Origin of the sequence: Roseixanthobacter psychrophilus (assembly GCF_043195195.1) — a bacterium.
In the GTDB taxonomy this organism is placed as follows: Bacteria; Pseudomonadota; Alphaproteobacteria; order Rhizobiales; family Xanthobacteraceae; genus NCEH01.
In genome coordinates, this window is the sequence record NZ_JBAFWT010000005.1 from 1 (window position 1) to 57411 (window position 57411).

Here is a 57411-nt window from a genome sequence, read left to right on the forward strand (position 1 = left end):
AGAGTATACATCCGCTTTTCTCAAATCCATCCAGGAAATCGGGTTCGTCGACCCTATTTTTGGCTTCACGAAGCCGGATCAAGTATCTATTGACGGCGAAAATTATCGTGAAACGATTTCTGCCCATGGGCACAACGCCCGTATCAGGGCAATCCTCCGGATTTTCACCGATGAGATGCTTTCGCGCGGACCTTCCGCGCGTGTTTACGCTCCGGAGAGTCTCACTTCATTCGCGGATACGCTCAGAATGCTGCCACCCGACTTCGTCGGCAGCGAATATCTTCCCACCGTCTTGGAGCGCGCCCGCCACCCGGGTGTGCTGCACCAGGACGTCATGAACCTCTCGTTCGAGGATGCCGCGTTCGACCTCTACATCACCTGCGAAGTGCTGGAGCATGTGCCAGATATCCGCGCCAAGCTGCGCGAGAGCCGGCGGGTGCTGAAGTCGGGGGGCAAGCTGATCGGCACCTTCCCGTTCCACTACGGTTCGTACCAATCCCATACCAAGGCGATCCTCAAGGACGGCCAGATCGTTCACCTGACCGAGCCAGAATATCACGGCAATCCCGCGGATCCGGCCGGGGGCAGCCTCGTCTTCACGATTCCCGGCTGGGAAGTGGTGGAGTGGGCGAAGGAAGCAGGTTTCTCAAACGCCTATTTCGTCGCTAGCGGCTCGCGGCTGCACGCCATCCGCGCGGCGGAACTGGCGGTGGTCCTCGCCTTCGTGGCGGAGGCCTAATACCAATAGACGAGGAGCGTGGCTCTCTAGCAAGCCCGCGCCGCGGCCGCGCGAACCTCTCCCCGCACAGGTCAAGGACCAAGCCGTTAGGAGAAGGCGAGGCTCTTTCCTTGAAGCGAAAAGTCGAGCGAGGGAATAGAGGCGGCGGCGGAAAACCATTCCGGCCAAAAAAATGAAACGGCTAGCGCCCTGGACGGGAGCGGCCCTATCCCATGCCCACATTGGCGGTCGGCGCGGGGCCGACCTCGCGGGCGAGCTTCTCCAGGCGCTCGGCCACTTCGACGATGGAGCGGGCAACCGCCTCCTCGCTCGCCTCCATGCGGGCGATGGCGGACGCGCGGGCATCGCGCTGGCCCTCGATATCGCTTTCCAGCGCGCGGATGCGGTTGCGCGCCTCGGCCAACTCGTCGGCGATGGTGACGGCGGCCATGACCGTCAGGCGCTGGTCGCCGATCTCGCCGAACGCCGTGCGCAACTGGGAAATGCGGGCATCGATATCGCGGGCCAGGCGAATGAGATGCTCTTCCTGCCCCTCGTCGCAGGCCATGCGATAATAGCGACCGGCAATGGTGACGCTCACCTGCGCCATGCTAACCGCCGTGGGTCGCGAGCACGTCGCGAATCGTGCTCATGGCCACATCCAGGCGGCGCGTGACCTCCTGCGCGACATCACCCAGTTCCGCGACCTTTTCCCGTGCCGCGTCCAATTCCTCGGCGAGGCGAGCGCGGTCGTTGCCCATGGCATGAAGCTGGGCCAGCAGCGCCTGCTGATGGCGATCGGCATCACGCCGGCGCTCCAGCGCATCGGTCAAGACATCGAGCGCGGCATGCAGGCGCTGCGTTGCCGTTTCGATGGGACCAGTCTCAGCCGGACGTTGCTTCAAGGCATACATGAAGTTCGAGTGTAGCTGAGTCGGAGGGAAAACCGAGCCATCTTCCCACTTGTCAACGGGAATTAGGGCGAGCAAGAGACCACGGGGCCGTTTGCCGGGCTGCGCGCCCGCGTGAGCGGCCGGGGGGAAGCTATGGACGTCAGGGGCGGGATGCAATGGTGGCGATGAGGGGGAAGTCGGCTCGGCCGCGCGATGGACTGAGGGCCCGCGTTCTGCGTGCGGCCCTGGGACTGCTCCAAATCTTTGCGCTGCTCCAGGTCTGGGCGCTGCTTGCGCCTGCGGCCGCGCAGAGCGCGAAGCCGACCGCAGCATCGGCACAGGCCGGGCAGGATGCGGACGCGGTGGTGCGCGCGCTCTACCAGAATTATTTCGACACCGCCCCCGAGGCCGTGGTGAGCTTCAATTATTACGACCCGGCAGCCGCCAAGTCGTTCTTCGATCCGACGCTGGCGAAGCTGTTGGCAGCGGACGCCAAGCGCGATGCCGCCCGGCTCGATTTCGACCCGTTCATCGACGGGCAGGAGTTCGAATTGTCGCCGGTCACCTACCAGACCAGGGTGGTGTCGCCGAAGGAAGCGCTGGTCACAGCGCAGTTCCTGAATTTCGATGAAACCAAGTCGATCGTCTACAAAGTGGTGCGCACCGCCAGCGGCTGGCGCATCGCAGATGTTCAATGGGGCGGCGGACGCGACTCCCTGCGGACCCTGCTGGCAAAGGCGGGAAAATAGGAGACGGTCGGATCATACCGGCCCCGCCGTTACGGGAAGCATTGCGACCCGCGGCGAAAATGCCTTTGCGAACAATTGGCAACAGGCATCGGTCGTGCCGGCGCGACCATGAGGCGCGCCCGGCGGGACGCGTGATACCCTTGACGTTCGACTTCCGCTGCGTTTGACACCCCAAGCAGCACTGCTATCACTGCCGCGCCGCGGCACCAGCCGCTTGGCTCTCATTGCCCACAAGGGCGCCTTTGGCGCCGGAGACACGCCCCGCATGTCCAGTCGCGAACGCCATGACCGCATGGCCAACGCCATCCGCTTCCTGGCCATCGATGCCGTCGAAGCTGCGAATTCCGGCCATCCGGGCCTGCCCATGGGGGCAGCCGACATCGCGACCGTCCTGTTCTCCGACATCATCAAGTTCGATCCCACCGATCCCAAATGGCCGGACCGCGATCGCTTCGTGCTGTCCGCTGGCCATGGCTCCATGCTGCTGTATGGGCTGCTGCATCTGCTCGGCGTTGAGGGCGTGAGCATCGAGGAGCTCAAGCGCTTCCGGCAGATGGGCTCGCTCACCCCGGGCCATCCGGAGAATTTCATCACCCCCGGCATCGAGACCACCACCGGTCCGCTCGGCCAGGGCATCTCCACCGCCGTCGGCATGGCCATGGGCGAGCGCCTGCTAGCCGCCCGCTTCGGCGGCGAGGTGGTGGACCATTACACCTATGTCCTCGCCTCGGACGGCGACCTGATGGAAGGCATCAGCCAGGAAGCGATCGATCTTGCCGGCCATCTGAAGCTCGCCAAGCTGATCGTGATGTGGGACGACAATCGCATTTCCATCGACGGCGCGACCTCCATTTCCGGCTCCACCGACCAGTTGGCGCGCTTCGCCGCCTCCAATTGGGCGACCACGCGGATCGACGGCCATGACCCGGTCGCCATCCGCTCTGCGCTCGAAGCCGCCAAGGCGTCCGATCGTCCGACCCTGATCGCCTGCCGCACCACCATCGGCTTCGGCTCGCCGGCCAGGGCGGGATCGGAAAAGGCCCATGGCGCGCCGCTGGGTGCCGCCGAGATCGCCGCCACCCGCGCCGCGCTGAGCTGGGAAGCCGGCCCGTTCGAAATTCCCGCGGACGTCCGCACCGCCTGGGCTGAGGCGGCGGTCCGCAGCGCCGGGGCGCGCAGCGCATGGCACGAGCGGCTCGCCGCCCTGCCCGCCGCTGACAAGGCCGAGTTCGAGCGCCGCGTGGCCGGCATCCTTCCCGCCGCGCTGGACGGCGCCGTGAAGGCCGCCAAGGCCAAGGCCGTGGCCGACGGCGGCGCGGTCGCCACCCGCAAATCCTCCGAAATCGTGCTCGATGCCCTGACGCCGGTGGTGCCGGAAATGCTCGGCGGCTCCGCCGACCTCACCGGCTCCAACAATACGCGCGCCAAGGGCATGAAGTCGGTCACTCCGGACGATTTCGCCGGCACCTTCGTGCATTGGGGCGTGCGCGAGCACGGCATGGCGGCCGCCATGAACGGCCTAGCCCTGCATGGCGGTATCATCCCCTATTCCGGCACGTTCCTGGTGTTCTCCGACTATTCGCGCCCCGCGATCCGCCTTGCGGCGCTGATGGGGACGCAGGCGATCCATGTGCTGACCCACGATTCTATCGGCCTCGGCGAGGACGGCCCCACCCATCAGCCGGTGGAGCATCTCGCCGCCCTGCGCGCCATTCCCGGCCTGCTGGTACTGCGCCCCGCCGATACGGTGGAAACGGCGGAGGCCTGGGAGATCGCGCTGAAGGCCAAGGACCGGCCGAGCGCCCTCATCCTCTCGCGCCAGAATTTGCCGATCCTGCGCAAGGCGGACGACGCCAACCGCACGGCGGAAGGTGCCTATGAGATCAGCCCGGCTTCGGCCCGGGCGCAGGTCTCGCTGTTCGCCACCGGTTCGGAAGTCTCGCTCGCTGTCGAGGCGCAGAAGCTGCTGGAAGCGCAGGGCATCGCGACCCGGGTCGTGTCGGTGCCCTCGTTCGAGCTGTTCCTCGCCCGCCCGGCGGCGGAACGTCGCGCCGTGATCGGCGATGCGCCGGCCAAGGTCGGCATCGAAGCCGCCATCCGCATGGGCTGGGACGCAATCATCGGCTCGGATGCCGCCTTCATCGGCATGAGCAGCTTCGGTGCCAGCGGGCCGGCGAAGGAACTCTACAAGCATTTCGGCATTACGGCTGAGGCCGTGGTTGCCGCGGCACTGGCCCAGCTTCGCCAGGAATGAGCCGCAAGCTGCTGTTTTAAGGCTGGGCCGCCGCTTGCGCGGTCCAGCACTGCAATAGGGCACCGCGCAAGCGGACCCCACGAATGGCGTGGCGCGCGGGCGCGGCGCCTTGAATGGTCAAGAGATGGCCAGGCCTGAAGGGTCGGCCAATGGAGGATGACATGACGGTGAAGGTGGCCATCAACGGTTTCGGTCGCATCGGGCGCAACGTGCTGCGCGCCATCATCGAATCGGGCCGTACCGACATCCAGGTCGTCGCCATCAACGACCTCGCCCCGGTTGAGACCAACGCGCACCTTCTGCGCTTCGACAGCGTGCATGGCCGCTTCCCCGCACAGGTCGTGGTGGACGGCGACACGATCGATTGCGGCCAAGGCAAGATCAAGGTGACCGCCGTGCGCGATCCCGCGCAGCTGCCCCACAAGGAGCTGGGCGTCGACATCGCGCTCGAATGCACCGGCATCTTCACGAGCAAGGAAAAGGCCTCGGCCCATCTGACCGCCGGCGCGAAGCGCGTGCTGGTCTCGGCCCCGGCCGAAGGCGCCGACATCACGGTGGTCTATGGCGTCAACCACGAGAAGCTCACGGCCGAGCACTTCGTGGTCTCCAATGCCTCCTGCACCACCAATTGCCTGGCTCCCGTCGCCAAGGTGCTGAACGATGCCGTCGGCATCCAGCACGGCTTCATGACCACGGTGCATTCCTACACCAATGACCAGCCCTCGCTGGACCAGGTGCACAAGGACCTCTACCGCGCCCGCGCCGCCGCCCTCTCCATGATCCCGACCTCCACCGGCGCCGCCAAGGCGGTGGGCCTGGTGCTGCCGGAGCTGAACGGCAAGCTGGACGGCGTCTCGATCCGCGTGCCAACCCCGAACGTCTCGGTCATCGACCTGAAGTTCGTCGCCAAGCGCGCGACCACAATCGCCGAGATCAACGACGCCATCAAGCGCGCCGCCGAGAACGAGCTGAAGGGCGTGCTGAATTACACGCTGGCGCCCAATGTCTCCATCGACTTCAACCACGACCCCCATTCGTCCACTTTCCACATGGACCAGACCAAGGTGATGGACGGCACGCTGGTGCGCGTCCTCTCCTGGTATGACAACGAATGGGGCTTCTCGAACCGCATGGCGGATACGGCGGTGGCATTGGGAAAGCTGGGCTGAACGGTGGCTGAGGGAGGCATCATCATGACCGCCAACACCGCTATCGCTGACACCGACGCCCCCATCACCGCCTTCCGCACCCTCGACGACGCGGACCTCGCCGGAAAGACGGTGCTGGTCCGGGTCGACCTGAACGTCCCCATGGACGGGGACCGGGTCACCGACGACACCCGCATCCAGGCCATCGTGCCGACGGTGCGGGACATCACCCGCAAAGGCGGGCGGGCGATCCTGCTCTCCCATTTCGGCCGCCCGAAGGGCCGCGACGCGAGCCAGTCCCTGTCCGCCGTCATGCCGGCGGTGCGCGAGTGGCTCGGGGAGGCGGTCGGCTTCGTGGAGGATTGCATCGGCCCCGAGGCGGAAGGCGCGGTCTCGCGCCTTCCGCCGGGCGGCGTGCTGGTGCTGGAAAACACCCGCTTCCATGCCGGCGAGGAAAAGAACGCGGCCGATTTCATCGGCGCGCTCGCCAAGCTCGGCGATCTCTATGTGAACGACAGCTTCTCCACCGCCCATCGCGCCCATGCCTCCACCGAGGGGCTGGCGCACAAGCTGCCGGCCTACGCCGGCCGCGCCATGCAGAGCGAGATCGAGGCCCTGACCAAGGCGCTGGAAGCGCCCCGGCGCCCGGTGCTGGCGGTGGTGGGCGGCGCCAAGGTCTCCACCAAGCTGGAGCTTCTGGGAAATCTCTGCCGCAAGGTGGACGTGCTGGTGATCGCCGGCGGCATGGCCAACACGTTCCTTGCCGCGCAAGGCCACGGCGTCGGCAAGTCGCTGTGCGAGCACGACCTCGCCGGGACGGCCCGCGAGATCCTGGACAAGGCCAAGGCGCGCGGTTGCGAGATCTTGCTGCCGGTGGATGTGGTAGTGGCGAAGACCTTCGCCGCCAACGCCCCCCATCGCGTCGCCGGGATCGATGATGTCGGCGCCGACGAGATGATCCTCGATGCCGGCCCGGCCACGGTCGAGCTGGTGAAGCGCAAGCTTAGCACCATGAAGACCGTGGTGTGGAACGGCCCGTTCGGCGCCTTCGAGCTGACCCCGTTCGATGCCGCGACGGTGGCGGTGGCGCAGGCGGTCGGCGCGGCGACGCGCGAGGGCCGGCTGATCTCGGTCGCGGGCGGCGGGGATACCGTGGCCGCGCTCAACCACGCCAAGGCGGCGGCGGATTTCTCCTATGTCTCAACCGCGGGTGGCGCGTTCCTGGAATGGCTGGAGGGCAAGGCCCTTCCCGGCGTCGAGGCGCTGCGCCGCTGACGCGGTCCTGGTAACTGGCTTTTAGTGTCAAATCGGCCGCACAAGCGGCTTTTCAGATGGGTGAACTTATGAATACGGCTGAGCTTGACGCGATCGCGCAGAAAATGGTGGCCGACGGCAAGGGCATCCTGGCCGCGGACGAGAGCACCAGCACCATCAAGAAGCGGTTCGACGCCATCGGCGTCGAGAACACCGAGGACAATCGCCGCGACTATCGCGAGCTGATGTTCCGCACCAAGACGGCGATGCAAGATTATATCTCCGGCGTCATCCTGTTCGACGAGACAATCCGCCAGAAGGCCAAGGACGGCACGCCGCTGGTCCAGATCATCCTCGAATCCGGCGCGTTGCCGGGCATCAAGGTGGATGCGGGCGCCAAGCCCCTGGCCTTCTGCCCCGGCGAGACCATCACCGAGGGCCTCGACGGCCTCGGCGGCCGGCTCAAGGACTTTTACGACCTCGGCGCCCGGTTCGCGAAATGGCGGGGCGTGATCGATATCGGTGCCGGCATTCCGAGCTATACCGCCGTGCGCGCCAATGCCCACGCTCTCGCCCGCTATGCCGCCTTGTGCCAGGAAAACCAGATCGTCCCGATCGTCGAGCCGGAAGTGCTCATGGACGGCGACCACAGTATCGACCGCTGCTATGAAGTCACCGAATGGGTGCTCAAGACCGTGTTCGAGGAACTTTATTATCAGCGCGTGCGCCTGGAAGGCATGGTGCTGAAGCCCAACATGATCGTGCCCGGCAAGAAGGCCCGCACCCAGGCTTCGGTCGAGGAAGTCGCCGAAAAGACCGTGCGCCTGCTCAAGGGCTGCGTGCCGTCGGCGGTTCCCGGCATCGCCTTCCTCTCCGGCGGCCAGTCGGACGAGGACGCCACCGCCCATCTCGACGCCATGGTGAAGCTGGGCGGCCTGCCCTGGAAGCTCACCTATTCCTACGGCCGCGCGCTCCAGGCAGCGCCGCAGAAGGCGTGGTCCGGCAAGGCCGAAAATGTCGGCGCCGCCCAGGCCGCCTTCACCCACCGCGCCCGCATGAATTCGCTCGCCGCCCTTGGTGAGTGGTCGTCCGAGCAGGAAAAGAAGGCCGCCTGAGCCGTCTTTCCCAGGCTTTAAAAGGCCCGTCCCTACCGGGGCGGGCCTTTTTCATGAGCCTTTTGAGGTCCTGAAGGGCGGATGGCGACGGCGGCCCTTGCTTTTCCCGCGCCGCTCAGACTAGCCATCGCAAGCGGCCGCGCTTCGTCGGCCGTGTTTTCGCCCGCTTCTTGGCAGACCGATCTATCCCATGTCGAACACTCCGCAGGCGCAAGGCGCCCGGCTCATGATGATCCTCCCCGCCGCCCCGGCCCTCGGCCGCAGCGCCGTCGCCGCGCGGGTGCGCGCCGGCGACATGGCCGCCGTCATTGCCCGCATGGGCGAAGGCAAGGGCGAGCGCGAGCGCCTGCGCGGCCTGATGGCTCCGGTCCAGGAGGCGGACGCCGCGCTGATCGTCGACGGTCGCGCCGATGTGGCCATCGAGATCGATACCGACGGCGCCCATCTCTCCAGCGTCGCGGCGCTGAAGAAGGCCATCGGCGGACTGAAGCCGGCGCGGATCGCAGGCGCCGGCGGCATCACCTCGCGGCACGACGCCATGGAGGCGGGCGAGGCCGGTGCCGATTATGTCCTGTTCGGCGGCTGGGGGGCCGATGCCCCGCCGTTCGAGGAGGTGCTGGATTTCGTCGCCTGGTGGGCGGAAGTGTTCGAGGTGCCTTGCGTGGGCGTCGCGAGCAACGCCGAGGAAGCCGAGCAATTGGCGCGCGCCGGGGCCGATTTCGTCGCGCTGTCGGGCGATTGGATTACCGGGGCCGAGGCCGAGGCCCGCATCGCCGAGATCGCCGCACGCATCGCGGCGGTGGAGCCCACGCCTTGAGGCGGTGGGCCGTGACCTGCGCGCGCGCGCGGCCCGGAGCGATCGCCGACGGCGGGCGGGGGCCGCTGCGAGCGGCGCTGCTTGCGCTGATGATGGTTGTGGGCGCATGGCCCGGACTGGCGCAGGCGCAGCCTCCGAACGGTCATAAGCCGGCGGCTGGGGCCAATGGCGCAAAGCCGGCCGCTCCGAACGGGGGGAAGCCGGCGCCCGCCGCACCGGCACCACCCCCGCCCGCCGCTTCGGCTGCACCGACCGGGCCGGTGGACATCGCCTTCGGCGCATACCAGGCCGGCCATTACCTGACCGCCTTCAACGAAGCCACCAAGCGGGTGCAGGCGGGCAACGATCCCGCGGCCATGACCCTGCTCGGCGAGCTTTATGCCCGTGGCTACGGCATTCCCTATGATCCCGCCAAGGCTACCCAATGGTATGAGCGCGCGGCCAAGGCGGGCTCGGCCAATGCCATGTTCGCGCTCGGCATGATGAATCTGACCGGCCAGGGCAAGGCGGTCGACGACGCGGCCGCGCAAAAATGGTTCGAGCAGGCGGCGAAAGCCGGCAATCCGGCCGCCGCCTATAATCTTGGCCTGATCTATCTCCAGGGCCGCGGCGTCACCCAGGATTTCACCAAGGCGGCGACCTACTTCAAGCAGGGGGCGGACGGCGGCGTGGCGGATGCCCAATACGCGCTGTCGGTGCTGCTCAAGGCGGGCAATGGCGTACCCGCCGACAAGGCCGCCGCGATCAAATATCTGACCGCGGCAGCCCAGCAGGACCACGTGACCGCGGAGGTGGAACTCGCCATCGCCATTTTTAACGGCGACGGCGTGCCGAAGGACGAGGCCGCCGGCGCCGCCTTGTTCCGCAAGGCCGCGCTTGCCGGCAATGCGATCGCCCAGAACCGCTACGCGCGCATCGTTTCCGTGGGGCGCGGGGCGCCCGAGAACAAGGTGGCCGCCGCCGCCTGGCACCTGCTGGCCAAGGCGCAGGGGCTCGGCGACCCCTATCTCGACGGGGTCGTGGAAGGCCTCTCACCCGCGGATCGCAAGATCGCGGAAGACATCGCCCGCAAGTGGATCGCCCTGACCCCCAACGCGGTCCAGCCTTGACGCGGCCTTGCGGGACGGGCAGAGGATCGCGCTCAATTCAATAGACGGTCGCCCGCGCGGCCTCCTTTTGCAGACCCGGCCCGGGGCGGCGCTTTCGCACCGCCGGATCTGCGCATTGACAGCGGCAGGCTGGCGCATCGTTCGCAGCGGATGGTGCCCGCGCCGCATGGCAGGAATGGCTTTCAGATGATCCGCTCTCCCCTCATCACCGTCATGGTCCAGGCCGTCCGCAAGGCGGCACGCGGCCTCACCCGCGATTTCGGCGAGGTCGAGAATCTCCAGGTTTCGGTGAAGGGACCGGCGGATTTCGTTTCGGCGGCGGACCGCAAGGCCGAGGACATCCTGTTCACGGAACTCTCCCGCGCGCGCCCCGGCTTCGGCTTCCTGATGGAGGAGCGCGGCCGGGTGGAAGGCACCGACCCGGCCAATGAATGGGTCATCGACCCGCTGGACGGCACCACCAACTTCCTGCACGGCATTCCCCTGTTCGCCATCTCGGTGGCGCTGGTGCGCAACGGCGCGCCGTTCGCGGGCGTCATCTTCAATCCGGTGACGGACGAATTGTTCGTCACCGAGAAGGGCCAGGGCGCCTATCTCAACGATCGCCGGCTGCGCGTGGCGGGTCGCCGCAAGCTTGCCGAATCGGTGGTGTGCTGCGGGTTGCCGCACATGGGCCGGGGCGATCATACCCGCTTCAATCGCGAGCTGGCCAAGGTGCAGACCCAGGTCGCCGGCCTGCGCCGCACCGGCTCGGCCGCGCTTGATCTTGCCTGGGTGGCGGCGGGGCGGTTCGATGCCTTCTGGGAGCGCAATCTCTCGTCCTGGGACATGGCGGCCGGTATTCTCCTGGTGCGTGAGGCGGGGGGCTATGTCTCCGACCTCGACGGCGGCGACCAGATCCTGGAAAAGGGCGACGTGATCGCCGGTAACGAGGACATGCGGCGCGACCTTCTGGCCCTGCTGAAGGCGGCCTGAGCCGCCCTTCTCCCCGCGTTTCCCCGGCATGGAGCGGGCGTGAGCCCCTCCCCGTGGCCGACCTTTGCACCGCTCCAATCCGCCGGCCATGCGCCGGGCGCGGTTCCTTTTGAGTCGATGTGTGCCATAGTCCGCTTTCAGGGGAACGGCCTGCGGGAGCGAAAATGGCGCGTGTCGTTGATCCGTACGTAAAGGTCTCGTCGCCCCGCATCTTCCTGGTGCGGATGGTCATCTTCCTCCTGCTCTGCGCGGCCCTCGCGGCGGTGCTCTACCAGCAGATCCAGGCCGCCTTCCTGAACAATCCCGGCCTGAATGCCGTGATCTTCGGCGTGCTGGCGGTGGGCATCATCCTGGCGATCCGGCAGGTCTCGCGCCTGTTTGCCGAGGTGGAATGGGTGAATTCCTTCCGCCTCGCCGATCCCGGCCTCGCCGTTTCCCGCGCGCCGACTTTGCTTGCCCCCATGGCCGCCCTGCTGGGCGACCGCATGGGCCGCATGGCGATTTCCCAATCCACCATGCGCTCGATCCTGGATTCCATCGGCACGCGGCTCGACGAGGCGCGCGACACGGCGCGCTATCTCACCGGCCTGCTGGTGTTCCTCGGGCTGCTCGGCACCTTCTGGGGCCTTCTGGAAACCGTTTCCTCCATCGGCGGGGTCATCAGCACCCTGGAGGTGCGGCCCGACAGCGGCTCCATGTTCGACGAAATCAAGCGCGGGCTCGCCGCCCCGCTCGCCGGCATGGGCATTTCCTTCTCCTCCTCGCTGTTCGGCCTTGCCGGCTCGCTGGTGATGGGATTTCTGGATTTGCAGGCCGGTCAGGCGCAGAACCGCTTCTATACCGACCTTGAGGATTGGCTCTCCACCACGGTGGAGGATCTCGGCGACCCGGTCGGGCCGATGCCGCGCGAGCGCATGCCCGCGCTGTCCGCCGTGCCCGGCGCGAGCCCTCCGCTCGCCCTGCCGCCGCCCGCCTCGCTGGACATCGCGCCGCTGGTGGAGGCCATGGCCAAGCTGGAGCGCACCCTCACCGAGTCCGGCTCCCAGCGCGTGACGTCGGCGGTTTCGCAGCTCGCCGAGAGCTTGCAGGGGCTGGTCACCCACATGCGCTCCGAGCAGGCGCTGATGAAGCAGATGATCGAGGTGCAGACCGGCCAGCAGGAGGAATTGCGCCGCATCGTCGACCGGCTGGACCAGACCCTCGACACCTATGACGAGACCGAGCCGGAGCCCGGGCGCGGCGGCAGGGGGGCCTGAGCATGGCTCTCGGCCGGCGCAGCCGCGAGCGCACCGTCGATTATTGGCCCGGCTTCGTGGATGCGCTGTCCACTTTGCTGCTGGTGTTCGTGTTCCTGCTCTCCGTCTTCATGGTGACCCAGTTTTTCCTGACCCAGGACATCTCGGGCAAGGACGACGCCCTGCAGCGGCTCCAGGCCCAGATCCGCCAGCTCACCGAGCTTTTGTCGCTGGAACGGGCGACCGGGCTGACGGCGGAAGGGGAATTGAGCGCCCTGCGCGCCAATCTCGACGCCACCACCGCCGAGCGCGACCGCCTCAAGGGCCAGGTGAGCGCCGCGCCCGCCGCCCCCGACCCCTCGCGCGAGCAGGCTCTGTCGCGCGAAGTGGATGTCCAGAAGGACGCCGCCTCCCGCGCCCTCGCCCAGATCGAATTGCTGAACCAGCAGATCTCCGCCTTGCGGCGCCAGATGGCCGCGCTGGAAGAGGCGCTCAACGCCTCCGAGCAGCGCGACAAGGAAAGCCAGACCCGCATCGCCGATCTCGGCCAGCGGCTGAACGTGGCGCTCGCCCAGAGGGTGCAGGAGCTGAGCCGCTTCCGCTCGGAATTCTTCGGCCGCCTGCGGGAGATATTGGGCAACCGGCCGGACATCCGCATTGTCGGCGATCGCTTCGTGTTCCAGTCCGAGGTGTTCTTCGACCGTGGGTCCGCCACCCCGCGCCCGGAAGCTTTGTCCGCGCTGGACCAGATTGCCGGCGCCCTCCTCGATCTTGAGAAAAAGATCCCGCCGGATATCTCCTGGGCATTGCGGGTGGACGGCCACACCGACAACCGGCCGATCTCGACGCCGCAATTTCCTTCCAACTGGGAATTGTCCGCCGCCCGCGCCATCGCGGTGGTGCAATATCTCATCGCCAAGGGCGTGCAGCCGACTCACCTGATCGCGGCGGGCTTCGGCGAATACCAGCCGATCGATCCCGGCACTACGGACGAAGCCCAGGCCCGCAACCGGCGCATCGAACTGAAGCTGACCGAACGCTGAAGGCGGGGAACGGCGGGCTTGACTCTCTCCCGCCGTTCCGGAATCTATAAGAACAAATAGGGAACACAAAAACGGTCCTTCCCGCTGGGCGCCAACCCTAGGCAGGGCCGCTTCCCCTCAATCCCCCCGGCACTCCGCCCGGACGGTGGCCCGCGCCGCCGCCCTGCCGGACTGCCGTCAGCAAAACGGACGGCCCATGTCCAATCCGAGCGCGATCCGCGCTGCGGGCGAGCTTGCGCGCCTGCGGCGCTGCATATCCGCCATCGAGCGGGGCGCGGGGTCCTCCCCTGCCTCCGCCGCCGCGCGCGCCCCCACCCCCTGGTCGGCGGGGGAGGCGCAGGACTGGGGCGAAGAGGAATGGGGCGACGACGCTTGGAATCAGGACGCGTGGAACCAGGACGCCGCCGGCCGGAACGCGGCCGAGCCGGGCCAAAATGCGCCGCGTGCCCGCCCCTCGGCCCCGCAGGATGAGAGCCGGGACGGTGCGAATGTGGAGGATGCGCCGCGCACAGTCCTCCCCCTCGGCGCTATCCTGCCCTTCGGCATCCCCGCCCTGGACGCGACGCTCGGCGGCGGGCTCGCCCTTGGTGCGCTCCACGAAGCCGCCGCGCTTCATCCCGGCGCGGAAGGCGCCCTCACCGCCTTCGCCCTCACCCTCGCCGCCCGCGCGGCATTCCAGCTCAAGCGCCCGGTCCTGATGGTGCAGCATGAATTGGCAGAGCTGGAGGCGGGTAGCCTCTATGCGCCGGGCCTCGCCGAACTCGGCCTGTGCGGCGGGGCATTGATCCTGGTGCGGGTGCGCAAGGCGCAGGACGTGCTGTTCGTGATGGAAGAGGGCCTCAAATGCGGCGGGCTTTCCGCCGTCCTCGGCGAAGTCGGCACCGTCTTCCCCGAAGCGCTTACGGCGACGCGCCGGCTTTCGCTGGCGGCGCGCGCCCGCCCGGTACTCGGCCTGCTGCTGCGCCAGCGGCCGGACGGCGCGGCCTGCGCCGCCCTCACCCGCTGGACCCTTGCCCCCGCCCCCAGCCGGCCCGACGACAGCCATGGCGGGCTCGGCCCGCAGACCGTGGCGGCCGGTTTGCGGCGCAACCGCCTCGGCCCGCTCGGCAGCTGGACCCTGGCCCTCGCCGGCGCCGGCTTCCGGCCGGTCGCGCCGGACGTGTCCGCGCCCGATGTGTCCGCGCCCGCCCCCAACCGCTGGCGCGAGGCCGGATCATGAGCGCTCCCCGCATGCCCAGCCGGCGGTATCTGTGCCTGTGGCTGGACCGTCTTTCCACCGATCGCCTGGAACGCAGCTTGCCGCCCGACGCGCGCCTGGCGCCGCGCGCCACCTTGGTGATGGAAAAAAGCGCCCTGCGGCTCGCCGCCGTGAACGGCGCCGCACGCGCCCTCGGCCTCAAGCCCGGACTGTCCCTCGCCGATGCCCGCGCGCGCCATCCCGGCCTGGAGGTGGCGGACCATGCAGCCGATGCCGACGCCCGCCTGCTCGGCCATGTGGCCGATGCCTGCGAGCGCTACACCCCCTTGCTCGTGCTCGACCCGCTGGACGCCCTGATCCTGGATATATCCGGTTGCGCCCATCTGTTCGGCGGCGAGCGGAACGTGGTGGCCGACCTGCAGGCGCGCGTGGCGGCGCGCGGCTATTCCACCCGCGCCGCCATCGCCTCCACCCTCGGCGCCGCCTGGGCGCTGGCGCATTTCGGCGCCCGGCCGGCCCTGGTGGCGGAAGACGGGGCCGATCTTCCCGCCGTGCTCGCCCCGTTGCCGCTCGCGGCCCTGCGGCTCGATGCGCCGGTTCTGGCCGCCCTGGCCCGGCTCGGCTTCGCACAGATCGGCGATCTCGCCGGCAAGCCGCGCGCGCCGCTCGCCGCCCGCTTCGGCACCGCCTTGCTGGAACGGCTCGACCAGGCGACCGGCCAGGCGCGCGAGGCGGTGGAGCACCGCTTCCCCCCGCCGCGCTTCTGCGCCGAACGCAGCCTCTCCGATCCCATCGAGCGCGCCGACGACGTGCTCGGCCTCGCCCATCATCTCGCGACCAAGCTGGCCACCGCCCTGGAGCGCGCGGGCAAGGGCGCGCGGCACTTGGAACTGACCTTGTTCCGGGTGGATGGGCAGGTGACGCGCCTCAAGGTGGGGGCAAGCCGGCCGCTGCGCGATCCGCTCGCCATCCGCCGCCTGTTCGCGGAAAAGGTGGCGCAGGTGGCGAGCCTGGATGCCGGCTTCGGCTTCGATCTGCTGCGCCTGAGCGTGATCCTGGCCGAGGATATGACGCCCCACCAGCAGGGCTTTGATGCCCGGCAGGCGGAAGAGGCCGCGCTGGATGCCCTGGTGGATCGCCTCGCCGCCCGCTTCGGCGGCGCGCGGGTGCAGCATATCAGCGTCGCGGACGCGCATTTGCCGGAGGAGGCGGGATGCGCCATCCCGCTGGCACGCCGACGCCTGCCGTTCGATGCCGGGGCATTGGCCGACCCCTTGGCCGACCCCTCATGGCCCGAGACGGATACGCCCGTGGGTATCGAGGGCGCCGATGCCCCGCATCCCGCCACGCCTTTTCCCCTCTCCCCGAGCGTTCGCCCGCTGCGCGCCCTCCCGGAGCGCGACGACGCCGTGCTCGTTCCCTTGCCTCGTGGGTCCGGCTTGCGGGAAGGGGCCGAGGCCGCCAGCCGCGTCTCCCCCGACGCCCTCGGGCCCGCCACACCCCACGCGCCCGAGGCGGATTCGCATCGCCCCGTCGCGGCGCGCTCACCGCGCTCGGACGGCGGGGAACATCCGGACCCGGTGGCCCTCCTACCCACTCCCTCCACTCCGCCCTCTCCCCCTCGGCCCACACGCCGCGCGGCGGGCGCACCTCCGCAGATGGCCGCCGCCCGTCCCGATGCCGGCGGCGCGGTGCGGCCGCAGCGCCTGTTCGACCATCCCGAGGCGGTGGAGGCGGTGGCCGAGGTTCCCGATGGCCCGCCCCTGCGCTTCCGCTGGCGCCGCCGCATGCACCATGTGGCGCGCGTGGAGGGACCCGAGCGCATCGCCGCGCCCTGGTGGCGCGAAACCCGTTTGCGGCTTCCGCTTTTGCCCGCGCCCGTCGAGGAGGAGGCGAGCCTTCCCCGCGGCCTGCGCACTCCCACACGAGATTATTTCCGCGTGGAAACCCAGGAGGGACTGCGGCTCTGGCTGTTCCGTGCAGGCCTCTATGGCCGGGAAACGAACCATCCCGCCTGGTATGTGCACGGGCTGTTCGGATGAGCGGCGATCTCCTCACCCCCGCCTTCACCCGCCGGTCCGGCCCACGCGCCGAACCGGCCACCCCTTATGTGGAACTTGCCGCCACCAGCAATTTCTCCTTCCTGCGCGGCGCCTCCCACCCGGAGGAGCATGTGAAGCAGGCCCAGGCGCTCGGCCATCGTGGCATCGGCATCGCCGATCGCAACACCCTGGCCGGCGTGGTGCGCGCCCATTCCATGGCCCGCGAACTGAACTTCCCCCTCGCCATCGGCGCCCGGCTGGCGTTCTGCGATGGCACGCCCGACATCCTCGCCTATCCCACGGACCGGCCCGCCTACGGCCGGCTCTGCCGCCTGCTCACCACCGGCAACATGCGGGCGGAGAAGGGCGATTGCCGCCTGACCCTCGACGATCTGCTGCAATTCCAGGACGGGCTGTGCCTCGCCGTGCTGCCGCCGCGCCGGCCGCCCGAGGCGTTTGCCGGCTTCCTCGACCGGTTGCGCGAAGCCGCGCCCGAGCGCGTGTGGCTCGCCGCCGCCCTCGCCCATGGCGGCGACGAGGGGCGCCGCCTCTCCCGCCTCGCGGACCTTGCCCGGTGCGCCCGCCTGCCGCTGCTGGCGGTGGGCGATGTGCTCTATCACACGCCCGAGCGGCGCCCGCTGCACGACATCCTCACCTGTATCCGCGCGCATGTCTCACTGGACGGCGCGGGGACAAGGCTTGCCCCCAATGCCGAGCGGCACCTGAAATCACCCGCCGAAATGGCCCGCCTGTTCCGCGCCGCGCCGGAGGCGGTGGCGGAAAGCCTCGCCTTCTTCTCGCGCCTCGATTTTTCCCTGGACCAGTTGAAGCCCACCTATCCGCGCGAGGCGCGTGACGGCTTCGCCTCGCCGCAAGAAGCGCTGGAAGCGCTGGCCTGGGAAGGCGCGCGCACGCGCTATCCCGAAGGCGTCCCGGACAAGGTGCGCACCACCTTGGCGCACGAACTCGGCCTGATCGGCGAGCTTGGCTATGCGCCCTATTTCCTCACGGTGGACGAAATCGTGCGCTTCGCCCGCGGCGCGGGCATCCTGTGCCAGGGGCGCGGGTCGGCGGCTAATTCCGCGGTGTGCTTCTGCCTCGGCCTCACCGAGGTGAACCCGATGAAATCCGCCCTGCTGTTCGAGCGCTTCATCTCGCGCAACCGCAACGAGCCGCCCGACATCGACATTGATTTCGAACATGAGCGGCGCGGCGAGGTGCTGCAATTCGTCTACCGGCGCTATGGCGCGGCCCATGCCGGGCTCGCGGCCACCACCATCACCTATCGCACCCGCTCGGCGGTACGCGAGGTGGGCAAGGTGCTCGGCCTCTCGGAGGATACGGTGGGCGCGCTCGCCGGCTCCATCTGGGGCTGGTCCTCCGGCGGCGTGAAGGCGGAGGAAGCGGTCCGCCTCGGCCTCGATCCCTCGGACCGGCGGCTGTCCTTGGCGCTGGAGCTGTCGCGCGCGCTGATCGGCTTTCCCCGCCATCTCTCCCAGCATGTGGGCGGCATGGTGGTGACCCATGACCGGCTGGACGAAACCGTCCCGCTCACCCGCTCGGCCATGGACGAGCGGCCGATCATCGAATGGAACAAGGACGATCTGGAAGCGGTCGGCCTGCTGAAGGTGGACGTGTTGGCGCTCGGCATGCTGACCGCGATCCAGAAATGCTTCGCCTTGCTCAACGTCCGTTACGGGCACGCCTTCACGCGCATCTGCGACATCCCGCCGGACGACAAGCGGGTCTATGCCATGCTGCAGCGGGCGGATTCCATCGGCGTGTTCCAGGTGGAAAGCCGCGCTCAGCAGACCATGCTGCCGCGCCTCAAGCCGGAGAAATTCGAGGATCTGGTGGTGGAGGTGGCGATCGTGCGCCCCGGCCCGATCCAGGGTGGCATGGTGCATCCCTATCTGCGCCGCAAGCAGGGGATCGAGCCGGTGGTCTACCCTTCCGAGGAATTGCGCGAGGTGCTGGAAGGCACGCTCGGCGTGCCGCTGTTCCAGGAGCAGGCCATGCAGATCGCCATCGTCGGCGCCGGCTTCGCCCCGGAGGAGGCCGACAAGCTGCGGCGCGCCATGGCCACCTTCAAGCATGTGGGCACCATCAACACGTTCAAGGACAAGCTCGTCCAAGGCATGCTGGGGAAGGGCTATACGCGCGCCTTCGCGGAAAGCCTGTGGAAGCAGATCGAGGGCTTCGGCTCCTACGGCTTCCCCCGCTCCCACGCCGAGAGCTTCGCGCTGCTGGTCTATGTCTCGGCCTGGATCAAATGCCATTATCCCGACGTGTTCGCGGCCGGGCTGCTGAACGCCTGGCCCATGGGCTTCTACGCCCCCGCCCAATTGGTGCGCGACGCCGTGGAGCACGGCGTCGAAATCCGCCCCGTCGACATCAATGCCTCGCACTGGGATCACACGCTGGAAGCGGAGAAAGGCCCGGGGGCCGGCAGGCAAGACGGCGCCTTGCCTCTTGCCCCTGACCCACTCAAAGCCCCGCGCCCCCTCCCCAGCCCTCCCCCGCAAGCGGGAGAGGGGGCAAGTGTGGCGCCCGCCGCCGGGCGGCTCCAGTCCCGCCATGCCGACATGGCCGGCGACATCGCGACCACCCATGCCCTGCGGCTCGGCCTGCGGCAGGTGGAGGGCCTGCACGCGGAAGCCGGCCACCTGATCGCGGCACGGCGCGGGCAAGGCTATGATTCGATCCGCGACCTGTGGCTGCGCACCGGCCTGTCACCGGCCGTGCTGGAGCGCCTCGCCGATGCCGACGCCTTCCGCTCCCTCGGCCTCGACCGGCGCGCCGCGCTCTGGGCCGTGCGCGGCCTGCGCCGGGCCGGCGACAAGGACGATCTGCCCTTGTTCCGCGCCGCCTCTGCCGCCCACGAAGAGACCGTGCGCGAGGCCGACGTGGACCTGCCCGTCCTGCCGCCGGGGGCGCAGGTGATCGCCGATTACCGGCATCTGAAGCTGTCGTTGAAATCCCATCCGCTGGCCTTCCTGCGGGCGCGGCTCGACGCGCGGGAGGTCACCCCCAACGGCCGCCTGCCGCAGATCGCCAGCGGGCGCCGGCTCACCCTCGTCGGCCTGGTGCTGGTGCGTCAACGGCCGGGAACGGCGAGCGGCGTCATCTTCATGACCATCGAGGATGAGGAAGCCTGGGCCAACGTCATCGTCTGGCCGCGCGTGTTCGAGATGTTCCGCCCGCAGGTGATGGGCGCGCGCCTGGTGGCGGTCACGGGCCGGCTGCAGAATGCCAGCAGCGTCATCCATCTGGTGGCGGAGAAGATCGAGGACTGGAGCGATCTGATCGACACGCTGGACCGCGACGGCCCGCCCATAAATGCCGCCATGCCGCCCGACGAGGCCAAACGCGGCCCCACCCGCGACCAGCGCGAGGCGCCCTACACGCGCTCAATCCCCCAGCCGCTCCCCTTGCCCGGCGCGGCCCAGGCGGCCCTGCCGAAGGGGCGCAATTTCCATTGAGACCAACACTCGTGAGATGGCCTCATCGGCCGCTGTTCAAGCCCCCGCGGCGCCAGAGCCAACCCGCGCGGGGCCGGTCAAAGAGCGGGGCCGCCGGCCCGGGCGCCGTGCATACGCCGAGGCTGTGAGGGAATTCCGTGTCACGAAATGCGGAAACACATTGACGCCCCATCGGCCATAAGCTCCCCTCCCGCCATGACCTATGTGCTGCTCCTCGTCGCCATCACGGCGGAAGTCATCGCCACCTCCGCCCTCAAGGCGGCGGATGGCTTCAGCAAGCCTTTGCCCTCGGTGATCGTAGTGGTGGGCTATGCGGTGGCCTTCTATTGCCTGTCGCTCACCCTCAAGGTGCTCCCCGTGGGCATCGCCTATGCCATCTGGTCGGGCGTTGGGATCGTGCTGGTGGCGGCCATCGGGCTGGTGGTCTACGGACAGAAGCTGGATCTGCCCGCCATCATCGGCCTCGGCCTGATCATCACGGGCGTCTTGGTGGTGAACCTGCTCTCCAAGAGCGTGCCCCATTGACACACGGGCAAAGGCCGTAGGCGCGCTCAGGCGGCGCGCGAACCCGGCAATAGCAGGTCGATGACCCGGCCGGTGGCGCGCACCTGGGCCTGGAACACGGTGCGCGAGACCCCCTGCGCATCGGCTGTCGCCTCGCGCGCCAGCGACAAGGCGGTGGGATAGGGGGCGGTCAATTGCGCCACCACCTCGTCGGATTCAAACTTCAGATCGGCGTCGAACTTGCGCGCGATCTGCTGCATGCGCCGGTTGTGCGCGAGGCAGTTCATGTAGAGCGTGCGGATGCCGCGATTGCGCGCGGTGAGGATGGTGCGCTCCAACAACTGGGTGCCGAACCCGCCGTTCTGGAACGCGCTCTCCACGCTGAACGCCGCCTCGGCCTCGCGCGGCAGCACGCCGGAGAAGGGATAAAGCTCCGCCGCCGCCCGCAGCACACCCTCCACGAAGCAGCCATGGACCACCGCGCCGGAGCGGAACACGCGCTCGGCATAATGCTCGATGAAAGATTCCGATACGGCGGAGCCGAAGCGATTGCGACGGCTCTCCTTGTCGAGCCGCAGAAGGTGCTCGCGGAACACCTGGGCTTCCCCGGCCCAGAGCTTGCGAATGAGTCCAGGCGCTGCCTGATCGTTCATGGTGGTCTCCTGACCTATGGTCCGGACCCCCCGGTTCCTGTGGGCGAACACTCTATGTGCAGCGCAGCAAAGGTCAAGGACATTGACCCATCACGCCCAAGTCAAGCCCGCGCCGCGTTCACAAAAGCCGCATCAATGAATTGATACAACTCAACTTTCCCCTGGCATGCGCACCACGCAAACCTGCTGCGCTGCAGCAATTTCAGCCCTCAGCGAATCAGGATGGCGCGGAAATCATTGACATTCGTCAGCGTCGGCCCGGTCACGACCAATCGATCGAGCGCCTGGAAGAAGCTGTAGCCGTCGTTGTTGGCGAGATAATCGGCCGCGACGATGCCCGCCGCCCTGGCCTGCTCCAGCACCTGGTCGTCGAACCAGGCGCCGGCATTGTCCTCGGTGCCGTCGACGCCGTCGGTATCGCAGGCGATCGCGCAAACACCCTTCGCCCCCTTCAGGGCCACCGCCAGGGCCAGCAGGAATTCCACATTGCGCCCGCCGCGCCCCTTGCCGCGCACGGTCACAGTGGTCTCCCCGCCCGAGAGCAGCACGCACGGCGCGCGGGCCGGCTCGCCATGGGTGGCGGCGCTCAGCGAGATGCCCGCGAACACGGTCGCCGCCTCGCGCGCCTCGCCCTCGATGGCATCGCCGAGGATGAGGGTCGCAAGGCCGAAATCCTTCGCCTTCTCCCGCGCCGCGTGCAGCGCCATCATGGGCGTGGCGATCATGAACACCTCTTGCCCCGGCAGCGGATCGCCCGAGACCGTATTGGCGCGGATCACCGCCTCCATCTGCGGGCTCACCGGCACGTCATAGGCCCGCATCAGGCCGAGCACGGCCTCGGGGTCCGACTTTTCCGGAATGGTGGGGCCGGAGCCGATGGCGCCGGGATCATCGCCCGGCACATCGGAGATGAGATAGGTGACGCAGCGGGCAGGCGCGATCGCCGCCGCGAGCCGCCCACCCTTGATGGCGGACATGGATTTGCGCACCTGGTTCATCACGCCGATGGGTGCGCCGGATTTCAGCAGCGCCTTGTTCAGCGCCTGCTTGTCGGCGAGCGTCATGCCCTGCGCCGGCAAAGTCAGCAGCGAGGAGGCCCCGCCGGACATCAGGCAGACCACGAGATCATCTGGCCCGGCCGAGCGGGCGAGATCCAGGATGCGCCGGGCCGCGTTCAGCCCCGCCTCGTCCGGCACCGGATGGGAGGCTTCCACGATCTCGATCTGACGGGTCTCGCAGCCATGGCCGTAGCGCGTGACGATCAGCCCCTCGCAGGGCCGCTGCCAGGCATCCTCGAACGCGCGCGCCATGCGGGCGGAGGCCTTGCCGGCACCGATGACGAGCGTGCGCCCCTTCGGCGGTTCCGGCAGCCGCCCGTCGAACTTGCCCTCCGGCACGGCGGCGGCAAGCGCGGTTTCGAACAAAGCGCGCAGGATTTCTTGGTCGGACGGCATGGGCGCTCCCTTAGGCCCTCCGCACGGGAAGGCGGCATCCCGCGCCCTTAGGGCTTATGGGATTCATTATTCCAATTGGTCACTAGCGGTCCCAAACGCCGCGATCAATGGCCTATTGCCGCCAAATCGCACCCCGCACGGCCGTCTTTGCGCCGACAGGCCTTTTAGACTTTCGTCGGAGCCATGAGAAAGCATGTGGCGTTTAGCGTCGGAGGCGGTAGCCTTCTAAAAAAATACCAAGAAGTATAGGAGGAGCGTTCATGAAACGGCTGAAAATTGCCGCCCTGTCGGTCGCGCTGGCGTGCGCGCCACTGGCCGCGCACGCGGCGGAATTCGTCAATATTCTCACCGGCGGCACCTCGGGCGTCTATTATCCCATGGGCGTCGCGATCGCGAACATCCTGTCATCCAAGGTCGCGGACGTGCGGCCCTCGGTGCAGGCCACCAAGGCTTCGGTGGAAAACCTCATCCTGATCCAGCAGGGCAAGGGCGAGATCGCCTTTACCCTCGCCGACAGCCTCGCCGACGGCTGGGCGGGCAAGGAGGAGGCCGGCTTCAAGGCGCCGCTCAAGAAGGTGCGGGCGCTCGCCGCCATCTATCCCAACTACATCCAAATCGTCTCCGCCAAGGACAGCGGCATCAAGACCCTGGCCGACCTCAAGGGCAAGCGCCTCTCGGTGGGCGCCCCCAAATCCGGCACCGAGCTGAACGCCCGCGCCATCCTGAACGCCGCCGGGATCAAATATGAGGACCTCGGCAAGGTGGAATACCTGCCCTTCGCCGAATCGGTGGAGCTGATGAAGAATCGCCAGCTCGACGCCACCTTGCAATCGGCCGGCCTCGGCGTCGCCTCCATCAAGGACCTCGCCACCGCGGTCGAGATCAATGTGGTGGAGATCCCGGCCAGCGTCGTGGACAAGGTCGGCACGCCCTATCTCAAGGCGGTGATCCCAGCCGGCACCTATACGGGGCAGGACAAGGACGTCGCCACCGCCGCGGTGCCGAACTTCCTGGTGGTGCGCGAGGACATGAAGGACGCCGAAGTCTACGCCATGACCAAGGCGATCTTCGAGAATCTGCCGGACCTGCAGGCCGCCCACGCGGCCGCAAAAGCCATCACGCTCGCGGGCGCTATGAAGGGGTCCCCGGTGCCGTTCCACCCCGGCGCGGAGAAGTATTTCAAGGAAAAGGGCGTCTCTCCCTGACTTTTGGGAAGCTGACATGGACGGGCGCGCCGCAGCGGCGCGCCCGTTTCCCATTGCCGCCGCGTGCCGCACGGGAAAGGACCCCTCCGGTGGTCCGGCCGGCCGATCGGGAGCCGGCGATTCTGGAGCCCGCGATTCTGGAGCGAGTGAAGATGAGCGCGCCGAGCCTATCCGCCGATGCTGACGTGACGCCACCGCAGACCTTCGCCCCCATCGACGACATGGAGCACGGCCTTCCCCCAGGGTTCGGCGAAGGGCTGAAGGGTCATGTCCTGTTCTGGATCGCCATCGTCTTTTCCGCCTACCAATTGTTCGTCTCCACCTACGCTATCCTGCCGAGCCAGGTGATCCGCTCGCTGCATGTCGGCTTCCTGTGCCTGATCGCGGCGGCGCTGATCGCCAACCATCGCAGCACCTCCAGACTCGGCCTCGCGCTCGGCTGGGGCATCGGCCTCGTCGGTTTCGCCACCGGGCTTTATCAATGGATCTTCTACAACGACCTGATCCTGCGGGCCGGCGAAATCTCCAACGCAGACTTCGTGATGGGCATCGCGCTGATCGCCGTGGTGTTCGTGGTCTCCTGGCAGATGATGGGGCCGGCGCTGCCGCTGATCTGCGGCGGCTTTCTCGCCTATGGCCTGTTCGGCCAGCATCTGCCCGCCCCGTTCGATCATCGCGGCTATTCGCTGGACCAGATCGTCGAGCAGATGTCGTTCGGCACCGAGGGCATCTATGGCGTGCCGATTGCGGTGTCGGCCACCTACATCTTCCTGTTCGTCCTGTTCGGCACGTTCCTGGAACGGGCCGGCATGATCCAATTGTTCAACGATCTCGCCCTCGGCCTGTTTGGCCGTGCGCGCGGCGGGCCGGCAAAGGTGGCGGTGTTCTCCTCGGCGCTCATGGGCACGATTTCCGGCTCGGGCGTCGCCAACGTGGTGACGGTGGGCCAGTTCACCATCCCGCTGATGAAGCGCTTCGGCTACAGTTCCTCGTTCGCCGGCGGGGTCGAGGCCACCGCCTCCATGGGCGGGCAGATCATGCCCCCCGTCATGGGCGCCGTGGCCTTCATCATGGCCGAAACCATCGGCGTGCCCTATGCCACCATCGTCAAGGCCGCGATCATTCCGGCCGTTCTCTATTTCGCCTCGGCCTTCTGGATGGTGCATCTGGAAGCCGGCAAGCGCGGCCTGATGGGCATTCCCAAGGACAAGATCCCGCTCATGCTGCCCGCCCTGCGCAAAGGCTGGTACCTCCTGCTGCCGCTGATCGTCCTGGTCTATCTGCTGTTCGCCGGATACACACCCTTGTTCGCGGGCGCCGTGGGCCTTGCCCTCACCGTGGTGCTGATCCTCGGCCAGAGCGTCGCCAGCGAGACCTCCAAGCCGATGATCCGGCTCGCCTTCTGGATCGCGCTCGGGCTGGTGTGCGCGGCCTTCTTCGAATTCGGCGTGGTGGTCATCGTCGCCCTGGTGGTGGCGCTCGTGCTGGGCAATCTGGTGACGCGCGGCGGCCGGGCAACGCTCGTCCTATGCCGCGACGGGCTGGCGGAAGGCGCGCGTCAGGCGCTGCCCGTGGGCATGGCCTGCGCCATCGTCGGCACGGTGATCGGCGTGCTCACCCTCACCGGCTCGGCCACCATCTTCGGCGGCTGGGTGGTCTCCATCGGCAAGGAGACGCTGTGGCTCTCGCTGCTGCTGACCATCGTCACCAGCATCATCCTGGGCACCGGCATTCCCACCATTCCCACCTACATCATCACCGCCTCGCTGGCGGCGCCGGCCCTGCTCACGCTCGGTGTGCCGCTGATCGTCAGCCACATGTTCGTGTTCTATTACGGCATCATCGCCGACCTCACCCCGCCGGTGGCGCTCGCCGCCCTGGCCGCAGCCCCCATCGCCAAGGCCTCGCCCGACGCCATCGGCTGGCAGGCCTGCCGGATCGCGCTCGCCGGCTTCCTCATCCCGGTCATGGCGGTGTACGAGCCCACCTTGATGCTCCAGCAGGGCGGGGAGATCGCCGCCCATTACGGCTATTGGGTCGAGGTGGCCTATGTGTTCTTCAAGGCCTGCATCGTCATCGGCCTGCTGGGCGCGGTGGCCATCGGCTGGCTGTTCGGGCGGCTGAACATCCTCGAACGGGTGGTGGCGGGCATCGCGGCGCTGCTGTTCGTTGCCTCCGTGCCCCTGTCGGACGTTGCGGCGTTCGCGCTGTTCGGGGCGTTCCTGGGCTGGCACCTCATCCAGGTGCACAGGACACCCGCGCGGACATCCTGAAGGCCAAACCCCGCGCGGGCTCAAACCAAAGGCCCATGAGGCAAACTCATGGGCCTTCCTCAGGGGCCTTCAGCTCATCTCCGGCTTAGAATGGCGCGTCGATGTCCACCACGTCGATGAGCTTGTGATTGACGAACTCCTTGATGCCGAGGCCGAGCAGCTCACGCCCGTAGCCAGAGCGCCGCACGCCGCCGAACGGCAGGTCCGCCTTCACCATGGTGGGATGGTTGACGAACACCATGCCGGTGGAGATGCGCTTGGCCACCTCCGCCCCGCGCTTGGTGTCGGCGGTGAAGACCGAGCCGCCGAGGCCGAAGGGCGAGTCGTTGGCGATGCGCACTGCATCATCCTCGTCCTTGGCGCGGAACAACATGGAGACCGGGCCAAAAAACTCCCAGTAACGGGCCGGGTTGCTCTCGCCCACGTCGGTGAGAATGGTCGGCTGCACGAAGGCGCCCTGATTGGGCACCGAGGGGCCGACTTCCATGGCGGTCGCGCCCAGGGCCACCGCCTCTTGAATCTTCTGCCTGACCTCCTCTGCCGCGCCCTGGGAGGAGAGCGGCGCGAGCGTCGTCGCCGGATCGAGCGGATCGCCCGCGCATAGGTCGGCCACGCCCACCTTGTACTTCTCCAGGAAGGCGTCATAGAGCGCATCGACGATGATCATGCGCTTGGACGACACGCAAACCTGCCCGCCGTTCCAATGCCGGCCGAACACCGCCCATTTCACGGTCTTCTCCAGGTCGGCGTCGGCCAGCACCACGAACGCGTCGGCGCCGCCAAGCTCCATGGTGGACTTCTTGAGCGCCTGACCCGCCTGCGCGGCGACGGTCGCGCCCGCCGCTTCTGATCCGGTCAGCGCCACGCCATGGACGCGCGGATCATTGAGGATCATCTCGATCTGCGTGCGGGTGGCGTAGAGATTTTTGAACGCGCCCGCCGGCAGCCCGGCCTCGGCCATCAGCTTCTCGAAGGCTGCGGCGCTCTGCGGCACGTTGGAGGCGTGCTTCAGAAGCATGGTATTTCCCGCCGAGAGCTGCGGGGCGATGATCCGGGCGACCTGATAATAAGGGAAATTCCAGGGCTCGATGGCGAGCAGCACGCCAAGCGGCTCGCACACCAGAACCGCCTCGCCCTCGGCCGGATCGGCGACGGGGAGTTTCTCCGGCGCCAGCAGGCTCTCGGCCTTCTGGGCATAATATTCGAAGATGCGGGCGGACAATTCCACTTCCGCCTTCGCTTCCGAGAGCAGCTTGCCCATTTCCAGCGTCAGGATGCGGGCAAAGGCCTCCTCATCCTTGCGCAGAAGATCCGCCGCCTTCTGCATCACCTTAGCGCGCTGGGCGAACGAGGTCTCGCGCCAGCCAAGGAAGGCCGCGTGGGCCTTTTCGATGGCCGCCTTCACGTCGGCGTCGGACGCGTCGGGGAAGGTCTTCACCACTTCGCCGGTATAGGGATTGGTTGTTGCGTAGGCCATGACCATGTCCGTTCGTTGAGAGGACCGCGCCGATCGACGCGCGCTCTGGCCGGGCCGCCGACATCCGCCGTCGGCACCAGCCCCTGTTTCGCACCGCCACACGGGCGGGCATCCTCCGCCCCACCTTCCCCAGCGGCATCAAAATCGCCGTTTTCTGAGGATATTGACACTCTCTCCACCCTCCCTTGAGGTGGCGTTGATCGGCGTCAAGTTCACACTTGCGCCGCTCACAATGCCGTGTGGCACGGCATCCCGCTGGGGCAAGGAGACACCACCTTCCATAGGCTTGACGCGGATCAAGGTGAGTTCGGGCTCATTGCGCTGTCCTCCGCACCACCAAGGAGACCGGCAATGACGAACATGATGAAGGCCGCCGTCGTCCACCAGTTGGGCCAACCCCTCGTGATCGAGCAGGTGCCCGTCCCCGAGCCCGGTCCCGATCAGATTCTCGTGCGCATCGCCGCCACCGGCGTCTGCCACACGGATCTTCATGCCGTGAAGGGCGACTGGCCGGTGAAGCCCAACCCTCCGTTCATTCCCGGCCATGAGGGCGTCGGTACCGTGGTCGGCGTCGGGCGCTCGGTGAAGCGCATCAAGGAAGGCGACCGCGTCGGCGTGCCGTGGCTGCATACCGCCTGCGGCTACTGCCCGCACTGCCGCACCGGCTGGGAGACGCTGTGCGCCGACCAGAAGAACACCGGCTATTCGGTGAACGGCAGCTTCGCCGAATATGCCCTGGCCGATCCCAATTATGTCGGTCGCCTGCCCGACACGCTGGACTGGGGTCCGGCCGCCCCGGTGCTGTGCGCCGGCGTGACCGTCTACAAGGGCCTGAAGGAAACCGAGGTGAAGCCCGGCGAATGGGTCGCCATCTCCGGCATCGGCGGCCTCGGCCACATGGCTGTGCAATATGCCAAGGCCATGGGCATGCATGTCGCCGCCATCGACGTTCACCCGGACAAGCTCGCCCTGGCGCAGAAGCTCGGTGCCGAGATCGTCGTCAACGCCCGCGAGGAAGACCCCGGCGCGGCGCTGCAGAAGCAGCTCGGCGGCGTGCACGGCGTCCTGGTCACCGCGGTGTCGCCCAAGGCGTTCGAGCAGGCCTTCAACGTGCTGCGCTCGCACGGCACCATGGCGCTGTGCGGCCTGCCGCCCGGCATGTTCGCCATGCCGATCTTCGACACCGTGCTGAAGCGCATCACCGTGCGCGGCTCCATCGTGGGCACGCGCCAGGATCTGGAAGAGGCGCTGGAATTCGCCGGCAACGGCCAGGTGGCCGCCCATTTCTCGTGGGACAAGCTGGAGAATATCAACGCCATCTTCCAGCGCATGGAGGAAGGCGGCATCGACGGCCGCATCGTCCTCGACATGAACTGAGCGGGCCGCGCTCCGTCCCGACCGCCGGGCCGGGGCGCCCCTGTCATCCAGCCGCCGCATGCGGTCCGGCCCCGCCGGGCACGCAAAGCGCTTTCCGTCCCGCCGGTTCCGGTCTTAGGCTGGCGCCATGGCTGCGCCCCTTCTCATCTGCCTGTCCGGTGCCGGCACCACGGTGAAGCTTGCCCTTGCCCTCACCCTCGCCTGGACCCATTCGGTGCAGAAGACCGCATGGGAGGAAGATTGGCAGGCAACGCCCGCCGGCCTCGTGCTCACCGAAATGCGGGTGGAGGGCTCCGGCGCGGGCATGGAGCCGCCCGAGGGGGCGGTGCTGAAGGACGGGCGCTATGTCGCCCATCCCATGCTGCCGGCGCAGAAGCAGATCGTGCTGCGCCGCTCGGGCGCGACGGCGGATTATCGCATCTGTATCGCGGGCACCTGCCGGCCCATGGGCGCCCTGCTGCCGGAGACGGCAGACCCGGTGACCCTCTCGACGTGCCAATGAGACGCCCTGTGCAAGGCCGCAGACGCGGGTTTATATGGCGGCCATGAGCAGCCCCTTTGTGTTCGATCGGCCCTTGCTGCGCCGCCGTCTTGCCCGTGCCGCCGCCCTCGGCCCGGCCGATTTCCTGCTGGACCGCGTCGCTGAGGATATCGGCGACCGGCTGCTGGCGGTGAAGCGCGCCTTTCCCCGCGCGCTCGATCTCGGCACTGCCACCGATGCCGTCGCGCAGGTGCTGGCGCGCCATCCCGGCATCGACTCCGTATTCCGCGCCGCGCCGCTCGCCGCCGGCCCCGGCTTTCCGGCCGTGGTGGCGGACGAGGAGGCGCTGCCCTTCGCCGACGGCACGCTGGACCTCATCGTCAGCGCGCTTTCGCTCCAGCATGTGAACGATCTGCCCGGCACGCTGACCCAGATCCGCCGAGCCCTCAAGGCGGATGGGCTGTTCATCGGCGCCCTGATCGGCGGGTCGAGCCTTGTCGAATTGCGCGAGGCCTTCGCCATCGCCGAGAGCGAGACCACGGGCGGCCTTTCGCCCCGCGTCGCCCCGTTCGCCGATGTGCGCGACATGGGCGCGCTACTGCAGCGGGCGGGCTTCGCCCTGCCGGTCGCCGATGTGGATCGCGTGGTGGTGCGCTATGCCTCGCCCTTCACCCTGTTCGCCGATCTGCGCCGCATGGGCGCCGGCAATGCGCTCGCCGAGCGGCGGCGCGTGCCGCTGCGGCGCGCGACCTTGCTGCGGGCGGCGGAACTCTATGCGGAACGCTTCGCCGATGCCGATGGCAAAGTGCGCGCCACGTTCGAGATCGTCTGGCTCTCCGGCTGGGCGCCGCACGAGAGCCAGCAGAAGCCGCTGCGCCCCGGCTCCGCGCGCATGCGCCTTGCCGATGCGCTCGGCACCACGGAAATGAAGCCGGCGGGGGAACCGCCCGCCAAACCATAGCGGCCCGGCCGCGCCGCGTGTCGCGTCGGGCAAAAATCAAAAAGGGGGGGAGCCATGTCCGGGTTCGTGTTCAACACCACGCCGAGCATCATATGCGCCAGCGGCGCGGCGCTGCGGGTGGGCGATCTGTTCGCGGCGCGGGGCGTCTCCCGCATCCTGATCGTCACCGATCCCGGCATCGTCAAGGCCGGGCTCCTCGCGCCGACGCTGGAAGCGCTGCGCACGGCGCAGATCGCCCACCGGGTGTTCGACCAGGTGGTGGCCGATCCGCCGGAGGACGTGGTGTTCGCCGCCACTTCGGAGGCGGTGGCCATGGGCGCGCAAGGCGTGCTCGGGCTCGGCGGCGGCTCCTCGCTGGATGTGGCCAAGCTGGTGGCGCTGCTGGCGCTCGGCCAGGAGGCGCTGACCGAGATCTACGGCATCGGCATCGCCAAGGGGCCGCGCCTGCCGCTGATCCTGGTGCCCACCACCGCCGGGACAGGATCGGAGGTCACGCCCATCTCCATCGTCACCACCGGCGAGACGGTGAAGAAGGGCGTGGTCTCGCCCTGCCTCATCCCCGACATCGCGCTGCTCGACGCCGATCTCACCCTCGGCCTGCCGGCCCATGTGACGGCGGCGACCGGGGTGGACGCCATGGTCCACGCCATCGAGGCCTATGCCTCGGCGAGCCCTAACAACAATCCCATCTCGCGCGGCCTCGCCAAGGAAGCGCTGCGGCTGCTGGGGGCGAACATCCGCACGGCGGTCCACCATGGCACCGACCGGCCGGCGCGCGAGGCCATGCTGCTCGGCTCGCTGCTGGCGGGACAGGCATTCGCCAATTCCCCGGTGGCGGCGGTGCATGCGCTCGCCTATCCCCTGGGCGGGCATTATCATCTGCCCCACGGGCTCACCAATGCCGTGGTGCTGCCGCACGTGCTGCGCTTCAATTTGCCGGCCGCCGCGACTGCCTATGCGGAGATTGCGCCCTATGCCTTCCCGGACATCGGCGAAGGCAGCGACGCTGAGGTGGCGGAACGGTTCGTCGAGCGGCTCGCCGCCCTGTCGCTGGATCTCGGCCTGCCGAGCGGCCTGCGCGCGGTGAACGTGCCGGAGCATCATCTGCCGATGCTGGCTGCCGACGCCATGAAGCAGACCCGCCTTCTGGTGAACAACCCCCGCCCGGTGCATGAGGCGGATGCGTTGGCCATCTACCAGGCGGCCTGGGCATGAGCGGGACCACCGAGCCGCCCAAAGCCACGGGGCGCGAGCAGCCGGCGCTTTTCTCCGCCTTTCCCCATCACCTCACCATCACCACCCGCTGGGCGGATCTCGACGTCTACGGCCATGTGAACAACGTGGTGTTCTATTCTTATTTTGACACCGTGGTGAACGACTATCTGATCGCCAAGGGCGTGCTGGATTTCGAGAAAAGCCCGGTGATCGGCCTGGTGGTGGAAACCCGCTGCGCCTATTTCGCCAGCCTCACCTATCCGGCGGTGGTGCAGGCCGGCTTGCGGGTGGCGAAGCTTGGAACCAGTTCGGTGCGCTATGAGATCGCGCTGTTCCAGGGCAGCGATCAGGCGGCGGCGCAGGGGCATTTCGTCCACGTTTATGTGGACCGCATCACCCGCCGCCCGGTTCCGCTGCCGGACGCGCTGAAGGCGGCATTGCTGCTGCTCGCCTGAGCGGTCGCGGCGATAAACGCCGCCGCATCCCAGCCAAGTGCAGCGCCAGCGGCGCGAAACGCGAGCCAGGACCCAGCGCAAAAACGCCGCCGCAGGCGCTTCAACCCATAAAAGCGCGCGACGCTTTTTGTCTGCTGCGCAGAAATCTTGCGCTGGGTCCCGGCTCGGCGCTCCGGCTCCGCCGTCGCTGGGCCGGGATACAAAGATGCGGATGCGGCTATGCCGCCGGCCCCTAAGGCCCCAGCAGCTCGATCAGCGCGGGGATGAGCGGCGCATCGGCGGGGGGCATGGGGAGGTCGCGCAGTTTCGCGGGACGTAGCCATTTGAGGCCGGAATGCTCACGCGCCACGATCTGCCCTTCCCAGCGGCGGCAGATCCACAGCGGCATCAGCAGATGGAAGCTCTCATAGCCATGGCTGGCGAAGGTGAGCGGGGCAAGGCACGCCTCCTTCACCACGATGCCCAATTCCTCGTCCAGCTCGCGGATGAGCGTGTCCTCCGGCCGCTCGCCCGCCTCCACCTTGCCGCCGGGAAATTCCCAGAGGCCAGCCAATTGCTTGCCCTCCGGGCGCTGGGCCACCAGCACCCGGTTGTCTACATCGACCAGCGCGCAGGCAGCGACAAGGACGATCTTCACGAGCGATAATCGCCGTTGATGGCGACATATTCCTTGGTGAGGTCGCAGGTAAGCACGCGGAAGGCGCCGTCGCCGAGGCCGAGGTCCACCCGCAGGTCGATCACGTCGCCCTTCATATATTGGGATGCGACCGCCTCGTCGTAGTCGGGATCGCGCGCGCCATAGGCGGCGACGCGGATGTCGCCGAACGAGATGGTGAGCAGGTCGCGGTCGGCCGGTTCGCCGGCCTTGCCCACGGCCATGACGACGCGGCCCCAATTGGCGTCCTCGCCCGCCGCCGCGGTCTTCACCAGGGGCGAATTGGCGATCGACATGGCGATGCGCTTCGCCGACTTCTTGGAAACCGCGCCGGTCACGTGCACCCGCAGAAGCTTGCGGGCGCCTTCGCCGTCGCGGGCCACCTGCTCGGCAAGGTCCGCCATCACGCCTTTCAGCGCGGCGCGGAAGGCGGCGACGCGCGAATCATCCCAGCGCTTGATGGTGCCCACGCCCTGCACCTTGGCGGCGCCGGTGGCGAACAGCAGCAGCGTGTCGGAGGTGGAGGTGTCGCCGTCCACCGTCACGGCGTTGAAGGTCGTGCCCACCGCCTTCGAGAGCATCTTCTGCAGCACCTCGGCGGCAATCGGCGCGTCGGTGACGATGAAGGAAAGCATGGTCGCCATGTCGGGGGCGATCATGCCGGCGCCCTTGGCCATGCCGGCAATGGTCACATCCACTTCGCCGAGCTTCACCGTGGTGGTGGAGAGCTTGGGGAAGGTGTCGGTGGTCATGATGGCCCGGGCGGCCTCGGTCCAATTCTCGCTGCCAAGGCGGGTGGCGGCCTCGGCAAGCGGCGCCTCGAACTTGTCGGCGTCCATCGGCTCACCGATCACGCCGGTGGAGGCGAGGAACACTTCCGACGGCTTGCAGCCCAGCGCCGCGGCGGCATATTCGGCGGTGGCGGCGGTGGTGTCGCGGCCGGCTTCCCCGGTGAAGGCATTGGCATTGCCGGAATTGACCACCAGCGCCCGAGCCCTGCCGCCGCGCAACGCCGCGCGGCACCATTCGACGGGGGCCGAGGGGCACAGCGAGCGCGTGGTCACACCGGCCACCGTGGTGCCGGGCGCAAACGCCATCAGCAGCACGTCGGTGCGGCCCTGGTACTTGATGCCGGCGGACGCGGTCGCGAACCGGACGCCCCCCACGGGCGGAACATAGGGAATCATCCGGGGGGCGAGAGGGGAAAGGGGAGCGGACATCGGCAGGGCCTTCCGTGAATGGCGCGCGAGATGTGCCGCAGGCAGCGCCCGCAGGCAAGCGCTTCGCGCGAGGGGCGGCATTGCGGCAGGCACGGCGCACCCATGGGAGGGGCACCGGCCTTGCCTCGCAGGGGCGCCCATGCCACGGTCGGCGCCATCCTTTCCTGCTTCCCTCAGGGGCCATGTCACTGCTTTCCCTTCCGGATCTTGGTCCCTGGCCTGCGCTCGGCTACCAGGGCAGCCCGCTCGATCGCGCCGCCCACCTGCGCGGCGAGAGCGCGGCCCTCGCGAAACGGGACGATGCCCGCTTCTATCTCCTCGGCGGCGAGGGGGTGGCCCTCCACCCAGGCGAACCGCTGCGCGACCCGCTGTTCACGGCGGAAGAGACGGCGGCGCTTGACGGCGGCAAGCTGATCTTCCTCGGCCTCGCCGACGGCACGCCGCGCTTCGCCGCGCGATTCGACCCCGCCGGGAAAGAGCGGATGGAGCTGCTCGGCCTGCAGGTGCCGGATCTGCGCTCCACCGCCGTGCAGGGGCTCGTCTCGAATGATCATCTCGCGGCTCTGGCCTGCGGCAAGGCGATGCTCGCCTGGCACGGGCGGCACCGCTTCTGCGCCAATTGCGGCACCCGCACCCGCTCCATCGAGGGTGGGTGGCGCCGCGATTGCCCGAGCTGCGGCGCCCAGCATTTCCCCCGCACCGATCCGGTCGTGATCATGCTGACCTATGACGGCGACCAGTGCCTGATGGGACGCGCGCCCCATTTCGCACCGGAAATGTGGTCCTGCCTCGCAGGCTTCGTCGAGCCGGGCGAGACCATTGAGGAGGCGGTGCGGCGCGAGACCCTGGAGGAAACCGGCGTCACCACCGGCGCGGTGCGCTATCGCTCCTGCCAGCCCTGGCCCTATCCCATGTCGCTGATGTTCGGCTGCATGGCGCAGGCGACCTCGCGGACCATCACCATGGACGCGCACGAGCTCGCCGGGGCACGCTGGTTTTCCCGAGAGGAAACCGCGAAGATGCTGGTGCGCGCGCATCCTGAAGGGCTGTTCGTTCCACCCGCCAACGCCATCGCCCATCACCTCATCCGTGCCTTCGTCGAGGGCGAAACCGTCTGAAAGAGCATCCGTGCCGGACACTCAGCCCCGCTCCGGACCAGAGACCCCCGACAGCCGGCCAGCCGGTCCGCCCCCGGCGCGCGGGCCGGCGGCAGCGCATGGACGGGGCGGCCGGCACGCCGGCCTGCGCTGGCGCAGTTCGCTGCGCACCGCGCTGCGCCCGATCCGCAAGCTGATCGCCCCCGAACGCGGCACCGCGCCCCGCCCGGTGCGGCGGCCCTCCACCTTGGTCTACGGGCTGGAGGACAAGGTTCCGCTCTCCGCGCTGATTCCCCTGTCCACCCAGCACGCCATGCTGGCGCTGACCTTCCTGATCTATCCCATCGTCGCCGCCACCGAGGCGCGGCTGCCCGAGGACCAGATCGAAGCCATGCTGAGCGCCTGCGCCATGTGCATCGGCCTCTCCACCATCATCCAATGCGCCCGCACCCGGTTCGGCAGCGGCTATCTCGGCGTTCATATTCCCGCCGCCGGGGCGATCCCGCTGGCGGTGCAGGCGCTGACCATCGGCGGCCTGGGGCTGATGGCGGCGACCACCATATTGGTCGGCGTATGCCAATTGTTCATGGCGCGCCTGGTGCGGCCGCTGCGCGTGCTGCTGCCGCCCGAGGTGTGCGGCGTCGCGGTCACCATGCTCGGGGTCTCGCTGGCGAGCCCGGCGCTGCGCCGGGCCCTCGGCCTGGAAGGCGGCGGGACGCAGGTGGAACTGGGGCCGCTCGCCGTCTCCATGGTGACGCTTGCGCTGATCGTGTGCGTGACCGTGTTTGCCCCGCGCCGGTTCAAATTGTTCGCCGTGCTGGTGGGCGCCTCCACCGGCTGGGCCCTGGCGAGCTTCAGCGGGGTCGACCCCACCGACATGGGGGCCGCCCTGGCCAAGGCCGATTTCATCGCCCTGCCCGATCTGCAGCTTCCCTCCCTGGCGCTGGAGCCGCGCCTGTTCCCGCTGGTGGCCCTGCTGGTGATGATGGGGCTGGTGGACGTGCTCGGCGTCACCGTCTCGCTGGAGAAGATGAACGATGCCGAATGGCGCCGCGCCGACATGCGCGCCGCCGGCCGCGCGGTGACCGCCTGCGGCATCGGCAATATCTTGAACGGCCTGACCTCGGGCTTCCAGTCCGGCCTGTCCTCCTCGGCGGTGGGCCTCGCCTTCGCCACCGGGGCGACGGCGCGCACCATCGGCATCCTCGCCGGCGCCGTGATCTTCGCCACCGCCTTCTTCCCCAAGGCGATCATGGCGCTGACGCTGATTCCCTCGCCGGTGATCGGCGGCATCCTGCTCTACACCTCCGCCTATCTGCTGGTGGCGGGCATGGATCTCATCCTCTCCCGCCGGCTCAGCGAACGGCGGGTGTTCCTGGTGGGGCTCTCCGTGCTGGCGGGCCTCTCGGTGGCGCTGCTGCCGCTGAAGGGACAATTGCCGTTCTGGATCCAGCCGCTGTTCTCGACCCCGCTGACCGTGGCAGCGTGCAGCGCCATCGCGCTCAACCTGCTGTTCCGCATCGGTATTTCAAAGGAAAGTTCGTTCGTGGTGCCGCCCGACGCCAATGCCTTCCTTGCCGCGCAGGAGTTCCTGGAGCGCCAGGGCGATCTGTGGGGCGCGCGCCGCGACGTCATCGCCGCCGCGATCCCGGTGGCGGCGCAGGCGCTGGAGGTGATCACCGACACCGGCATCGCCGAAGGCCCGGTGGAACTGCGCGCCCGCTTCGACGAGACCCATCTCGACGTGTTCGTGCTCTATGACGGCGAGGTGCTGGAAGTGCCGAAGGAGCGCCCCTCCCCCGAGGCGCTGCTGGGCGACGCGAAGGAGGTGGCGGGATTTGCCGCCTATTTGCTCGTGAAGCTCGGCGACCGCGTCACCTTCGGCCGCGCCGCCGGCCGCGCCCGCATCACCTTACGCTTCGACCATTAGGGCGTTCACGGTCCTTGACCGGTGCCGAGAGGGCCACGCTCAAGCGCCGCGCGCGCTTGACCAAAGGTCCATGCGCAAAAACTCATGGGCCTTTGGTATCAGGCCCGATTTTGCATATGCATGGCCAAGGCCTCGACACGCGGCAAAAGTTCGGCGGCGGCGGTGTGGTCGGTCACGGTTTCGGCCAGCGCCTGGCGAAAGCACAACAGCCAGCCGTCGCGCTCGACAGGGCCGATGGCGGCGGGGAAATGGCGCATGCGCAGGCGCGGATGGCCGTTGCGCGCGACATAATCCGATGGGCCGCCGAGCCAATAGGTGAGATATTCCTCAAGCTTGCGCGCGCTGCCCTCCAGGCTCGGCGGATGGATGGCGCGGCAAGCGGCAGCTTCCGGCAGAGTATCCATCAACTGGTAGAAACGGCCCACCAGCGCATGCACGACGGCCTCGCCCCCGACCCGTTCATAAGGGCTGTGCACTTCGACGTCCGACATGCGTCCTACTCATTTTGATTGAACGGCCATCCTAACGCGGCACGCGCCACAGCTCATCCTAGGGCGATTGCGGAGCCTCTCCGGCCTTGAGCCGCGCCTGTTCCAGATCGGCCGGCGTATTGACGTTGAAGAAGATCTCCGCCTCGGCCGCATAGGCGGCAACGTCCTGCGGCGGCAGCACCACGGCATCGAGGCCGGCGAGGAAGCCTTCCATGCGCAGCTCGCGACGCGCGATGAAGGGGGGGATCAACGGCGCGATGCGGCGCGCATAAATGGCATGCAGCGGCTGAAGCCCGTAATCGTCGCGCGGCACGGCGGCATCGTGATCGCCGATGCTGGCGGCGAGATGGTGGATCAGCGGGGCCGAGATGAACGGCATGTCGCACGCACAGACGAACACCTTCTCCCCCCGAGCGCGCATCAGTGCCGTGTGCAGCCCGCCGAGCGCGCCACTGCCAGGGTGGATGTCGCCATAAACCGTAAGCCCGCGCGCCAGATAAGGCTCGGGATCGGCAGCGATGACGATCAGCTCCGCGCAGATCGGCGACAGCCGCGCCACCAGGCGATCGATGACCGGCACGCCGCCTACCGTCACCAGGGCCTTGTTGATGTGCCCCATGCGCCGCGCCTGCCCACCGGCAAGGATCGCGACGGAAAGGCCGGCAATGCGCTGTTCGCTCATCGGGTCCGCTCCAGATGGAAGGCGCCGATATGGGCGCCTCTTTCGGCGCTGGCAAGGCAACGCTGCCACAGCAATGGCCATGCGCCCCCGCCCGGCGGGCACCTCGCAAAAAATGTGCCCGGGCTCGCCTTTGGTCATGCTGGACAGCCATAAAGATACTCTGTATCAAAATGGTCATGAGCCTGATCGACCATAGCTCCGAGCCAACAGCATCCACGTCGCACGGTCACCACCGGCATAGGACGTTTGCCGAGGTCGTGGCACGTCGGGCGACGTTTTCGGTGCTGCGGTCCTCGCTCGGAACGCGCCTCGCCTTCGTCGCCGCGCTCAGCACGATCTTGTGGGTGAGCGTGATATGGGTAATCCAGTGAGCAATCCCATCCAGCTCCGCTTCCGCGACCTGACCCTCGGCTACGAGCGGCACCCGGCCGTTCATCACCTGGACGGCGCGGTGGAGGAAGGCGCCCTGCTCGCCGTTTGCGGGCCGAACGGCGCCGGCAAATCCACGCTGATGAAGGCGATTTCCGGCGCGCTGCGCCCGCTCGGCGGGGCCATCGAGCGCTGCGGGCTCGATTCCCGTGACATCGCTTATCTGCCCCAAGGGGCGGAGGTGGACCGATCGTTCCCGATCAGCGTCTATGACATCGTGGCCATGGGCCTGTGGCGCCGCTCCGGCATGTTCGGCGGCATCGGCAAGGCCGATCACACCCGCATCGCCGAGGCCATTTCCGCAGTCGGCCTCACCGGCTTCGAGCGGCGGCCGATCGGCACGCTCTCCGGCGGGCAGATGCAGCGCACCTTGTTCGCGCGCCTGCTGCTGCAGGATGCCCGCCTGATTCTGCTGGACGAGCCATTCAACGCCCTCGACGCCAAGACCGTGTCCGACCTGCTGGAACTGGTGCGCCGCTGGCATGGGGAAAAGCGCACCGTTCTCGCGGTGCTGCACGATTTCGAGCTGGTGCGCGCGCATTTCCCGCAGACCCTGCTGCTGGCCCGCGCACAGGTTGCGTGGGGTCCGACGGCTGAAGTGCTCGCGCCGGAAAACCTGCTCCTGGCCCGCCGCATGACCGAGGCGCCGCGGGACGGCAGCGCCCCCTGCAGCGCTGCGGCCTGAGCGATGAGCGCCTACGACCTGCTTGTCGGACCGTTCGCGGAATTCGAATTCATGCGCCGCGCTTTGGTCGGCGTCTTCGCGTTGGCGATCGGCGCGGGTCCGGTGGGCGTTTTCCTGATGCTGCGGCGCATGAGCCTGACCGGCGATGCCATGGCTCATGCCATCCTTCCGGGGGCGGCGTTGGGCTTCCTGTTCTCGGGGCTCAACCTCTACGCCATGACGGTCGGCGGCATCGCCGCAGGCCTTCTTGTGGCGGTGGGCGCGGGCGTGATCGCTCGGGCGACCGAACTGAAGGAGGACGCCTCCATGGCGGCCTTCTACCTGATTTCCTTGGCGCTGGGCGTGATGATCGTCTCGCTCAAGGGCTCGAACGTGGACCTGTTGCACGTGCTGTTCGGCACCGTGCTGGGGCTGGACGACCCGACGCTGATCCTGGTGGCCGGCATCGCCACGCTGACCCTTGTGACGCTGGCCGTCATCTGGCGCCCTCTGGTGCTGGAATGCGTGGACCCCTCGTTCCTGGCTTCGGTGAGCCGGGCCGGTGGGCCGAGCCATATCGCGTTCCTGGCGCTGGTGGTGCTCAACCTGGTGGGCGGCTTCCACGCCCTCGGCACGCTGCTGTCGGTGGGGCTGATGATGCTGCCGGCCGCCACCGCCCGCTTCTGGGTGCGCGACCTGACGCCCCTGGTGGCGCTCGCCACCTGCATTGCCTTCGCGAGCGGGGCGATCGGCCTGCTCGTGTCCTATCACATCGGCGCCCCCTCGGGACCCGCCATCATCTTGGTGGCCGGCGCCGCCTACGCGGTCTCGGTCCTCATCGGCCCGGCCGGCGGCATCGTGACCGCCCGGGTGCAAAGACGGCATCTCGAAGCCTAACGGAGTAACCACATGCTCTCTCGTCGTACCTTGCTCGCCGCGGCACTCCTGCTCGGCGCAACCCCGGCGCTCGCCCAGAGCGACGCCGCTGGCTCGACCGCCAAGCTGCCGGTGGTGGCTTCGTTCTCGATCCTCGGGGATTTCGTGAAGAATGTGGGCGGCGACCGCATCGCCATGACCACCATCGTCGGGCCCAACAGCGACACCCACGTCTACCAGCCGACGCCCAGCGACGCGAAGAAGCTCGCCGCGGCCAAGGTGATCTTCGTCAACGGCCTCGGTTTCGAGGGCTGGATGGACCGGCTCGTCAAGGCCTCCGGCACCAAGGCGACCGTGGTGGTCGCCACCAACGGCATCAAGCCGCGCGAACGCACCGCCGACGAACCGCAGGATGCCGACGAGGCGCCGAAGGGCAAGAAGGACGCGCACGCGAGCCACGACCACGGGCCGATCGATCCCCACGCCTGGCAATCGGTAGCCAATGCCAAGATTTATGTGGCCAATATCCGCGATGGCCTGATCGCCGCCGATCCCACCGGCAAGGACGCCTACACCGCCAATGCCGCCGCCTATCTGGCCAAGCTGGACGCGCTGCAGGCGGATGTCGTGAAGACCGTCGCCGCGATCCCGGACGACCACCGCCGCATCATCACCTCGCACGACGCCTTCGGCTATTTCGGCGATGCCTATGGCTTGACGCTGCTGGCACCCGAGGGAGTCTCGACCGAGAGCGAAGCCTCGGCGAAGGACGTCGGGCGCATCATCCGCCAGATCAAGGCACAGAAGGTGCCCGCGGTATTCCTGGAGAATGTCACCAATCCGCGCCTGATGGACCGCATCGCCAAGGAAAGCGGCGCCAAGGTGGGCGGCACGCTCTATTCCGATGCGCTCTCCGATGACAAAGGCCCTGCCACCACCTACATCGACATGGTGCGCTACAACCTGCGTGAGCTTTCGGCCGCCCTGGCGAGCTGAAGTGCCTCCGGGGCTGGGGTGCGAGATTTTCATGGGACCCGCACGGTCGGCTTCATCGCCGGCCGCGCGGCATGAGGCGGGCTCCGGGCCCGCGCAGGAGAAATCATGTCAGGAACCGCGTCGGAAAAAATCCCCGTCACCGTGCTCACCGGCTATCTCGGCGCCGGCAAGACCACGCTGCTGAACCGCATCCTCTCCGAGCCCCACGGCAAGAAATACGCCGTCATCGTCAACGAGTTCGGCGAAGTGGGCATCGACAACGACCTCGTGGTGGGCGCCGACGAGGAAGTGTTCGAGATGAACAACGGCTGCATCTGCTGCACCGTGCGCGGCGATCTCATCCGCATCATCGATGGCCTGATGCGCCGCAAGGGCGGCTTCGACGGCATCATCGTCGAGACCACCGGGCTCGCCGATCCCGCGCCGGTCGCCCAGACCTTCTTCGTGGACGAGGAGATGGGCGCGCGCACCAAGCTCGACGCCGTCGTCACCGTGGCCGACGCGAAATGGCTCACCGACCGGCTGAAGGACGCGCCCGAGGCCAAGAACCAGATCGCCTTCGCGGACGTGATCCTGCTGAACAAGACCGATCTCGTCACGCCCGAGGAGCTTGCCGAGGTGGAAGCGCGGATCCGCGCGATCAATCCCTATGCCACGCTCCACCGCACCCAGAAATCGGCGATCGCGCTCGATCAAGTGCTGGACCGCGGCGCGTTCGACCTCGACCGCATTCTCTCGCTCGAGCCGGCCTTTCTGGAACAGGACGAGCATGTTCACGACGACACGTGCGGCCCGGACTGCGGTCACGACCATCATGACCACGACCATGGCCATGGCCATGGCCACCATCATGGCCACGGCGGGTTGAAGCATTTCCACGACGAGGACATGCAGTCGGTCTCGATTTCCACCGACAAGTTGATGGACCCGGACAAATTCTTCCCCTGGGTGCAGGAACTGGTGGCGAGCGAGGGCGTGAACATCCTGCGCTCCAAGGGCATATTGGCGTTCAAGGACGATCCCGACCGGTTCGTGTTCCAGGGCGTGCATATGATCCTGGACGGCGACCACCAGCGCCCCTGGAAGCCGGACGAGAAGCTCCAGAGCCGTATCGTCTTCATCGGCCGCAAACTCGACCGCACCAAGCTGGAAGACGGTTTCCTCAGCTGCGCGGCTTAATACCAAAGGCCGCGCGGCGCCTGAGCGCAGGCCGCGCGGCCCTGGTGTTTGACCGGGGGGAGTTGGGATAAGTCGCACTTGCGCGCGGGCCGCGCGGTCAGCCCTGCGCGTGTGCCGGGCGCAGGCGCTTCAGCGGCGCCGGCAGCGTGCGGTCAATAAAGCCCGCGATCCGCTGGCGCCGGGGATAGAGCATCACCCCCGACGCCATCACCGCCGCGCCGATAGCCGAGAGAACAAACGGAAACAGCAGCGAATCGGCGAACACCTCGACCACCAGATAGCCGAGATAGACGCAGATGCCGATGGCGCCGAAAACGGCATAGACCCGGCGCTCCAGAAAGATGGCCAGCAGCACCAGGCCGACATTGATCAGGCAATAGAGTGCTTTCGTCCATTCGCTGCCGCCGTCCTGCAAGGTCAGCCCGCCCCAGAAGGTGACCGCCGCGACCAGGTGGAGCCAGAAGGCGAAATCGCTGCGGGATGCGGCGAGGTCCACCGCCCAGGCAAACACGATCAGCCCGACACCGAACCAGAGCGAGAAGTCCCGCCGCTGCTCCCATCCGAGCTCCTGGCCGTGGAACAGCAGGGGTGCGAGATCCATGGATAGGAACCACAGCATGAAGGCGAGGATCGCGACGATGAAGGGAAAGCGGTAGAAAACCAGCGCCACCGCCCCCGCGACCAAGGTGGCCAGTTCCATGGGCACCCAGCTTCCATGGATCCAGGTGTAGAAACTGCGATAGCTGCCGGGGTCTCCGCCCCCTCCCCAGGCGCCAAGGCTATCCTGGATGCCGAACACCGCCATCGGCGCCATCCCCACGGCGATCGCCACCATCAGACCGCCGGGCGTGGTCAGGCCGCGGCGCCAGAGCTGGTCGCCGACCACCAGGAAGACGGCGGCATAGACGAGGGCGGTAAATGTCAGCGCCACAGCGCCCATCTGCGCGAAGGCAAGGGTGGCGAACAGCGTCATGGCGCCGAGGACGATCAGCGCACCGCCGTACCAGAGCAGATGGGTCAGGTCGAAACGCGGCTTCGCACGCGCCGGCTGCAACGCGCCGCCGCTTGAGGCATCGTCCGGCAACGCCGCGAGGAGCCGGTCGCACGCCTCTGGCGCGAGACCGGCCGCCGCCGCCGCGTCGGCGATCTGCTGGCGGGTAAAGGGCATGGCCCGGTTTCCTCCCGTTCCGCTCCCTCGGGAGCCGGCGCAGCTATCGGACCCGTGAGAAAGAGGCGGGCGAGCCCGCCTCCTTCGTTCAGACGAAATACAGGAAGGTAATCAGCGCGAAGCAAGGCAGCAGGAACACACAGGACCAAGCCATGTAGCCGAAGAAACTCGGCATCTTCACACCGCGATGCCGCGCGATCGACAGCACCATGAAGTTCGGCGCGTTGCCGATATAGGTCATGGCGCCCATGAACACCGCGCCCGCCGAGATCGCCTCCAGCGTCACCTGCAACGGTCCCATGAGCTGGTAGGCGTCACCCCCGGCAAGGTTGAAGAACACCAGATAGGTCGGCGCATTGTCCAGGAACGACGACAGGATGCCGGTCAGCCAGAAATACCAGACATTCACCGGCTGACCGCTGGGGTCGGTCACGAGATCGACCAACGGCGCCAGGGCGCCCGTGGACCCCGCCCGCAGGATGGCGATGACCGGGATGATGGTGAGGAAGATGGCCGCGAACAGCTTCGCCACCTCGCGGATCGGCTCCCAGTCGAAGCCATTGCGCTCACGCACGAGGCGCGGGGTGATGGCGAGGGAGACGAAGGCGATGGCGATCAGCAGCACGTCGCGCACCACCCATTGCAGCTCCACGCGGGTGCCGTAGACGTCGAAGACGATGCCCGGCTTCCACAGCGCGCTCAGCAGAATGGCGCCGATGATGCCGACCAGCAGCGGCACGTTTTGCAGGCCGCGCACATTGACGTGGTCCGTGTCGGGGGTGGGATCGCGCAGCGGCGGCGGCTCTTCCTTGGCGTAGAGATACCGATCCAGCAGGTAGAAGGCGGTCAGCAGGATGGCGGCCACCACGACGGTGTCGTGAAACAAATGGGTGGTGGTCCAGAAGAAGCTGACGCCCTTCAAGAAGCCGAGAAACAGCGGCGGGTCGCCGAGCGGCGTGAGCGAACCGCCGATGTTGGACACCAGGAAGATGAAGAACACCACCACATGGACGTTATGACGGCGGTTGTCATTGGCACGCAGCAGCGGGCGGATCAGCACCATGGAGGCGCCGGTGGTGCCGATCAGGCTGGCGATGACCGTGCCGAAGCCGAGGATCACCGTATTGGTCAGCGGCGTGCCATGGATGTTGCCGGTGATCAATATGCCGCCGGAGACGGTGAACAGGGAGAACAGGAGGATTATGAAAGGAATATATTCCAGGGCAGCGGTATGTACCACTTCCTGGAGGGTCAGGCCCGGGCCATAGGTGAGCGCGAACGGAATGACAAAGCAGGCCCCCCAGAACAGCGCCACCTTGCCGTAATGATGATGCCAGAAATGGTTGGCGAGCAACGGAAACAGGGCAATCGACAAGAGCATGCCCGCGAACGGCAGGCCCCAGAGCAAGCTCAGATCCGCCCCGTTCACACTGGCCGCGCCAGGGGCTGCGGCCTGCGCCATCGATGCGCACAGCACGGCCGATAGACCAGCCGCACCGCCCGCGAGGGTCCGCATCCGGGAGGGTGAGGTGCGTGATGCCCGCGGGATTGCCGCATGGGTCTCGGGATTCGGCCGCACCGTGCACCTCCATCTGTTTCCGGCTCTTTTTGATGGACGAAGCAGCAGGCCAACGCAAGCTGAGCCGGCGGCTTTAGAAGGCCATGGCGCGAACATCCCTCAGGTTCCGCGCGGTTTGGCGCGGTGAGTGGCCACCGCATTGGCGGGATCTTCCGGCCAGGGATGGCGCGGATAGCGCCCGCGCATGTCGGCCCGCACGTCGCGCCAGGAGCCGTGCCAGAATTGCGGCAGGTCCCGCGTCACCTGGATCGGCCGGTGGGCCGGCGAGAGCAAAGACAGGATCAGCGGCACCTTGCCCCCGGCGATGGCGGGGTGGCGGGCCAGCCCGAACATCTCCTGCACGCGCACCGCCAGCAGCGGCCCTTCGGGATTTTCATAATCGATCGGCAGGCGAGAGCCGGAGGGGGCATCGAAATGGGTCGGCGCCTCCGCCTCCAGCCGGCTTGCGAGCGCATAAGGCAGCAAAGCGTGAAGCGCGTTGCCCAGATCGCCGCCACCGACCTGGGCGAGGGACGATTTGCCGTCGAGAAACGGCGCCAGCCAGATGTCCGCCGTGGCGCCAAGCGTTTCGTCGGACAGGTCGGGCCAGCCCTGCGCTTCGCCCTCCGCATGGCGCAGGAATTCCACCCGGTCGCGCCATTGCGCCAGCGCCGATGTCCACGGCAGGCGATGAAGGCCAAGTGCCGCGCTGCCCTGCGCCAGAACCCGTGCGGTCTCGGCGCCGGACGGCACCGGGCGCGGCCGGTCGGCCAGCACCAAAGCGCGCAGGCGACGGGTCTCGCGCGCCCGCACGGCCGCGGCTTCCGTATCGAAGCCGATCTCGATGCCAGATCGGATATCGGCCGCGAACAGGCGCTCCAACTCCTCGTCCGAAAGCGCGGCGGCAAGCGAGATGCGCGCGGCTTCCGCCCGGCCGGAAATCTCGGCCACCGCAAGAAGCGGCGCCTTGGCCAGCGCAGCGGACGGCTCCATCACCCCGCCGCGCCCGTTGGCCAGCAGAAAGCGCGTGCCATCGCCGCGCGCCTTGGCGACCCGGTCGGGAAAGGCGAGCGCCAGCAGGGCGGCGGGCGATGGCGGCTCGGCCTTGGCCGAAGACCGGGCCCCAGCAAGTTCCGCCCAGCGCACGGCGAGGCGGCGGGCATCGTCGGCGCGACGGGAGCGGTCGCGGCGAAATTCCTCCAGGCGGTGCAGCAGGTCCACGCTCTCCCCGCCGAGCCCGCGTTCCACCAGGATGGCGGCGATTTCGGCGGCAAGCGCGGCCACGCCGGCATCGGCGCCCATCACCACCATATGGGCGAGGCGCGGCGGCAAGGGCAGGCGCGCCATGCGGCGGCCGAGCGGCGTCACCGCGCCGTCTTCGTCGAGCGCGCCGAGCAGCACCAGCAGCGCCTTCGCCTCGATGAGCGCGGGCAAAGGCGGCGGATCGAGGAAGGCGAGGCTGCGGGCATCGCGCACGCCCCACACCGCAAGATCCAGCACCAGGCCGGAGAGGTCGGCGGCGAGGATTTCCGGCGTTGCGAAAGGTTGCAGGCTGGCGGTCTCACCTTCGCCCCACAAGCGATAGCACACGCCAGGCTCGGTGCGCCCGGCGCGGCCGCGCCGCTGGTCGGCGGCGGCGCGCGAGACGCGGACGGTCTCAAGCCGTGTCAGCCCCACATCCGGCTCGAAGCGCGGCACCCGGGCAAGCCCGCAATCCACCACCACCCGTACCCCCTCAATGGTCAGGCTGGTCTCGGCAATGGAGGTGGCGAGCACCACCTTGCGCCGCCCGGCGGGCGCGGGCAGCACCGCGCGATCCTGCTCGGCGGAATCCAGCGCGCCATAGAGCGGCACGATATCGACGGAAGGATCGCGCACCTGCGCGCGCAGCAGGTTTTCGGTGCGGCGAATTTCCCCTGCCCCCGGCAGGAAGGCCAAAACGGAGCCGCGTTCGGCGGCAAGGGCGGAGCGCACCGCCTCGGCCATCTGGGCATCGATGGGCGCACGAGCATCGCGGCCGAGATAATGGGTGGTGACCGGAAAGGCGCGGCCCGCGCTCTCCACCACCGGCGCCGGCTCGCCCGTCCCGCCCAGCAACGCGGCGACACGGGCGCCATCGAGCGTGGCCGACATGGGCAGAAGACGCAAATCTTCCCGCAACGCGCTCTGGGATTCGAGCGCCAGCGCGAGCCCGAGATCGGCATCGAGGCTGCGTTCGTGAAATTCATCGAACAGTACGGCGGCGACGCCCGACAATTCCGGGTCATCAAGGATCATGCGGGTGAAGACACCCTCTGTGATCACCTCGATCTGGGTGCGTTTCGAGACTTCCGCGCGCAGCCGCACCCGGTAGCCGACCCGCTCCCCCACCCGCTCGCCAAGGGTCTGGGCCATGCGATGGGCGGCGGCGCGCGCCGCGAGCCGCCGCGGCTCCAACACCAGGATGCGCCGACCGCCGACCCACGGTTCGTGCATCAGCGCCAAGGGAACCCGCGTGGTCTTGCCGGCGCCCGGGGGCGCGACCAGCACAGCGCTCGCCCGCTCGCGCAGCGTCGCGGTGAGGGCGGGGAGAACCTCGTCGATGGGCAAGCGGGTGTCGAACATGGACTGCTGGCTAGGAGGGGACAGCCCCTTAGGCCATCAATCGGCAGCGAAATCCAGAGGCGCGGCATCGCGGACGCCCCGGGCCATACCGCATGGCGGGACAAGCCCGAAGCCTTGGCTTATGAAGGCGGCATTCGACCGCCTCATGGAATGTCGCCCGAAATGCCGTCCACGCCGTCTTCGCTCACCGACAAGGTGCGCACCTTCGCCCTCGACGGGGCGACCGCCTCCGCCGCATTCCTGCGCGGCACCTGCGTGTTCATCGCCGAGACCGGCACCGCAACCCTGGTGGCCGATACGCCCCGGACGCTGGCGCTGCACGACGGCGTGGTGCTGTGCGCCGCCGGCGACGGACAGCGGCTCGTCACCGGCGGCGACGACGGCAAGGTGATGGAACTGCTGGCCGGCGGCGAAACGAAAACCATCGCCGCGCACAAAGGCCGCTGGATCGACCGCATCGCCCTCGGTCCGGATGGCTCGGTCGCCTTTTCCGCCGGCAAGACCGCCCATCTGGTTCCCGCGAAGGGCGAAGCACGGCGCTTTGAAGCGCCCTCCACGGTCGGCGGCCTCGCCTTTGCGCCCAAGGGGTTGCGGGTGGCTGTCGCGCATTACGGCGGCGTGAGCCTGTGGTATCCGAACGCAGCGGACGCCAAGCCCGAGCTGCTGGAATGGAAGGGCTCCCATCTCGGCGTGGCCTTCTCGCCGGACGGACGCTTCATCATCACCACCATGCAGGAGCCCGCGCTGCACGGCTGGCGCCTCGCCGACGGCGCCCATATGCGCATGACCGGCTACCCTGCGCGGGTGAAGAGCTTCGAATTCACCCATGACGGCAAATGGCTGGCGTCCTCCGGCTCGACCGAAGTGGTGCTGTGGCCGTTCGCCACCAAGGATGGGCCGATCGGCAAGCAGCCCTCCATGCAGGCGCCCTCCGCCAGTGGCGGACGCGTCACCATGGTGGCGTGCCATCCCAAGGACCCGGTGATGGCCTGCGGCTATGACGACGGCATGGTGCTGATGGTGCGCCTGACCGACGGGGCCGAGATCCTGCTGCGCGCCCCCGATGCCTCGCCGGTCTCCGCCATCGGCTGGCGCAAGGATGGCGGGGCCGTGGCCTTCGGCACGACGGGCGGCAGCGCCGGCCTGCTGGAGTTCTGAGCCGGCTGCGGTTGGGTGCGCCGATCGCCGCCCATCTTGCGCCACCATTGCGGAACCGTAATCGTCGCGGGGCTGTCACGTCGAAGAGCTATCGGCTAACGTCAGCGTCATCTCGCAGGCGCGAGATGCACCATGCCGGTCGGAGATGCTCCATGAAGATCGAGGACGTTCGCCGCAACGCCTACTCCATGCCCCTGACGAATCCCGCCTATCCGCCGGGACCTTATCGCTTCTTCGACCGCGAGTTCATGATCGTCACCTACCGCACCGACATCGAGGCTCTGCGCCGCGTGGTGCCCGAGCCGCTCGAAGTCTACGAGCCCCTGGTGAAGTACGAATTCATCCGCATGCCGGATTCCACCGGCTTCGGCGACTATACCGAGACCGGACAGGTGATCCCCGTGAAGTTCAACGGGGTCGAGGGCGGCTACGTCCATTCCATGTATCTCGACGATGAGGCGCCGATCGCCGGCGGTCGCGAGCTGTGGGGCTTCCCCAAGAAGTATGCCCACCCCAAGATGGAAGTGGAAAAGGACGTCCTGGTCGGCCGCCTGCACTACGGCAAGACCCTGTGCGTTGAAGCCACCATGGGCTACAAGCACAAGCAGGCCGACAAAGAGGCGGTGCTCGCCGCCCTGAAGACCCCGAGCTTCCTCATCAAGATCATCCCCCATGTGGACGCCACGCCACGCATCTGCGAGCTGGTGCGCTATTATCTGGAAGACATCCAGCTCAAGGAATGCTGGACCGGCCCGGCGGCCCTTGGCCTCTATCCGCACGTGATGGCCGATGTCGCCAAGCTGCCGGTGCTGGAAGTTGTCTCCGCCCTGCACCTGCGCGCCGATCTCACGCTCGGCATGGGCGAGGTCGTCTACGATTACATGACCGAACCGAAGTGATCGAACCCCAGGTGCCAATGCAGCGCTTGCGCTCCGGTGCCTGATTCGGCCTTCTTCAAATGAGAATGGCAGGTCCGGCCGGGCAATCCGCCCGCCGGCCCGGCGCGCGGATCGGGGCCGCTGGCCGGCACAGCTGGATGGGGAAAGACATGCACACGCGGATTTGTGAGAACCCCGACGACATCAGCGACATCGTCAAGGATTACGAGCGCATCGCCCTGGTGTTCCAGGGCGGCGGCGCGCTCGGGGCCTACCAGGCCGGCGTCTATGAGGCGCTGTCGGTTGCGGGCGCCGAGCCGAACTGGATCTCCGGTGTCTCCATCGGCGCCATCAATTCCGCAATCATCGCCGGCAACACGCCGGAAAACCGTATTCCGCACCTTAGGGAATTCTGGGAGACGGTCTCCGGCCGCAAGATCTGGCCGTTTACCCCCGACGGCGACATCTTCCGCGCCCTGCGCAACCAGATGAGTTCCTACGCCACCATCAACCTGGGACAGCCGGGCTTCTTCAAGCCGCGCTGGCCCAACCCCTGGCTTCTGCCGACCGGGGCGGAGGGTGCCACCAGCCTCTACGACACCTCCCCGTTGCGCGAGACCCTCGTGAGGCTGGTGGATTTCGACCTCATCAACAGCCGGCAGAAGCGCTTTTCCGTCGGCGCCACCAACGTGCGCACCGGCAACTTCATTTATTTCGACAACACCACCCACCGCATCGGACCCGAGCACGTGATGGCCTCCGGCGCGTTGCCACCGGCCTTCCCGCCGGTGCGCATCGACGGCGAATATTACTGGGATGGCGGCGTGGTCTCCAACACCCCGCTGCAATGGCTGCTGGATCAGCCGGACCATCCGGGCGCGCTGGTGTTCCAGGTGGACCTGTTCAGTGCGCGCGGCGACCTGCCGCGCGACATGTTCCAGGTGATCGAGCGGCAAAAGGACATCGGCTATTCCAGCCGCACGCGCTACACCACCGATCTGTTCCGCCGCGTCCAGCTTCTGCGCACCAAGCACGCAGAGGCGGTGCTGCGCATTCCCGAGCAGTTGCGCACCGAGGAGGACCAGCGGGTAATCGCCGATTACGAGCGATCCGGCACGGTCAACATCTGCCACCTGATCTATCAGGAGAAGGATTACGAGCGCGATTTCAAGGACTACGAATTCTCGGGCACCTCCATGCGCGACCATTGGGCTTCGGGGTTCGAGGATACGGTGAAGACCCTGCGCCATCCCGAATGGCTGGCGAAGCCGGACAAGAGCAAGGCCATCGTCATCCACGACGTGCACCGCATTGAGGACTGACGTCGGCGCCCCGGCCTCCGGCCGGGGTTCGCCCGGCGATGCCGGTCACAGGAACAGGCTGCGGGCGACCATGAATAGGCCCAGCCCCAGCAGGCCGGCGAAGAAGCATGTGCGGAAGGTCGCGGGCGAGAAGGTGAGGCGCATGCGCCGACCCATTTCCATACCGATCAGCGCCGGCACCAGCGCCACCAGCGACAGCATCACCGCGTGTGGATCGGCCAGCGGGGCATCGCCGCCGGTGAGGGCGAAGGCGAGGGTGAAGTTCGCCACGGTGAAGGTGAGGCCGAGCGCCTGGATCAGGTCTTCCCGGTCCAGCGCCAGGGATTGCAGATAGGGCGCGGACGGCATGACCGTTACGCCCGTGGTGCCGGTCAGGAATCCGGAAGCAAGGCCGATCGCCGGCGACAGCCATCCCTCCCAGGCAGTGGGGGTATGGAAATGGATCGAGCGTAGGCCGAGCATGCCATAGACCAGCAGGGTCAGGCCCAGCAACGGCGGCGCCCAATGGGAGCTGAGACCGCCGAGCCAATAGCCACCAACCAGCGTTCCCGTCATCAGCGTGAGAAGCAGCGCCCAGAACCGCTTCGCATTGGGCAGGATGCGCGGGCCGCTGAACAGCTGCAGCACGTTTGTCACCGTCGCCGGGACGATGATCATCGCCGCCGCGTGGGACGGCGGCATGACGATGCTCAACAGGCCGACGCCAATGGTCGGCAGGCCCATGGCGATGACGCCCTTCACGACGCCCGCGAGGACCAATGCGAAGGCGATGAAGAGGACGGTGATGAGAGACGAGTCGGACATGGGCGCGAACATGATGGGTCCACGGCGCCTGGGCAATCTGGAAGTTCCACGCGCTAGCCTTCGGGTGATCCGAAGGTTAGTCTTCCGGGATGCGCCTTGATCTCTCCGACCTGCGGCTTTTCCTGAATGTGGTGGAGGCAGGAAGCCTCACGGCGGGGGCGGCCCGCGCCCATCTCGCTTTGGCCTCCGTCAGCGCCCGCATCCGCGACATGGAGGCGGAGATCGGCACCCCCCTTCTGGAACGCAGCCGCGCGGGCGTGGCCGCGACGCCGGCGGGCGAAGCCCTGGTGCACCATGCCCGCCTCATGCTGGCGCAGAGCGAACGCATGCGGGGCGAACTCGCCGGCTACGGCAAGGGGCTTAAGGGCCACGTTCGCCTGTGGTGCAACACCGCCTCCTTCGGCCACGGCCTGTCGGCGGACCTCGCCCGCTTCCTCGTCGCCAATCCCAGCATCGACATGGACCTGGAGGAACGGCCGAGCGGGCAGATCGCCCAGGCGCTCGTCGAGGGGCTGATCCACATGGGCATCACCTCCGATGCCGCCGACACCTCGGGACTGCAATTGACCCGCTACCGGGAGGACCGGCTGGTGGTCGCCTTGCCGCGCGATCATCCCCTCTGCGAACGCGCGAGCCTGCGCATCGCCGACGTACTGGAGGAGCCGTTCGTCGGCCTGCCCGAGGGCAACGGCCTGCAGAGCCTGGTGGAACGCAATGCCGTGCGGGCCGGCGGGGCGCTCAAGTATCGCGTGCGGGTGAACGGGTTCGCCGCCATGGCCACCATGGTGGGGCCGCACATCGAGGCCCATGTGGGCATCGCGGTGATCCCCGCGGCGGTGGCGCAGCAATTGCGGGAGAGCCATGCCCTCGTCTTCGTTCCGCTGGACGAGCCCTGGGCTCGCCGCACCCTGGTGATCGCGGTGCGGCGCGAGGACGTGCTGCCCGCCTATGCCCGGCGCCTGCTCGCCTATCTGCGCGCGCCAGGCGAATGAGCCGGCGCGCGGGCCCTTTCAGAACTCGACGTCCAGTTCCTCCAGCTCCTCCGGCTCGCTCTTCGCTCCGGCGATCCATTCCTGCATGAGGGGATGGGCCATGATGCGATCGCGATAGGCGGCGCAGGCGGCGTCGAGCGCGACATCATAGGTGGAGAAGCGCGAGCACACCGGCGCATACATGGCGTCCGCCAGCGTGACGTTCGCCCCCATCAGGTAGGGGCCGCCATGGGCGGCGAAGCAGCCGCGCCAGATGGCGAGGATGCGCTCGATGTCGGCCTGGGCGCCGGCCCACACCTTGAAGCCGGGAAAATAGGCCTTCATGTTCATCGGCAGCGCCGAGCGCATGTTGGCGAAGCCGGAATGCATCTCGCCGGAGATCGAGAGGCAATGCGCCCGCGCCGCGCGGTCGGCGGGCAGCAGTTGGGCTTCGGGGAAGACTTCGTTGAGATAGGAGGCGATGGCCAGCGTATCCCACACGGTCACGCCCTCATGCACCAGGCGCGGCACGAGGAAGGAGGGGGACAGCAGCAGCAGTTCGGCCTTCGCGTCCGGGTCGTCCACCGGCACCCGCTCCTCCTCGAACGCGAGGCCCGCCATCTTGCACAGCAGCCAGCCGCGCAGGGACCAGGAGGAGTAGTTTTTGCTCGAAATGGTGAGGGTGCTCATGAACATCACCGCTGGCTCGAAGGCATCTGGAGCAATCTTAGCGGTTGTGTGTTGCAATGCACCACCCCCCGCTCCAATATCCTTTTAGAATTACATCCGATCGGGGCGCTAGGGAAGGCATAGAAGCGAAATTGGGCCAAAGCCTTAGCTCTTTCGGACGGGTTGAAATCCAAGCCGGCTTGGATTTCGGTTTTACGCGCTAAGCGGGTAAGGGGCGTTCAAACGCAATGACAGACACTCTCTCTTCCAGGACCGCTTCCACGACGCAGGCCCCCAAAATAAGGCAGCGAAGGGCGTCATGATGTACCTCGCGTACCAGACCCAGTCCGACCTGATGGAACCCTTGCGCTTCGGGGCGCATATGGCCCGGCGCGCGCTCGACAGTTCCTTCCTCTCGTTGTTCAGCACCGAGAGCATGCGCGCCGGCGCTCGACAACTTTCGGCCGCGTTCGAAATGGTGGAGCGTGCCGGGCTCAGCCACGCGCGGCTGCCGTTCGGCATCCCCAGCACCATGGTCGGCAACCAGGAAGTGGAGGTCACCGAGGAGGTGGCCCATGTGCTGCCTTTCGGCACGCTGCTGCACTTCAAGAAGGACACCGCGGTGCCGCAGCCGCGCGTGCTCGTGGTGGCGCCGCTCTCCGGCCATTTCGCGACGCTGCTGGTGGGCACGGTGAAGACCCTCCTGCCCGACCACGACGTCTACATCACCGATTGGCACAATGCCCGCGATGTCGGGCTGGAGCACGGGGCGTTCGGCTTCGACGATTACGTCGAGCACATCATCAAGTTCCTGGAATTCATGGGGCCGGGCTGCCACATCCTGGGGGTGTGTCAACCCTGCGTGCAGGTTCTGGTTGCCGTCGCCATCATGGCGCAGGAGGGCAACCCAGCCTATCCCCGCTCCATGACGTTGATGGCCGGCCCCATCGACTGCCGAATCAATCCCACCAAGGTGAACGACCTCGCCACGTCGAAACCCATCGAATGGTTCGAGAAAAACCTCATCGCCACGGTGCCGATGGGCTTCAAGGGCGCCGGCCGCAAGGTCTATCCCGGCTTCATCCAATTGACCGCCTTCGTCAGCATGAACCTGAACCGGCATGTGAAGGCGCATATGGAGCTGTACGAAAATCTCGCTGCCGGCGAGATGGAAAAGGCCGAGAGCACCAAGCATTTCTACGACGAGTATTTCGCCGTTCTGGATCTCGCCTCGGAATTCTACCTGGAGACCGTGAAATACGTGTTCCAGGATTATCTGCTGCCGAAGGGCGAATTGACCTATCGCGGCAATCCCATTGATTTCAAGGCCATCCGCCGCACCGCTTTGCTCACCGTGGAGGGCGAGCGCGACGACATCTGCTCCATCGGCCAGACCATGGCCGCACAGGACATCTGCTCAGGTCTGCGCCCTCACCGCAAGCGCCACCACATGCAGGCGGGCGTCGGCCATTACGGCGTGTTCAGCGGCCGCAAATGGGCCGGGCAAGTCTATCCCCTGGTGCGCAACCACATCCTCGCCAGCGACTGAGGCAGGCTTCGCGGCCCCCTCTCTCATCCCTCTCTCATCCCTCCCTCCATCCCGCACCACCGATGTTCCCTCTCCCGCGTGCGGGGGAGGGTTAGGAGGGAGAAGGGGGAAATGGGGGTAGGTTTCTTTTCAGGCGAAAAACACCTCGCGGGCCGCTTCTCCGATCCCGCCCGGCGGCATATGCGCCGCGCTCCGCCCGCCGCGATCCGGATTTTATGACGCTTCCATGTCGGGAAATCGTTGACCCGCCTTGCTTTTGCGGAGCTGCGCGGTTGACGCGGACGGCGCCCGTCCGCATGGTGCCCCCGCGCCCGAACCTGGGTGTTGACGAGGAGTAGTCCCCATTATGAGCCAATGGCCGGTTCACGCGAAAATCGATGGACCCATTGTGATGATCGGCTTCGGGTCGATCGGTCGCGGCACGCTGCCGCTCATCGAGCGCCACTTCGAATTCGATAAATCCCGCTTCGTGGTTATCGACCCCGTGGACAAGGACCGGGCCCTGCTGGACGAACGCGGCATCCGCTTCATCCAGTCGGAGGTGACCGCCGAAAACTATCGCGACCTGCTCACCCCCCTGCTGACGGCGGGCGGCGGGCGCGGCTTCTGCGTCAATCTCTCAGTGGACGTGTCGTCGATCGCGATCATGGAATTGTGCCGGGAAATCGGCGCGCTCTATGTCGATACGGTCATCGAGCCCTGGAAGGGCTTCTATTTCGACAACACGCTCGGCCCCGAGGCGCGCTCCAATTATGCGCTGCGCGAGGGCCTGCTGGATGCCCGCCGCCGCTCGCCCGGCGGCCCCACCGCCGTCTCCACCTGCGGCGCCAATCCGGGCATGGTGTCCTGGTTCGTCAAGCAGGCGCTGCTGAACATCGCCGCCGACACCGGCCTCGACCGGCCGGAACCCGCCAGCCGCGAGGAATGGGCGCAGCTCGCCCGCGCCCTCGGCGTGAAGGGCATCCATATCGCCGAGCGCGACACCCAGAGCGCCGACAAGCCGAAGCCGGCCGACGTGTTCGTCAATACCTGGTCGGTGGAAGGCTTCGTCTCCGAGGGCCTGCAGCCGGCCGAACTCGGCTGGGGCACCCACGAGAAGCAGCTTCCCCCCGACGGGCGCACCCATGCCTCCGGCTGCGGCGCCGCCATCTATCTGATGCGGCCGGGCGCGGACACCCGCGTGCGCAGCTGGACCCCGACCCCGGGGCCGCAGTTCGGCTATCTGGTCACGCACAACGAGTCGATCTCCATCGCCGATTATCTCACCGTGCGCGACGGGGCGAACGTGGTCTACCGACCGACCTGCCATTACGCCTACCACCCGTGCAACGACGCGGTGCTGTCGCTGCACGAGATGTTCGGCAATGGCGGCGTGCAGCAATCGTCCTGGAAGATCCTCGACGAGACCGAAATCGTCGACGGCCGCGACGAATTGGGCGTGCTGGTCTACGGCCACGCCAAGAATGCCTATTGGTACGGCTCGCACCTCTCCATCGAGGAAGCGCGGGAGCTTGCCCCCTACCAGAACGCGACCGGGCTGCAGGTGACCTCGGCCGTGCTCGCGGGCATGGTGTGGGCGCTGGAAAATCCGCAAGCCGGCATCGTCGAAGCCGACGAAATGGACTTCCGCCGTTGCCTGGAAGTGCAGGCGCCCTATCTCGGCGAGGTGAAGGGCACCTATACCGACTGGACCCCGCTCACCAAGCGGGTGGAACTGTTCCCGGAAGACATCGACTTGGAAGACCCCTGGCAGTTCAAGAACATCATCGTTCGCTGACCGCCACGCCCATCGCAAGGCTGAAGCCCTCCCCGCCGGGGAGGGCTTTTTTGTTTCGCGTATCGCTCAGATCGCGCCCGCTTAGATTGCGCCAACTTGGCGCCAGAACGGCAGACGGTTCTCGAAACACCAGTGCACGCCCTCGGCAATGGCGGCTTGGGTTTCGGCGGGATCCTCGATCCGCTTGCCTTCGCGCATCAGCGGCACGGCCCCTTGCGCCATGCGGGCCTGCGCATGGGCAAGCAGCGCGGGAAGCTCCCCCGGCACGCCATTGGCAAGACCGTCATAGACCAGCGATTCCATCGTGGTGAGCGTGAGGCCCGAGCCGGTGAGCGGAGCTGCAACCACCGCCGTCTTGGCCCGCTTTTCCGCCACTTCCAGCACCGCCGCGCGGTTGAGGGCACGGCTCGCCGGGCTGGCCTCGACCGACAGGCCGAACGGCACCGGCAAGGCCTGACCGGACCCCACCAGGATCCCCGCCATCTCCACCAAGGAGGGGCCGCCCTCCTGTCCGCGCAACGCCGGCAGATCGGCCAGTTCGCCGAGCGTATGGGGCCGCGCGGCCAGCGCCTCGAACACCGGCTGATAAAAGCGCGCTTCCAGTTGCGCCTTGCCCGCTGGCACGTCGAGGGCGGTCTTGGTGTCGG

The 57411-nt window shown here is 67.6% G+C and carries 49 protein-coding genes (1 of these 49 only partly in view); 34 read left to right on the top strand and 15 right to left on the bottom strand.

The window, feature by feature from the left end:
* The coding region (locus V5F77_RS06875) for a class I SAM-dependent methyltransferase (RefSeq protein ID WP_429004600.1) at positions 1-739 on the top strand (739 nt) is incomplete at its 5' end.
* A 205-nt stretch (positions 740-944) separates the two neighbouring features.
* On the opposite strand, the gene V5F77_RS06880 is transcribed toward V5F77_RS06875, so the two are convergent.
* Together V5F77_RS06880 and V5F77_RS06885 are read right to left on the bottom strand one after the other, a co-directional pair.
* The gene (locus tag V5F77_RS06880) at positions 945-1328 is read right to left on the bottom strand and encodes a cell division protein ZapA (protein ID WP_429004601.1); all 384 of its coding nucleotides are present in this window, start codon (positions 1326-1328) and stop codon (positions 945-947) included.
* A gap of 1 nt (position 1329) precedes the next feature.
* A complete protein-coding gene (locus V5F77_RS06885) occupies positions 1330-1632 on the bottom strand; it encodes a DUF4164 domain-containing protein (RefSeq protein ID WP_429004602.1) in 303 nt (100 codons plus the stop codon).
* A 155-nt stretch (positions 1633-1787) separates the two neighbouring features.
* Between V5F77_RS06885 and V5F77_RS06890 the strand changes: the two genes are divergently transcribed.
* From V5F77_RS06890 to V5F77_RS06955, 14 genes are all read left to right on the top strand, one after another.
* Positions 1788-2360 carry a hypothetical protein gene (locus V5F77_RS06890; RefSeq protein WP_429004603.1) on the top strand — a complete coding sequence of 191 codons (573 nt, stop codon included), beginning with the start codon at positions 1788-1790 and terminating at the stop codon, positions 2358-2360.
* Between the two features lie 265 nt (positions 2361-2625).
* Entirely contained in the window at positions 2626-4614 is a 1989-nt protein-coding gene (gene tkt, locus V5F77_RS06895) for a transketolase (RefSeq protein ID WP_429004604.1), read from the top strand.
* 161 nt (positions 4615-4775) lie between these two features.
* A complete protein-coding gene (gene gap, locus V5F77_RS06900; protein ID WP_429004605.1) occupies positions 4776-5783 on the top strand; it encodes a type I glyceraldehyde-3-phosphate dehydrogenase in 1008 nt (335 codons plus the stop codon).
* Positions 5784-5846: 63 nt separating this feature from the next.
* Positions 5847-7037, top strand: coding sequence for a phosphoglycerate kinase (locus tag V5F77_RS06905; protein WP_429004825.1), 1191 nt, complete (start codon positions 5847-5849; stop codon positions 7035-7037).
* 68 nt (positions 7038-7105) lie between these two features.
* The gene (locus V5F77_RS06910) at positions 7106-8131 is read left to right on the top strand and encodes a class I fructose-bisphosphate aldolase (protein WP_429004606.1); all 1026 of its coding nucleotides are present in this window, start codon (positions 7106-7108) and stop codon (positions 8129-8131) included.
* Between the two features lie 190 nt (positions 8132-8321).
* Positions 8322-8948 (top strand): thiamine phosphate synthase, encoded by a 627-nt coding sequence (locus V5F77_RS06915; protein WP_429004607.1) that lies wholly within the window; start codon positions 8322-8324, stop codon positions 8946-8948.
* Between the two features lie 11 nt (positions 8949-8959).
* The gene (locus V5F77_RS06920) at positions 8960-10057 is read left to right on the top strand and encodes a tetratricopeptide repeat protein (RefSeq protein ID WP_429004608.1); all 1098 of its coding nucleotides are present in this window, start codon (positions 8960-8962) and stop codon (positions 10055-10057) included.
* 186 nt (positions 10058-10243) lie between these two features.
* A complete protein-coding gene (locus V5F77_RS06925) occupies positions 10244-11032 on the top strand; it encodes an inositol monophosphatase family protein (RefSeq protein WP_429004609.1) in 789 nt (262 codons plus the stop codon).
* Between the two features lie 164 nt (positions 11033-11196).
* Entirely contained in the window at positions 11197-12288 is a 1092-nt protein-coding gene (locus tag V5F77_RS06930; protein WP_429004610.1) for a flagellar motor protein MotA, read from the top strand.
* Positions 12289-12290: 2 nt separating this feature from the next.
* Positions 12291-13310 carry a peptidoglycan -binding protein gene (locus V5F77_RS06935; protein WP_429004611.1) on the top strand — a complete coding sequence of 340 codons (1020 nt, stop codon included), beginning with the start codon at positions 12291-12293 and terminating at the stop codon, positions 13308-13310.
* 196 nt (positions 13311-13506) lie between these two features.
* The gene (locus V5F77_RS06940; RefSeq protein WP_429004612.1) at positions 13507-14529 is read left to right on the top strand and encodes an ImuA family protein; all 1023 of its coding nucleotides are present in this window, start codon (positions 13507-13509) and stop codon (positions 14527-14529) included.
* Complete coding sequence (locus V5F77_RS06945; protein ID WP_429004613.1) at positions 14526-16550, top strand: Y-family DNA polymerase; 2025 nt, start codon at positions 14526-14528, stop codon at positions 16548-16550. The genes V5F77_RS06940 and V5F77_RS06945 overlap by 4 nt, the downstream gene beginning before the upstream one ends.
* Entirely contained in the window at positions 16547-20032 is a 3486-nt protein-coding gene (locus V5F77_RS06950; protein WP_429004614.1) for an error-prone DNA polymerase, read from the top strand. Before V5F77_RS06945 ends, V5F77_RS06950 begins: the two co-directional genes overlap by 4 nt.
* Before the next feature lie 195 nt (positions 20033-20227).
* Positions 20228-20557: a DMT family transporter gene (locus V5F77_RS06955; RefSeq protein WP_429004615.1), complete on the top strand. Its 330-nt coding sequence runs from the start codon at positions 20228-20230 to the stop codon at positions 20555-20557.
* A gap of 26 nt (positions 20558-20583) precedes the next feature.
* On the opposite strand, the gene V5F77_RS06960 is transcribed toward V5F77_RS06955, so the two are convergent.
* Together V5F77_RS06960 and V5F77_RS06965 are read right to left on the bottom strand one after the other, a co-directional pair.
* Positions 20584-21189 (bottom strand): GNAT family N-acetyltransferase, encoded by a 606-nt coding sequence (locus tag V5F77_RS06960; RefSeq protein ID WP_429004616.1) that lies wholly within the window; start codon positions 21187-21189, stop codon positions 20584-20586.
* A gap of 209 nt (positions 21190-21398) precedes the next feature.
* Positions 21399-22643: a glycerate kinase type-2 family protein gene (locus V5F77_RS06965; protein WP_429004617.1), complete on the bottom strand. Its 1245-nt coding sequence runs from the start codon at positions 22641-22643 to the stop codon at positions 21399-21401.
* 260 nt (positions 22644-22903) lie between these two features.
* Between V5F77_RS06965 and V5F77_RS06970 the strand changes: the two genes are divergently transcribed.
* Both V5F77_RS06970 and V5F77_RS06975 read left to right on the top strand, forming a co-directional pair.
* Positions 22904-23848, top strand: coding sequence for a TAXI family TRAP transporter solute-binding subunit (locus V5F77_RS06970; protein WP_429004618.1), 945 nt, complete (start codon positions 22904-22906; stop codon positions 23846-23848).
* 152 nt (positions 23849-24000) lie between these two features.
* On the top strand, positions 24001-26121 hold the full coding sequence (locus tag V5F77_RS06975; protein ID WP_449317018.1) for a TRAP transporter permease: 2121 nt from the start codon (positions 24001-24003) through the stop codon (positions 26119-26121).
* 85 nt (positions 26122-26206) lie between these two features.
* On the opposite strand, the gene V5F77_RS06980 is transcribed toward V5F77_RS06975, so the two are convergent.
* Entirely contained in the window at positions 26207-27598 is a 1392-nt protein-coding gene (locus tag V5F77_RS06980) for an NAD-dependent succinate-semialdehyde dehydrogenase (protein WP_429004619.1), read from the bottom strand.
* Between the two features lie 351 nt (positions 27599-27949).
* Here V5F77_RS06980 and adhP point away from each other — a divergent pair, with 351 nt between their 5' ends.
* The 5 genes from adhP to V5F77_RS07005 all read left to right on the top strand — a co-directional run bounded on the left by adhP (position 27950) and on the right by V5F77_RS07005 (position 32087).
* Positions 27950-28975 carry an alcohol dehydrogenase AdhP gene (gene adhP, locus V5F77_RS06985; RefSeq protein ID WP_429004620.1) on the top strand — a complete coding sequence of 342 codons (1026 nt, stop codon included), beginning with the start codon at positions 27950-27952 and terminating at the stop codon, positions 28973-28975.
* 127 nt (positions 28976-29102) lie between these two features.
* Positions 29103-29477, top strand: coding sequence for a DUF1850 domain-containing protein (locus V5F77_RS06990; protein ID WP_429004621.1), 375 nt, complete (start codon positions 29103-29105; stop codon positions 29475-29477).
* 43 nt (positions 29478-29520) lie between these two features.
* Positions 29521-30417 (top strand): class I SAM-dependent methyltransferase, encoded by an 897-nt coding sequence (locus tag V5F77_RS06995; protein WP_429004622.1) that lies wholly within the window; start codon positions 29521-29523, stop codon positions 30415-30417.
* A gap of 54 nt (positions 30418-30471) precedes the next feature.
* Positions 30472-31632 (top strand): iron-containing alcohol dehydrogenase, encoded by a 1161-nt coding sequence (locus tag V5F77_RS07000; RefSeq protein ID WP_429004623.1) that lies wholly within the window; start codon positions 30472-30474, stop codon positions 31630-31632.
* The gene (locus tag V5F77_RS07005; RefSeq protein ID WP_429004624.1) at positions 31629-32087 is read left to right on the top strand and encodes an acyl-CoA thioesterase; all 459 of its coding nucleotides are present in this window, start codon (positions 31629-31631) and stop codon (positions 32085-32087) included. The genes V5F77_RS07000 and V5F77_RS07005 overlap by 4 nt, the downstream gene beginning before the upstream one ends.
* 232 nt (positions 32088-32319) lie before the next feature.
* Here the strand turns inward: V5F77_RS07005 and V5F77_RS07010 are convergent, their stop codons facing one another.
* Both V5F77_RS07010 and argJ read right to left on the bottom strand, forming a co-directional pair.
* Positions 32320-32724, bottom strand: a complete 405-nt coding sequence (locus V5F77_RS07010) for a (deoxy)nucleoside triphosphate pyrophosphohydrolase (RefSeq protein WP_429004625.1) — start codon at positions 32722-32724, stop codon at positions 32320-32322.
* On the bottom strand, positions 32721-33962 hold the full coding sequence (gene argJ, locus V5F77_RS07015) for a bifunctional glutamate N-acetyltransferase/amino-acid acetyltransferase ArgJ (protein ID WP_429004626.1): 1242 nt from the start codon (positions 33960-33962) through the stop codon (positions 32721-32723). The genes V5F77_RS07010 and argJ overlap by 4 nt, the downstream gene beginning before the upstream one ends.
* A gap of 182 nt (positions 33963-34144) precedes the next feature.
* Between argJ and nudC the strand changes: the two genes are divergently transcribed.
* The gene (gene nudC, locus V5F77_RS07020; RefSeq protein ID WP_429004627.1) at positions 34145-35080 is read left to right on the top strand and encodes an NAD(+) diphosphatase; all 936 of its coding nucleotides are present in this window, start codon (positions 34145-34147) and stop codon (positions 35078-35080) included.
* A 10-nt stretch (positions 35081-35090) separates the two neighbouring features.
* Positions 35091-36989, top strand: a complete 1899-nt coding sequence (locus V5F77_RS07025; RefSeq protein ID WP_429004628.1) for a uracil-xanthine permease family protein — start codon at positions 35091-35093, stop codon at positions 36987-36989.
* 98 nt (positions 36990-37087) lie between these two features.
* Here V5F77_RS07025 and V5F77_RS07030 read toward each other — a convergent pair whose 3' ends face one another.
* Together V5F77_RS07030 and mobA are read right to left on the bottom strand one after the other, a co-directional pair.
* The gene (locus tag V5F77_RS07030) at positions 37088-37480 is read right to left on the bottom strand and encodes a group II truncated hemoglobin (RefSeq protein ID WP_429004629.1); all 393 of its coding nucleotides are present in this window, start codon (positions 37478-37480) and stop codon (positions 37088-37090) included.
* A 58-nt stretch (positions 37481-37538) separates the two neighbouring features.
* Positions 37539-38162 carry a molybdenum cofactor guanylyltransferase gene (gene mobA / locus V5F77_RS07035; RefSeq protein WP_429004630.1) on the bottom strand — a complete coding sequence of 208 codons (624 nt, stop codon included), beginning with the start codon at positions 38160-38162 and terminating at the stop codon, positions 37539-37541.
* Positions 38163-38517: 355 nt separating this feature from the next.
* Here mobA and aztA point away from each other — a divergent pair, with 355 nt between their 5' ends.
* The 4 genes from aztA to V5F77_RS07055 all read left to right on the top strand — a co-directional run bounded on the left by aztA (position 38518) and on the right by V5F77_RS07055 (position 42306).
* Positions 38518-39276 carry a zinc ABC transporter ATP-binding protein AztA gene (aztA, locus tag V5F77_RS07040; protein ID WP_429004631.1) on the top strand — a complete coding sequence of 253 codons (759 nt, stop codon included), beginning with the start codon at positions 38518-38520 and terminating at the stop codon, positions 39274-39276.
* A 3-nt stretch (positions 39277-39279) separates the two neighbouring features.
* Positions 39280-40152, top strand: a complete 873-nt coding sequence (locus V5F77_RS07045; protein ID WP_429004632.1) for a metal ABC transporter permease — start codon at positions 39280-39282, stop codon at positions 40150-40152.
* Between the two features lie 12 nt (positions 40153-40164).
* On the top strand, positions 40165-41127 hold the full coding sequence (locus V5F77_RS07050) for a metal ABC transporter substrate-binding protein (RefSeq protein WP_429004633.1): 963 nt from the start codon (positions 40165-40167) through the stop codon (positions 41125-41127).
* A 105-nt stretch (positions 41128-41232) separates the two neighbouring features.
* The gene (locus V5F77_RS07055; protein WP_429004634.1) at positions 41233-42306 is read left to right on the top strand and encodes a CobW family GTP-binding protein; all 1074 of its coding nucleotides are present in this window, start codon (positions 41233-41235) and stop codon (positions 42304-42306) included.
* Between the two features lie 97 nt (positions 42307-42403).
* Here V5F77_RS07055 and V5F77_RS07060 read toward each other — a convergent pair whose 3' ends face one another.
* The 3 genes from V5F77_RS07060 to hrpB all read right to left on the bottom strand — a co-directional run bounded on the left by V5F77_RS07060 (position 42404) and on the right by hrpB (position 47636).
* The gene (locus tag V5F77_RS07060; protein WP_429004635.1) at positions 42404-43474 is read right to left on the bottom strand and encodes a hypothetical protein; all 1071 of its coding nucleotides are present in this window, start codon (positions 43472-43474) and stop codon (positions 42404-42406) included.
* 88 nt (positions 43475-43562) lie between these two features.
* A complete protein-coding gene (locus V5F77_RS07065) occupies positions 43563-44936 on the bottom strand; it encodes a sodium:proton antiporter (RefSeq protein ID WP_429004636.1) in 1374 nt (457 codons plus the stop codon).
* A 216-nt stretch (positions 44937-45152) separates the two neighbouring features.
* Positions 45153-47636, bottom strand: coding sequence for an ATP-dependent helicase HrpB (gene hrpB / locus V5F77_RS07070; RefSeq protein ID WP_429004637.1), 2484 nt, complete (start codon positions 47634-47636; stop codon positions 45153-45155).
* Between the two features lie 162 nt (positions 47637-47798).
* On the opposite strand from hrpB, the gene V5F77_RS07075 reads away from it, so the two are divergent.
* The 3 genes from V5F77_RS07075 (at position 47799) to V5F77_RS07085 (ending at position 50994) form a co-directional block, all read left to right on the top strand.
* Positions 47799-48794: a WD40 repeat domain-containing protein gene (locus V5F77_RS07075; protein ID WP_429004638.1), complete on the top strand. Its 996-nt coding sequence runs from the start codon at positions 47799-47801 to the stop codon at positions 48792-48794.
* 152 nt (positions 48795-48946) lie between these two features.
* On the top strand, positions 48947-49693 hold the full coding sequence (locus tag V5F77_RS07080) for an acetoacetate decarboxylase (protein WP_429004639.1): 747 nt from the start codon (positions 48947-48949) through the stop codon (positions 49691-49693).
* Positions 49694-49842: 149 nt separating this feature from the next.
* Complete coding sequence (locus V5F77_RS07085; RefSeq protein ID WP_429004640.1) at positions 49843-50994, top strand: DUF3734 domain-containing protein; 1152 nt, start codon at positions 49843-49845, stop codon at positions 50992-50994.
* Positions 50995-51039: 45 nt separating this feature from the next.
* Here V5F77_RS07085 and V5F77_RS07090 read toward each other — a convergent pair whose 3' ends face one another.
* Positions 51040-51810: a sulfite exporter TauE/SafE family protein gene (locus V5F77_RS07090; protein WP_429004641.1), complete on the bottom strand. Its 771-nt coding sequence runs from the start codon at positions 51808-51810 to the stop codon at positions 51040-51042.
* A gap of 77 nt (positions 51811-51887) precedes the next feature.
* Here V5F77_RS07090 and V5F77_RS07095 point away from each other — a divergent pair, with 77 nt between their 5' ends.
* Positions 51888-52790, top strand: coding sequence for a LysR family transcriptional regulator (locus V5F77_RS07095; RefSeq protein WP_429004642.1), 903 nt, complete (start codon positions 51888-51890; stop codon positions 52788-52790).
* Between the two features lie 18 nt (positions 52791-52808).
* Here the strand turns inward: V5F77_RS07095 and V5F77_RS07100 are convergent, their stop codons facing one another.
* Positions 52809-53465 (bottom strand): glutathione S-transferase family protein, encoded by a 657-nt coding sequence (locus V5F77_RS07100; protein ID WP_429004643.1) that lies wholly within the window; start codon positions 53463-53465, stop codon positions 52809-52811.
* A gap of 292 nt (positions 53466-53757) precedes the next feature.
* Here V5F77_RS07100 and V5F77_RS07105 point away from each other — a divergent pair, with 292 nt between their 5' ends.
* Together V5F77_RS07105 and V5F77_RS07110 are read left to right on the top strand one after the other, a co-directional pair.
* Complete coding sequence (locus V5F77_RS07105; protein ID WP_429004644.1) at positions 53758-54987, top strand: polyhydroxyalkanoate depolymerase; 1230 nt, start codon at positions 53758-53760, stop codon at positions 54985-54987.
* A 346-nt stretch (positions 54988-55333) separates the two neighbouring features.
* Positions 55334-56764, top strand: a complete 1431-nt coding sequence (locus tag V5F77_RS07110; RefSeq protein ID WP_429004645.1) for a homospermidine synthase — start codon at positions 55334-55336, stop codon at positions 56762-56764.
* Between the two features lie 81 nt (positions 56765-56845).
* Here V5F77_RS07110 and V5F77_RS07115 read toward each other — a convergent pair whose 3' ends face one another.
* Positions 56846-57411: the 3' portion of a class I SAM-dependent methyltransferase gene (locus V5F77_RS07115; RefSeq protein ID WP_429004646.1), read on the bottom strand. 997 nt of this gene lie beyond the right edge of the window; 566 of the gene's 1563 nt are visible here — the last part of the coding sequence; the start codon falls outside the window, past its right edge; its stop codon occupies positions 56846-56848.

Excerpts from the sequence above, each read along its gene's own strand:
- argJ (WP_429004626.1), bottom strand. The coding sequence starts at position 33,962 with ATGTCCGCTCCCCTTTCCCCTCTCGCCCCCCGGATGATTCCCTATGTT.
- V5F77_RS07110 (WP_429004645.1), top strand. The coding sequence starts at position 55,334 with ATGAGCCAATGGCCGGTTCACGCGAAAATCGATGGACCCATTGTGATG.
- V5F77_RS06945 (WP_429004613.1), top strand. The coding sequence starts at position 14,526 with ATGAGCGCTCCCCGCATGCCCAGCCGGCGGTATCTGTGCCTGTGGCTG.
- V5F77_RS07000 (WP_429004623.1), top strand. The coding sequence starts at position 30,472 with ATGTCCGGGTTCGTGTTCAACACCACGCCGAGCATCATATGCGCCAGC.
- V5F77_RS06940 (WP_429004612.1), top strand. The coding sequence starts at position 13,507 with ATGTCCAATCCGAGCGCGATCCGCGCTGCGGGCGAGCTTGCGCGCCTG.
- V5F77_RS06915 (WP_429004607.1), top strand. The coding sequence starts at position 8,322 with ATGTCGAACACTCCGCAGGCGCAAGGCGCCCGGCTCATGATGATCCTC.
- V5F77_RS07105 (WP_429004644.1), top strand. The coding sequence starts at position 53,758 with ATGATGTACCTCGCGTACCAGACCCAGTCCGACCTGATGGAACCCTTG.
- V5F77_RS06935 (WP_429004611.1), top strand. The coding sequence starts at position 12,291 with ATGGCTCTCGGCCGGCGCAGCCGCGAGCGCACCGTCGATTATTGGCCC.
- V5F77_RS07065 (WP_429004636.1), bottom strand. The coding sequence starts at position 44,936 with ATGGCGCAGGCCGCAGCCCCTGGCGCGGCCAGTGTGAACGGGGCGGAT.
- V5F77_RS07050 (WP_429004633.1), top strand. The coding sequence starts at position 40,165 with ATGCTCTCTCGTCGTACCTTGCTCGCCGCGGCACTCCTGCTCGGCGCA.
- V5F77_RS06995 (WP_429004622.1), top strand. The coding sequence starts at position 29,521 with ATGAGCAGCCCCTTTGTGTTCGATCGGCCCTTGCTGCGCCGCCGTCTT.
- adhP (WP_429004620.1), top strand. The coding sequence starts at position 27,950 with ATGACGAACATGATGAAGGCCGCCGTCGTCCACCAGTTGGGCCAACCC.
- V5F77_RS06930 (WP_429004610.1), top strand. The coding sequence starts at position 11,197 with ATGGCGCGTGTCGTTGATCCGTACGTAAAGGTCTCGTCGCCCCGCATC.
- V5F77_RS07085 (WP_429004640.1), top strand. The coding sequence starts at position 49,843 with ATGCACACGCGGATTTGTGAGAACCCCGACGACATCAGCGACATCGTC.
- aztA (WP_429004631.1), top strand. The coding sequence starts at position 38,518 with ATGGGTAATCCAGTGAGCAATCCCATCCAGCTCCGCTTCCGCGACCTG.
- V5F77_RS06970 (WP_429004618.1), top strand. The coding sequence starts at position 22,904 with ATGAAACGGCTGAAAATTGCCGCCCTGTCGGTCGCGCTGGCGTGCGCG.
- V5F77_RS07060 (WP_429004635.1), bottom strand. The coding sequence starts at position 43,474 with ATGCCCTTTACCCGCCAGCAGATCGCCGACGCGGCGGCGGCGGCCGGT.
- V5F77_RS06955 (WP_429004615.1), top strand. The coding sequence starts at position 20,228 with ATGACCTATGTGCTGCTCCTCGTCGCCATCACGGCGGAAGTCATCGCC.
- V5F77_RS06950 (WP_429004614.1), top strand. The coding sequence starts at position 16,547 with ATGAGCGGCGATCTCCTCACCCCCGCCTTCACCCGCCGGTCCGGCCCA.
- hrpB (WP_429004637.1), bottom strand. The coding sequence starts at position 47,636 with ATGTTCGACACCCGCTTGCCCATCGACGAGGTTCTCCCCGCCCTCACC.
- V5F77_RS06880 (WP_429004601.1), bottom strand. The coding sequence starts at position 1,328 with ATGGCGCAGGTGAGCGTCACCATTGCCGGTCGCTATTATCGCATGGCC.
- V5F77_RS06975 (WP_449317018.1), top strand. The coding sequence starts at position 24,001 with ATGAGCGCGCCGAGCCTATCCGCCGATGCTGACGTGACGCCACCGCAG.
- V5F77_RS06980 (WP_429004619.1), bottom strand. The coding sequence starts at position 27,598 with ATGGCCTACGCAACAACCAATCCCTATACCGGCGAAGTGGTGAAGACC.
- mobA (WP_429004630.1), bottom strand. The coding sequence starts at position 38,162 with ATGAGCGAACAGCGCATTGCCGGCCTTTCCGTCGCGATCCTTGCCGGT.
- V5F77_RS06910 (WP_429004606.1), top strand. The coding sequence starts at position 7,106 with ATGAATACGGCTGAGCTTGACGCGATCGCGCAGAAAATGGTGGCCGAC.
- V5F77_RS07090 (WP_429004641.1), bottom strand. The coding sequence starts at position 51,810 with ATGTTCGCGCCCATGTCCGACTCGTCTCTCATCACCGTCCTCTTCATC.
- V5F77_RS07030 (WP_429004629.1), bottom strand. The coding sequence starts at position 37,480 with ATGTCGGACGTCGAAGTGCACAGCCCTTATGAACGGGTCGGGGGCGAG.
- V5F77_RS06990 (WP_429004621.1), top strand. The coding sequence starts at position 29,103 with ATGGCTGCGCCCCTTCTCATCTGCCTGTCCGGTGCCGGCACCACGGTG.
- nudC (WP_429004627.1), top strand. The coding sequence starts at position 34,145 with ATGTCACTGCTTTCCCTTCCGGATCTTGGTCCCTGGCCTGCGCTCGGC.
- V5F77_RS07045 (WP_429004632.1), top strand. The coding sequence starts at position 39,280 with ATGAGCGCCTACGACCTGCTTGTCGGACCGTTCGCGGAATTCGAATTC.
- V5F77_RS07080 (WP_429004639.1), top strand. The coding sequence starts at position 48,947 with ATGAAGATCGAGGACGTTCGCCGCAACGCCTACTCCATGCCCCTGACG.
- V5F77_RS07075 (WP_429004638.1), top strand. The coding sequence starts at position 47,799 with ATGCCGTCCACGCCGTCTTCGCTCACCGACAAGGTGCGCACCTTCGCC.
- V5F77_RS06885 (WP_429004602.1), bottom strand. The coding sequence starts at position 1,632 with ATGTATGCCTTGAAGCAACGTCCGGCTGAGACTGGTCCCATCGAAACG.
- V5F77_RS06925 (WP_429004609.1), top strand. The coding sequence starts at position 10,244 with ATGATCCGCTCTCCCCTCATCACCGTCATGGTCCAGGCCGTCCGCAAG.
- V5F77_RS06960 (WP_429004616.1), bottom strand. The coding sequence starts at position 21,189 with ATGAACGATCAGGCAGCGCCTGGACTCATTCGCAAGCTCTGGGCCGGG.
- V5F77_RS06965 (WP_429004617.1), bottom strand. The coding sequence starts at position 22,643 with ATGCCGTCCGACCAAGAAATCCTGCGCGCTTTGTTCGAAACCGCGCTT.
- V5F77_RS07100 (WP_429004643.1), bottom strand. The coding sequence starts at position 53,465 with ATGTTCATGAGCACCCTCACCATTTCGAGCAAAAACTACTCCTCCTGG.
- V5F77_RS07055 (WP_429004634.1), top strand. The coding sequence starts at position 41,233 with ATGTCAGGAACCGCGTCGGAAAAAATCCCCGTCACCGTGCTCACCGGC.
- V5F77_RS07095 (WP_429004642.1), top strand. The coding sequence starts at position 51,888 with ATGCGCCTTGATCTCTCCGACCTGCGGCTTTTCCTGAATGTGGTGGAG.
- tkt (WP_429004604.1), top strand. The coding sequence starts at position 2,626 with ATGTCCAGTCGCGAACGCCATGACCGCATGGCCAACGCCATCCGCTTC.
- V5F77_RS07005 (WP_429004624.1), top strand. The coding sequence starts at position 31,629 with ATGAGCGGGACCACCGAGCCGCCCAAAGCCACGGGGCGCGAGCAGCCG.
- V5F77_RS06890 (WP_429004603.1), top strand. The coding sequence starts at position 1,788 with ATGGTGGCGATGAGGGGGAAGTCGGCTCGGCCGCGCGATGGACTGAGG.
- gap (WP_429004605.1), top strand. The coding sequence starts at position 4,776 with ATGACGGTGAAGGTGGCCATCAACGGTTTCGGTCGCATCGGGCGCAAC.